Here is a 57,671-nt window from a genome sequence, read left to right on the forward strand (position 1 = left end):
GCCGCCATGCCGGCCCCCGGCGCGGCGGTGGACGGCGCGCCGGGATGGCCGTGCGCCGGGCCCCCGGTGCCGGCGGTGAGCCCGCACAGCAGCAGGTGCAGGGCGAGCTGGCCCGCGCCCATCAGCAGCACCGTGCGGGAGAGCGGACGGCTCCGCGCGGCGGCCCGCCCGCCCAGCGGTGCCAGCAGCAGTGCCAGAACGGACAGCCGGTCCGGTCCGGGAAGCCGCCCGCCCGCGGCCAGATGCGCGGCGAGCGCGAGCACCAGGGCCAGCTCCGCCCCGAGCGCGCCGCGCACCGTCCCCCAGGGGACGGTGCGCGGGCGAGGCGGCTGCGGGGACATGGATTCCTCGGACAACGAAGGGCAGCGTGTTGGGAGCGCTCCCACACACCATGGGCGCGCAACGCCCCGCCGTCAAGAGAGCGCACCCGGGTCACCGTTCCGGATCTCCCGGCGCGGTGGGTGGTGGGGGAGTGGTGCGGGAGCGGCGCGGCCGGCCGGTTCCGGCAGGTGCCGGTGAGGAAAGACGATCACCTTCCCGGAGGAGCGCGCCGCCGGGCGGGCGTTGCGTCCACGGGGAAGCCGACGGGCCGGCCCCGCCGCTGCCATCATGATGCATGTCTCTTGCTGTTGCAAGTAATGTGCAATAAGGGCTTAGGGTGGGTGACATCCGATCACCGTTACGGAGAGGAAGCCGCCATGGGCGTCTACTCGCTGCCCGACCTGCCCTACGACTACGGCGCGCTCGCCCCCGCCATCACCGGCGAGATCCTTGAGCTGCACCACGCCAGGCATCACGCCGCCTACGTCAAGGGCGCCAACGACACCCTGGAGCAGCTCGCCGAGGCCAGGGAGAAGGACGCCCTCACCCCCGCCGGCGTGGTGGGCCTGGAGAAGACCTTCGCCTTCCATCTCTCGGGGCACGTGCTGCACTCGATCTTCTGGCAGAACCTCTCCCCGGACGGCGGCGGCCGTCCCGGCGGGGCGCTGGCCGACGCCATCGACGAGCACTTCGGTTCCTTCGAGGCGTTCCGCAGGCAGCTCACCGCGGCCACCACCTCCGTCCAGGGCTCCGGCTGGGGTGTGCTGGCCTGGGAGCCCCTGGGCCGGCGTCTGATCGTGGAGCAGGTGTACGACCACCACGGCAATGCCGGGCAGGGCTCCACCCCGCTGCTGGTCTTCGACGCCTGGGAGCACGCCTACTACCTGCAGTACAAGAACGTCCGCCCCGACTACGTCACCAGGCTGTGGGAACTGGTCGACTGGGCCGATGTCGCCGCCCGCTTCGCCCGGGCCGCCGGCGGCTGAGCCGCGGTTCCCGGCCCGGACGGCGGCGCGGCGAGGTCTGCTGCATCCGGGGTGCACAGGCCCGGAGCCGGGCAGCAGCCGCGGCCGCCGCGGCCGGGCTTCCGCTCATCGGGACCGCGGCGGTCGCCGGCAGTACCGGCAGTACCGGCAGTGCGGGCAGCAGACCGAGCACCGGCCGGTACCGCCCCGGCACGGCATGCCGGTTCCCACGGAACCTCATCGCCTCACGGCTCACCGCCGGGCGACCGGCCCGTGCGCCGGTTCCGCAGCGGGTGCCCGCCGCGGCGGCGGACGCGGGGCCGGTGCCGGTTCATGGCCGGTCTCCTCGGCCGCGGGGGCGACGGCGGTGCAGGCCGGGAGACTCGGCGATCTCCCGCTCGGCCGCCTCGATGATCGACAGCACGGCCGCCGACGCCGCCGCGGCGTCGCCGGCCGCCACGGCCTCCGCCACGGCGCGGTGGAGCGGCAGAGACGCCTCGACCGCGCCGGGGGTCTGGGAGCTGATGTGGAAGCTGTGTTCCAGCGCGATGCCGACCGCGCGGCCCAGGGAGCCGAGGAGCCGGTTGCCGCCCGCGTTGAGCAGGGCGCGGTGGAAGGCGATGTCGGCCTCGACGTAGCCGCTGCGCCCGGGCCTCGCCGCCGCGGCCTCCATGGCGGCCAGGGCGTCGTACAGGGCACGTGTCCCGGCCGGGCCGGCCCGGCGCGCGGCGAGCCCGGCGGCCCCGGGCTCGATGATCCGGCGCAGCTCACCCGTGTCGCGCAGCAGGGCCGCGGGATCTCCGGCCTGTTTCCAGCGCAGCACGTCACGGTCCAGATGGTTCCAGTGCTCCGGAGGCAGCACGCGGGTGCCCGTGCGCGGACGCACGTCCAGCATCCCCTTGGCCACCAGGGCCTTCACCGCTTCCCGCAGCGCGCCGCGGCTGACGCCGATGCCGGTGGCGAGCGCGTCCTCGACCGGCAGCGGCTGCCCCGGCTCCCACACGCCGTCCACGATGCGCCGGCCGAGCTCGTCGACCACTTGCTGGTGCCTGGTCCGGAAATGCGCCACGGCCCGCGCTCACCCCCTGGACGGGATACATCGAATCATTTAATGATGCTCCATGGTACGGGTCCACGGGCCCGTACCAACGCACGACGGGCGGCGTCCCCCGATGACCGGTGCCGGCAGCAACGCCGGCACGCGCCCCGCCCCACCGCTCGCCTCGGCAGGCGCCGCGCGGGCATCCACCGGCGCATCGGCGGACACCACAACCACAGGAGCAGGTACATGACGGACGCGAAACGGACGAGCCGCCGCAGCCAGGCATGGTTCGGCGCACAGGGCCGCAGCGGGATGCTGTACCGCTCCTGGATGCGCAACCAGGGCTTCGGCCACGAGGTGTTCGACGGGCGCCCGGTCATCGGCATCGCGACCAGCGCCTCGGAGCTCGCCCCGTGCAACGCCCACCTGACCCGGGTCGCCGAAGCCGTCAAGCGCGGCGTGTGGCAGGCAGGCGGCTTCCCGCTCCAGTTCCCCACCATGGCCACCGGCGAGACGCTGATGCGCCCCACCGCCATGCTCTACCGCAACCTCATGGCCATGGAGGTCGAGGAGCTGATCCGGGCCAACCCGCTCGACGGGGTCGTGCTGCTGTCCGGCTGCGACAAGACGACGCCCGCCATGCTCATGGGCGCCGCCAGTGTCGACCTGCCGGCCGTCATGGTCACCGGCGGGCCGATGCTCAACGGAAAGTACCGGGGCCAGGACGTGGGCTCCGGCACGCACGTGTGGAAGTTCGAGGAGGACCTCAAGACCGGCCGGATGACGCAGGAGGAGTGCTTCTTCGCCGAAGGCTGCATGGCCCGTTCCGACGGCCACTGCATGACGATGGGGACCGCCTCCACGATGGCCTGCATGGCCGAGGCACTCGGCATGCAGCTGCCGGGCTCCGCGGCCTGGCCGGCCGCCGACTCCCGGCGGATGGAGACCGCGCAGGCGGCGGGCCGGCGCATCGTGCGGATGGTGGAGGAGGAGCTGCGCCCCTCGCGCATCCTGACCCGTGCGGCGTTCGAGAACGCCATCCGGGTCAACGCGGCGATCGGCGGCTCCACCAACGCCATCATCCATCTCACCGCCCTCGCCGGACGCGTCGGCGTCGACCTGGGCCCGGAGGACTTCGACGCCCTGGCCCGCGCGGTGCCGACCCTGGTCAACCTGATGCCCAGCGGCCGGTACCTGATGGAGGACTTCTGCTACGCGGGCGGGCTGCCCGCGGTGATGGCCGAACTGCTCCGCGGCAAGCTGCTGCACGGCGAGCAGCTCACCGTCACCGGACGCGGTGTCGCCGAGAACGTCCGGGACGCCGAGCGGCTCGACCCGGACGTCATCACCGGCCTCGACGCCCCGTTCCAGCCGGCCGGGACCGGTACCGCCGTCCTGCGCGGCAACCTGTGCCCGGACGGCGCGGTGATCAAGCAGTCCGCCGCTTCCGCGCACCTGCTCACCCACCGCGGCCCCGCGCGCGTCTTCGACTCCCCCGAGGCGTACCACCGGGTCGCCGACGACCCGGACCTCGATGTCGACGAGAACACCGTGATCGTCATCCGCAACGCCGGCCCCAGGGGTTACCCCGGCATGCCCGAGGTCTCCAACGTGCCGCTGCCCGCCAGACTGCTGAAGGCCGGCGTCACCGACATGGTGCGCATCTGCGACGGCCGGATGAGCGGCACCGGATACGGAACCGTGGTTCTGCACGTCGCGCCCGAGGCAGCCGTCGGAGGACCCCTCGCCCTGGTGCGGGACGGAGACCGGATCGCCCTCGACGTGCCGAACCGCACGCTGCACCTGGACGTGGACGACGCCGAACTCCTGCGGCGCCGGCAGGCATGGCAGCCGCCCGCGGAGCAGTACACCGGCGGCTACGCCTGGCTCTACACCCAGCACGTCGAACAGGCCGACAAGGGCGCCGACTTCGGATTCCTGCGCGGATGCCGCGGGCACGAGGTCCCGCGCGACTCCCACTGAGCCCGGCACCCCAGCGGCACCACCCCTCGAATCCCGGGAGAGCACCACCGTGGAACCGGCAGCAACCCGCCCCCGCCCCGCCCTCACGCCCGGCACCGTCCTGCCGGAGGACGCGGCAGCGGCCGCCCTCGTCGCACGGGTCCATGAGCCGCGGTGGGGCGGGCCGTGCGTGGCCGCGGTCCGCGGCGGTCACGCCGTCGACCTGACCGCCGTCGCGCCCACCGTCTCGGACCTGCTGGAACGCGAGGACGCGGCCACGGTCGTCCGCGAGGCCCCCGGCGGCCACGCCTGGCCCCTCGACGAGCTGCTGGAGGCGACCGCCACCGGCCGCCGGGACGCCCCGCACCTGCTCGCCCCCGTCGACCTGCAGGTGATCAAGGCCGCGGGCGTCACCTTCGCCCGGAGCCTGCTGGAGCGGGTCGTCGAAGAACGCACGGGCGGCGATCCGGCGCAGGCCGCCCGGATACGGACCCGCATCGGGCAGGTGGTGGGCGGCGCACTCGACGGCATCCGCCCCGGGTCGCCGGAGGCCGGCCGGGCCAGGGAACTCCTGGTGTCCGAGGGGCTGTGGTCGCAGTACCTGGAGGTCGGCATCGGGCCGGACCCGGAGGTGTTCACCAAGGCCCCGGTGCTGTCCGCGGTCGGCACCGGGGCCGACATCGGGGTGCTCGCCGCCTCCGTGTGGAACAACCCCGAGCCCGAGGCCGTCCTCGTCGTGGACTCGCGCGGCCGGGTGCGCGGAGCGACCCTGGGCAACGACGTCAACCTCCGGGACATCGAAGGACGCAGCGCACTGCTGCTGTCCCGCGCCAAGGACAACAACGCCTCCTGCGCCATCGGCCCGTTCGTCCGCCTGCTCGACGACGGCTTCGGCATCGACGCCGTGCGCGGGCTCGACATCGACCTGCGGATCGACGGCACGGACGGCTACGTCCTGCACGGCAGCAGCTCCATGCGCGAGATCAGCCGCGATGTGCTCGATCTGGTGGCCGCCACCCACGGTGCGCACCACCAGTACCCGGACGGCTTCGTGCTGTTCACCGGCACCCTGTTCGCCCCCACCGAGGACCGGCACGCACCGGGTGAGGGGTTCACCCACGAACACGGCGACATCGTGCGGATCTCCAGCCCCCGGCTCGGAGCTCTGGTCAACACCGTCGTCCCCAGCGAGCAGGCCGCCCCGTGGACCTTCGGCGTGCGGGCACTGATGCGCAACCTGGCCCGGCGCGGCCTGCTGTGAGCCCGCCGGGTACGAGGCCACGCGGCGTGCGGCGCCGGCCCCCGCCGGCGGAGACCGGAAACCCGGCCGCGGGGGAGGGCCGGTGCCCGCCGGAGCAGCCCTTCCTTCCGCCGTGCGGAGGACATGCGGTTTTCCTCCCGGCGGGACGGGCACCGGGAAGCCATGCCTCATCACCGCCGACCGCTCCTCGACCGCACGGCCCTCCTGCTCGCGGAGGGCTACGCCTGGCTCCCGGACCGGATGCGGCGCGCCCCGGACCACGCCCTGCACACCCGTGTGCTCGGACGGCAGGCCCTGGCCCTGCGCGGCCCGGAAGCCGTCCGGTTCTTCTACGACGAACGGTACGTGCACCGGCACGGGGCCGTTCCGGAGCCGGTGCTCAGCACCCTCTTCGGCCACGGGGCCGTGCACACCCTGGACGGGGAGGAGCACCGCGTCCGCAAGCGGATGTTCCTGTCGCTCCTCACCCCGCCGGACCGGGTGGCGGATCTCGTCGCACACGTCACCGCGGCCTGGGACGAGGCGGTGGAGTCGTGGGCCCGGCGCCGGGGGGCCGTGGTGCTGTTCGACGAGGCGGCGCAGGTCCTCACCGCCGGGGTCTGCCGGTGGGCCGGGGTGCCGCCGGAGGCCGGCCGGGTCGCAGCGGTGGCCCGGGACCTGGTGGCCATGGTCGACGGTTTCGCCACACTCGGGCCGCGCCACTGGCGCGCCCGCACGGCCCGCCGCCGGTGCGAGAAGTGGCTGGCTCCCCTGGTCGAGGACGTACGGTCGGGCGCGCTCACCGTTCCGGAGGACTCGGTGCTCGCCGCGGTGGCGCGGCACCGGGACGCCGGTGACCGGATGCCCGGCCCCCGCACGGCCGCGGTCGAACTGCTGAACGTGCTGCGCCCCACGGTGGCGATCGCCTGGTACGTCGCCTTCGCCGGACATGCCCTGCACCGCTGGCCCGCCAACCGGGACCGGCTGCGCGAGGGTGACGCGGAGTACACCACCGCCTTCGTCCACGAACTGCGCCGCTTCTACCCCTTCGCACCCTTCAGCGGAGGCCGGGCGGCCACCGGACTGTCCTGGCGGGGCGCGGCCGTCCCCGCCGGAGGGGTCGTCCTGCTGGACATCTACGGGCAGAACCACGACCCCGGGCTGTGGGGCGACCCGTACGGGTTCCGGCCCGGGCGCTTCCTGGAGCGGCCCCCGGAACGGGACGAACTCATCCCCCAGGGCGGCGGCGATGCCTCGGCGGGCCACCGGTGCCCCGGGGAAGCGATCACGGTCGCCGTGCTGGAGGCACTTGCCGTCCGGCTGGCCCGCCTGGACTACCGGGTACCGCCGCAGGATCTCGGCATCCCCCTGCGACGGGTGCCGAGCCGGCCGCGCAGCGGGGTCCTGATCGAACCCGCTCCCTCCGCCGGCTCTCCCTGAACGTCCCGGCCGCCGGGCCCTTCCCGGCCCGGCGCGCCGCCGAGGAGCGACACGGGCGCGGATGTCCACCCTCTTCCGGAATTGCGCTGCTACAACAGACAGCCGGCGAACAACCGGCGGCAGGCGCGAACGGTACCGCGCGCGTCAATGAGAGGAATTGCGCCGTGGTGCTTTCCGAGGAGCGCACGATCGTGGAGGAGCCCCGCAGCCGTTCTGCGGGGGCGGTGGTGGTCACCTGGCTGACCACCACGGATCATAAGAAGATCGGCACGCTGTACATGGTCAGCGCGTTCGGATTCTTCGTCATCGGGGGAATCCTGGCCCTCGCCATGCGTGCCGAACTCGCCCGTCCCGGGACCCAGCTGCTCACCAATGAGCAGTACAACCAGGCGTTCACCATGCACGGCACGATCATGATGCTGCTGTTCGCCACCCCGCTGTTCGCGGGGTTCGCCAACGCCATCATGCCGCTGCAGATCGGTTCCCCCGATGTGGCGTTCCCCCGGCTCAACATGCTGTCGTACTGGTTCTTCCTGTTCGGCGGCCTCATCGTGGTGCTCGGTTTCCTCATCCCGCAGGGAGCGGCAAGTTTCGGCTGGTTCGCCTACACGCCGCTGAGCCGTCAGGAGTTCTCCCCCAGTACCGGCTCCGACCTGTGGGTGATGGGGCTGGCGCTGGGCGGCTTCGGCACCATCCTGGGCGCCGTCAACTTCATCACCACGATCATCTGCATGCGGGCCCCCGGCATGACGATGTTCCGCATGCCGATCTTCACCTGGAACATCCTGCTCACCAGCGTGCTGGTGCTGCTGGCCTTCCCGGTGCTGGCCGCCGCGCTGTTCGGGCTGGCCGCGGACAGGCTCTTCGGCGCCCACGTCTTCGACCCGGGCAACGGGGGCGCGCTGCTGTGGCAGCACCTGTTCTGGTTCTTCGGCCACCCCGAGGTCTACATCATCGCGCTGCCGTTCTTCGGCATCATCACGGAGGTCATCCCGGTCTTCAGCCGCAAGCCGATCTTCGGTTACATCGGGCTGGTGGGCGCGACCTTCGCCATCGCCGGTCTGTCGATCACCGTATGGGCGCACCACATGTATCCGACGGGCGCGGTGCTGCTGCCGTTCTTCGCCTTCATGACGTTCCTCATCGCGGTCCCGACCGGGGTGAAGTTCTTCAACTGGATCGGCACCATGTGGCGCGGCTCGCTCAGCTTCGAGACCCCGATGCTGTGGGCGGCAGGATTCCTGGTCACCTTTCTGCTCGGCGGCCTGACCGGAGTGATTCTCGCCTCGCCGCCGCTGGACTGGCACGTCACCGACACCTACTTCGTGGTCGCCCACTTCCACTACGTCGTCTTCGGCACGGTGGTGTTCGCGATGTTCGCCGGCTTTCACTTCTGGTGGCCCAAGTTCACCGGGAAGATGCTCGACGAGACCCTCGGGAAGGTCCATTTCTGGACCCTCTTCATCGGATTCCACCTGACGTTCCTCGTCCAGCACTGGCTCGGCTCCGAAGGCATGCCGCGCCGCTACGTCGACTATCTGGCCGCCGACGGATTCACCTTCCTGCACACCCTGTCCACCATCGGCGCCTTTCTGCTGGGCCTGTCCACACTGCCGTTCGTCTACAACGTGTGGAAGACCGCCCGCTACGCCCCTCGTGTGGCGGTGGACGACCCGTGGGGCTTCGGCCGGTCCCTCGAGTGGGCCACCTCCTGTCCGCCGCCCCGGCACAACTTCCTCACCATTCCGCGTATCCGCTCCGAGTCCCCCGCCTTCGACCTGCACCACCCGGAGATCTCCACCGGGGCGCAGCTGGGGGACGAACGGCGCGACGTGATCGACACCGACGATGCGGCCGTCAGCCGCTGACCGCCCGGGAGCCGTGATGGATCTCCAGAGCCAGGCCCGCCTCACCGTGGAGCAGCTGGAGGGCTATCTGCGGGCCCGCGCGGAGGCAGCCGTGGCCCGCCGCGACGGCGAGGCGCTGGCCGACCGCATGCCCTGGCTGACCACCGCCCAGCGCGAGGAGTTCGTGCGGCTCTACGCCGAGGACCGCATCGGCCTCACCCGCTGCACCCTGCGCGCCCTGACCCGCCGCTGCCGCGAGCTGCGCGCCGAGTACGAGGCCCGCTACGCCGAACTGCGCCGGCGCCTGCTGACCGTGATCGTGGCCGTTCTGCTCGGCGCCCTCGCCGCGGCCCTAGCCGTGACGGCACTGCTGCTGCCCCGCATCGGCTGACGCGGTCAGGACGGGCCGGCGGGCAGCCGCAGGGCGATCATGGCGACGTCGTCGTCACCGCCGGTGGGCAGCATTCCGGCCAGCAGGTCGTCGCAGAACACCCCCAGGGGGCGGCGGGCCGCCGACACCGCCCGGCCGTGCAGCCGGTCCAGGCCGTCCGTGAGGTCTTCGCCGCGGCGCTCCACCAGGCCGTCGGTGTAGAGCAGCACGGTGGAGCCGGCGGCAGCAGCTCATGGGCGGTGCTGTGGCGGGGGTCCGGGACGAGCCCGATGAGCGGATGGCGCGCCGCGGTCAGGAACCGGGCCGTCCCGTCGGCCTGGACGAGCAGCGGGGGCGGGTGACCCGCAACGGCGTACTGGAGACGGGCACCGCCGGGTGCGGGGTTCTCGACGCGAGCCACGATGCAGGTGGCCGTGCACTCCGAGTAAAGGCTCTGCACGCAGGTGTCGAGGCGGCGCAGGATCTCCCCGGCGGGCTCCCCGCGGTCCAGGGCCAGGCCGCGGAGCATGTTGCGCAGCTGGCTCATGGTGACGGCCGCGGGCAGGTCGTGACCGGCGACGTCGCCGATGGTCAGGATGGTGGCACCGTCACGCAGGATGAAGGAGTCGTACCAGTCGCCGCCGACCTCGGTACCGAGGGTACTGGGCCGGTAGCGGACGGCGATGTCCATGCCGGGCACGTCGGGCGGTGCGGTGAGAAGGCTGCGCTGGAGGGCGAGCGCGACCTGCCGGGTGCGCTGGAATTCGAGGGCGTTGCGCAGCGGGGCATGGGCCCGTTCGAGAAGTTCGCTCAGCAGGTCGATCTCGGGGCGGCCCAGCGGCGGGTGGTCGCCGCTGACGGAGGCGGTGAGCAGGGCGGCGGTGACGCCGTCGACGACAACGGGGAGCACGGCGACACTGTTGGTGCCGTCCGCCAGCCACGGCTCCTCTCCCGGCGGGGCCAGGCCGGGCGGGGGCTCGCCGGGCGGGAAGACGGCATGGACGGTGCGGCGCTGCTCCGCGGCGCGGGCAAGCGCGCTTCCGGGCCGCAGGTGCTTCTCATGGTGCGGGGGCAGTCCGGGCAGGCCGGGGCGGGTGACGGCGACGACGCGTTCGGCGGACAGCGCGGTGCCCTCGGGGCGGTCAAGGGACTGCGGGAGGAAATAGATGGCGCAGGCGTCGGCGAGTTCGGGCACGATCACCTCGGACAGGGCGGCGAGCATGTCCTCCAGCCGGACCTTCTCGGCGGTGGCGGCAGCGGTGCGGGCCAGCAATTCCTCGCGGCAACTCTCCTGCCACTGCTGTTCGACGTCCGCACAGGTGCCCACCCACTCGATCACCGCGTCGCCGTCGCGGACGGGCGCGGCGTGGATGGCGAAGTGCCGGTATCCGCCGTCGGCCAGGCGCAGCCGGTAGGTGTGGGTGAACAGCGGGGGGACCTCGGCCAGCGCCCGGCTCCACGCCGTGAGAATCGCGTCGCGGTCCTCGGGGTGGACGGCGTTGATCCATCCATCGCCGCGGAACTCCTCCCAGGTCTGGCCCGTCACGCGTTCCCAGCCGGGGCTCGGCTCCGTCACTCCGCCCTGGGGCGCCGTGACCCACACCATCTGCGTGCCGGCATTGGCCAGACTGCGGTAGCGCAGCAGCGCACGGCGGCGCTGCTCGGACAGGACCCGGATTCTCTCCGCGGCCTCCACCTGCTCCGTGTCCTCCGCCACGATGGCCGGCACGCCGTGCTCACCGGCACCGAGTGTCGCCCGGGAGATGCTGAAGCTGAAGTAGCGCCTCGGGCTCTGCGCCGATTCCGGGAAGGCCAGGTCGACGGGGGCCGTGGCCAGGCGTTCGGCCCGTCCGGTGGTGAACACCCGGTCGAAGATCCCGAAGTAGCCGGACTGCGCGAGGTCGGGAAAGGCGTCCCGGAGCGGCACGCCCTGCGGCCGGTCGCCGAAGGTCTCCCGGAAGACGGCGTTGGTGTAGGCGATGCGGTGGTCGGGGCCGTGGGTGACGATCACCCCCACGGGAGCCGGGTCGAAGACGTGGAGCCGGATACCGCTGGACAGGCGCTGTGTCTCCTCGCTCATCCGTGTCTCCCCAGACTGATCGGGCGACGGTTCCGCTCGGTTCCCCGGCCCTGGTAGTGGGTATGCCGATATGGACGACGATAAGCGATATCTCCAGCTCAGGCTGGCGGGAAGGGTCACCCGGCCGCCCGCCGGCCAGGGCCGGCCCACGGCCGCCACGGTGTCCCGCGCCGCCCCCGCCGCCCGCGGTTCCCGCGGTCCCCGCCCCTGCCCCGGCCCGTGCCGGGCGCGGCGGCTGTCCGGCCAGGGGCGGTGACCCGCCGGCGCGGCCCGGCACCGCCCGGCGCGGGCACCGGGGGGAGCCGGAGGAGGCCCGGGGAGGGACCTGAGGCCCCCGGCCCCCTCCGCCGCGCTTCACGGCGGTGGCAGGCCCCTGCCGCGCCAGTTACTCCTCGATGACCGCCTCGACCCGGACCACCGACCCGTCCGGGGCCAACGGCAGCTGGTTTCCCTCCACCCGCCGGCCGTCCACCGTCAGCTGCCGCACCCGGCCCCGGACGCCCGCGGCCTTGCGCACGGTGATCTCGTACGTGGCTCCCTGGTACTTCCGGCTGACGCTGAACCCCTCCCAGGCGGCCGGCAGGACCGGGTCGATCCGCAGTCCGCCGAAGTCCGGCCGGATGCCGAGTATCCACTGTGTGATGGCCACGTAGTTCCACGCCGCGGTGCCGGTCAGCCAGGAGTTCTTGGCCTCGCCGTGGGTGGGGGCGTCCTTGCCCGCGATCATCTGGGCGTAGACGTAGGGCTCGCAGCGGTGCAGTTCCCCGATGTCCTCGCGGGCCGAGGGGTTGATCCGCTTGTAGTAGTCGAAGGCGCCGTCCCCGTTGCCCACCATCGCCTCGGCGATCATCAGCCAGGGGTTGGTGTGGCAGAAGACGCCGGCGTTCTCCTTGTATCCGGGCGGGTAGGAGGAGATCTCGCCCAGCTCGACCCGGTACCGGGAGTACGCGGGCTGCTGCAGCACGATCCCGTGCTCGGTGGCCAGCCGCTCCCGGACGCTCGCCAGGGCCCGGACCGCCATGCCGTTCCCGACTCCGATGCCGCCGATGATGCACATGCCCTGCGGCTCGATGAAGATCTGGCCCTCCTCGTTCTCAACGGAGCCGACCACGTTGCCGTGGTGGTCGAAGGCCCGCCGGAACCAGGCGCCGTCCCAGCCGTGCCCGGTGACGGTTCCCGCCATCTTCTCCGCCGCGCTGCGGTACTCGGCCGCTTCCCGGGGCCGGCCACAGGCGTCGGCGATGCCCGCCAGCTCCCGGGCGGCGAGCGTGAACAGGCCGGCGATGAACACCGACTCGGCGACCCCGCCCTCCTTGTTCTCGGTGGTCTGGAAGGGCTCTCCCGGGGTTTCCGAGAAGCAGTTGAGGTTCAGGCAGTCGTTCCAGTCGGCCCGGCCGATCAGCGGCAGGCCGTGCGGGCCGAGCCGGTCCAGGGTGTACCGGAGCGCGCGCTGGAGGTGTTCGTACAGGGGAGTGGCGGCCGACTCGTCGTTGTCGTAGGGCACCTGTTCGTCCAGGACCGACAGGTCGCCGGTCTCCTTGAGGTACGCCGCCACGCCGGTGATGAGCCACAGCGGGTCGTCGTTGAAGCCGGACCCGATGCCGTCGTTGCCGCGCTTGGTGAGCGGCTGGTACTGGTGGTAGGCGCCGCCGGTGGGCAGCTGGGTCGCGGCGATGTCGAGAATCCGCTGCCGGGCCCGCTCGGGCACGATGTGGACGAAGCCCAGCAGGTCCTGGTTGGAGTCGCGGAAGCCCATGCCCCGGCCGATGCCCGATTCGAACGAGGACGCCGAGCGGCTCATGTTGAACGTCACCATGGACTGGTAGGCGTTCCAGATGTTGACCATGCGGTCGGTGTCGGTGTCCGGTGAGGTCACCTGCATGGTCGACAGCATCGCGTCCCAGGACGCGCGCAGGCCGGCGAATCCCTCGGCCACCGTCCCGGGGCTGAGCCACCGCTCGATCACCGGGCGCACCAGGGTCTTGTTCACGGTCTGCGAGCCCGGCGGGTCGAACTTGGCGTCCCGCGGGTTCTCCCAGTAGCCGAGCAGGAAGACCACCTCGCGGGTCTCGCCGGGGGCGAGCGGCAGCCGGACGTGGTGGCTGCCCATGGGCGCCCAGCCGTGCGCGACCGAGTCGAAGGACCGGCCCCGCTCCACGGCGGCCGGGCGGTCCCACCCCCGGTAGGCGCCGAGGAAGGTGTCGCGCTGGGTGTCGTATCCCGCCGGCGGCTCGGAGCAGGCGAAGTACGCGAAGTGGTCGCGCCGCTCCCGGTACTCGGTCTTGTGGTAGATGACCCCGTCCTCCAGCTCGACCTGGCCGGTGGAGTAGTTGCGCTGGAAGTTGGTGGCGTCGTCCTGGGCGTCCCACAGGCAGAACTCGACGGCCGAGAACAGCGACAGGTCGGCGGCGGCATCGCGGTCGTTGGTCACCCGCACCCGCCAGACCTCGAGGCTCTCGCCGAGCGGGACGAAGTACAGCGTCTCGGACCGGATGCCGCCGCGTGCGGAGGCGATCGTGGTGTACGACAGGCCGTGCCGGCACTCGTACGCGTCCAGTGCGCTGCGGGTCGGCTGCCAGGACGGCGACCAGAAGTCGCCCGAGCCGTTGTCCCGCAGGTAGACATAGCGGCCACCGGTGTCGAGGGGCACGTTGTTGTAGCGGTACCGGGTCAGGCGCCGCAGCCGGGCGTCGCGGTAGAAGGAGTAGCCGCCTGCGGTGTTCGAGACAATGCCGAAGTAGTCCTCGGTGCCCAGGTAGTTGATCCAGGGCAGGGGAGTGTCGGGCCGGTTGATCACATACTCGCGTCGCTCGTCGTCGAAGAAGCCGTACCTCACGTGTTCCTCCAGCACGGTGGGCGGAATGCGGTGGCAGGAGGGAGGTGACGAGGTCGTGGGAGCGCTCCCATCCCGGGTCTCATCCTGCCACGTCGCCCCGCCCGGCGAAAGGTGCCCGGGAGACAGTCGGTTCCCCGCGGTGCGTACACGGCCGGCCACCGGCTCTCCGGAGCGGGGGCGTCACGGGCCGGCCGGTGGACCGTCACCGCAGGCTGGACGCCTGCCGCCGGGAGCTGAGGCGCCTCACCGGAACCGGACGACGGTGGCGGGCGCCGCACACCGCTCCGGACTCACCGGCGCCGCCTCGCCGGTTCCTCCTCGGCGCCGCTCGCCGTGCCGCCGGGCCGTGCGGTGCAGCGCATGATCACTCCGCGTCCGCAGGCGGGCCGGAGGCATTGTCGGGAGCTGTGATCAGCTGGATGGTCAGCAGACCGAACACGCCGCTCAGGACAATGCCGGCGATGGTGCCGACCGCGTTGCCACCGCGGATGCCCGACCAGCCCACCGCCAAGCCGGCCAGCGTGCCCAGCAGGCACAGGCTTGTCAGACATCCTGTCGCACGTCCCATCCCGGCCTCCCGCCTCTGTTCCACAAGCGTGACGGTAACGGCTGCGGGAACGGCCGGACAGACAGGACCCCGTCCGGCCCGGGCGCCGTCGGACAGCCGCACGGCCCTCGCCTGAACAGGTTCAGCCGGCGCGGGCAGGCGTCCCACGGAACTCCTCCCGGTGACACCCGCCACGCAGCAGACCGGTGGCGGCGGCAGCCATGCCGCCTCCGCCGCCGGCAGCGGCGGATGAACCGTCAACGCCGTGGGCCGGACCGGACACCCGCCGCGAGACGGGATCGCGTCGCGCCGAGGCCCGGGCGGGAGGCACTCGGCAGGCCGTCACGGCGGGATCGAGTCGATCACCTCCCTCAGGCGCCGCAGCACGGTCCCGAGTTCGTCCCGGGGCGGCGTGGCGAGTGCCAGCCGGAGCGCTCGGGGGCGGCAGGGGCCGGTGGCGAAGGCGTCTGCGGTGGACACGAGGATGCCTGCCTCGGCGAGCAGAGCCGCGACGTGGTCGGGACGCTGGTGCGGCTCCAGGCCGAGCCAGACCATGTACGACACCGGATGCGCCGTGCAGGGCATCCCGGCCAGCGCAGCCCGGGCGATGTCCTGCCGGGCGGCCGCGTCGACCCGGCGTTCCTGCTCCCAGCGGGCGACCGTGCCGTCGGCCAGCCAGCCGGTGGCGAGCGCCGTGACGAGTCCCGGGGCGCCCCAGGCCGCCAGGCGGAGGCTCCTGGTGACGCCCTCCACATGGTGGCCGGGCAGCACGGCGAAGCCGAACCGCAGGCCGGGAGCCACGTTCTTGGACAGTCCGGCGATGTAGCAGGTGCGTTCGGGGGCGAGAGTCCGCAGGGGAGGAGGCGGTGACGATGCGAGGAACGCGTAGGTGCCGTCCTCCACGATGAGACAGTCGTGGGAACGGGCGAGCGCGACGAGACGGTCGCGTCGTTCCCGGTCGAGGACCCAGCCCAGCGGGTTGTGCAGGGTGGGGATCGCATAGATCGCGCGGACCGGGCGCGTGCGGCACAGGCGGTCGAGTGCGGCGAGGTCGGGCCCCGTCGCCGTGAGCGGGACCGGGGCCATGTCGAGACCGTGGGCGGAGGCGAGCAGCCTGATGCCGGGGTAGCTGAGCGCGTCGACCGCGAGGACGTCACCGGGCCTGGTGAGGGAGCGCAGCACGGAGTCGAGCGCCTGCTGGGCGCCGCTCGTCAGCAGGACGTCGGCCGGCGCCGTGTCGATGCCCCGGTCCAGCAGGTAGGTGGCCACGGCCGCCCGCTCGTGCAGGCGCCCGCCCGGCGGGTCCTGGCGGAGCAGCGCCTCGGCCTCGCCCGAGACGGAGAGCGCACGCAGCGCCTGCCGCAGCCGGTCGGCCTGGCCCTCGGCCAGCGGCTGATTGAACGACAGGTCCGCGACCCGCGGCACCGGCAGGGCGCGCGACGGCTCGAGGCCGTCGTAGCCGGACTGCACCCGCACGAACGTGCCGCGCCCCCGTTCACCCACCACCAGGCCCATGGCGGCGAGTTCGGCGTAGACCCGGGTGGCGGTGGCCAGGGCGATCCGCCGTCTGCGGGAGAGATCGCGGTGCGTCGGGAGCCGGGTTCCCGCCGCGAGCGTGCCGGACCTGATCGCCGCGGCGAACTCGTCGACGATGGCCTTGTAGGACGGTGGCCGCATGTGGCACCTGTATCCGTCTGTATCCAGGACAATAAGGAGAACGTCATAGATTACTGCCCCTAGTCTCGGTGCGTCCAAGCCCAGGCGAAACGGAGCAGGCCGCATGACCGTGCACATCGACCGTGACGAGCACGTCGTCACGGTCACCATCGACAGGGAACGCAAGCTCAACGCCCTCGACTACCCGACGATCGATGCGCTGCTCGCGAGCCTCGACCGCATCGACTCCGACGGCTCCGTCCGGGCGATCGTGCTGACCGGCGCGGGGCGCAGGGCGTTCAGCGCGGGCGCCGACATTCCCTCTCTGGCGGGGAGCATCGCCGGTGGGCCCGAGCGCGCCCTCCGCGAGATCGTCCGACGGGGACACGCGCTGACCCGGCGGATCGAGGAATTTCCCAAGCCGGTGATCGTCGCCGTCAACGGGCTCGCGTACGGGGGTGGCTGCGAGATCACGGAGGCCGCTCCGCTGGCGGTCGCCGCCGAGCACGCCACGTTCGCCAAGCCCGAGATCTCCCTGGGTTTCCCGCCGCCCTTCGGCGGCTCCCAGCGGCTGCCGCGGCACGTCGGCCGCAAGCGCGGTCTGGAGATCATCCTGACCGGCGACCCGGTCCCGGCCGCGCGGGCCGCGGAGATCGGCCTCGTCAACGCCGTCGTACCGGCCGGCGAACTGCTCGACACCGCACGTCACCTGGCCGACCGCATCATCCGGCACGCGCCGACGGCCGTAGCGGCCTGCCTGCGCGCGGTCACCCGCGGCATCAACCTGCCCGTCGACGAAGGACTCGCGGTGGAGGCGGCCTGCTTCGCCGCCACCGTGCCCACCGACGGCGTGCGGACCGGGCTGCGGCGGTTCCTCGACCGCTCGGTCGCGTCCCCCTGAAGAACGGCTGCGGCTGCGCATCGGGCCGGCGGCCTCCGCGAGGGGGAGTCCCCCGGCCGGCACCGGGAGATGGAGCTGCCCCGGGTTCCGGCTCCCCCCGCACCCTTGGGTGACTCAGTGGTAGGCCCGGAGACAGGTCAGGACCAGGTGTTCGAGCCGCGCGTCGCCCAGCCGACGTGCGGCACGGGAGGACACGCGCAGCAGGCGCAGTTCCTCGTCGTGATGGCCGCGAACGCGGAGATAGGGGAGCAACGTCAGCGGCAGCACGGCACGGTAGCGCTGGTGATCGATGGCCTCGGCCAGCTCCAGGGAAGCCAGCAGGTTCGGATGCTCGGTGTCGAACCATGCGAGGGCATCCGCCGTGTGGCGCAGTGCCGGCCGAGCCATCGGGCTGCTGCCCCGGATGGCCGGCGGGCACGTCCTGCCGAAATGGCGCGCGGCGCGCTGCGCCGTGGTGAGGTAGTACTCCAGGAGGCGCAGGGGTTCCGGGGCGGCGGCCGGGCATTCCGGGGCGGCGGCTCGTACGAGCGCCCGGTGGAGTCCGCGGAAGGCGTACCGGTAGGGCCGGGGCTGGACGAGTAAGTGCAGGTCCAGCATGGCCTCCAGATGGCGTCCCGCCGTCTCCGGCGGAAGAGCGGCCAGCGCGGCAGCCGTGTACACATCGAAGTCCGGCCCCGTGCAGATGCCCAGGTTCCAGTACAGGCTCTGCTGACCGGGGCTCAGGGCATGCACGGAAGCGGTCAGCGCGGCGCGCACGCTGCGGCCCCCGGAGACCAGTTCGTCCAGCGGCGAGTCGCTCTCCCGCAGCCGCAGTGCCACGTCCTCGAGTGTCTGGTGGGGCCGCCGTCGCAAGGGTGCGGCGGCCACCCGGATCGCCAGCGGCAGACCGTCGCACAGGGCCACCACCTGCCGTGCCGACTGCTCCTCCGCCGCGGTCCGCGCGGTGCCGAGAAGGGCGGCGAGCAGCGCCAGTCCCTCGTCGGGAGCCAGCGGATGCAGGGACACCGGGACCGAGCCGTCGAGGTCGGCCGGCTGGGCACGGCTGGTCACGAGGACGCAGCACCGGCCGCCGCCCGGCAGCAGCGGCTCCACCTGGCCGGCATTCGCGGCGTTGTCCAGGACCAGCAGGAGCCTGCGGGAGGCGGTGTGGGTGCGCCACAGCGCGATGCGGTCGGCAAGCGCATGCGGGACCTGTTCGGCCGGCAGACCGAGGGCGCGCAGCAGCCGGCCCAGGGCGTCGAACGGCTGCACCGGGTCCCGGCCGTCGGTGCTGAAGCCGCCGAGGTCGATGAAGAGCCGGCCGTCGGGGTACCGGTCCGCGAGCCGGTGCGCGGCGTGCACGGCGAGGGCGGTCTTGCCGACGCCGGCCATGCCGTCGAGGGTGATGATGGTCAGGGCGGTGTCGCCGGTGCGGGAGACCGTGTTCATCAGCGCGTCCAGTTCCCGCTTCCGTCCGATGAAGTCGGGGATGTCGTAGGGCAAGGTGGCAGGGGCGGCCGGCGCCACGGAAGGCACCGGGGGTGCGGCGGTCACGTGTCCTGCTCCCGATTCCACGATCTGGCGGTAGCGGCGGCGCACCTCGGGACCGGGCTCGATGCCGAGCTTCTGGGTGAGCAGCCGGCGCAGCCGGTGAAAGACCTCGATGGCCTCGGCCTGCCGGCCGCAGGCGGCGAGGGCCTGCATCAGGAGGGCGTGGAGGTGTTCCCGTAAGGGGTGCTCTCCGCTCATGGTGGTGAGCTGCTCGACGGCTTCGTGCGCTTCGCCGAATTCGATCCAGAGCTCCATCAGGCGTTCCCGTGCGGCCAGGCGCCGTTCCAGCAGCGCGGCGACAAGTGAGCGCAAGGCGGGCAGGTCCAGGCCCTCCAGCGGGGTACCGCGCCAGGGCCGCAGTGCGGTGGTGAGCCGTTCCGCTTCCCGTCGCACGTCGCCGGAGGCCCGTGCGGCGCGCGCCTCATCGAGGCATTGCTCGAAGAGCCGGAGATCCAGTTGGCCGTCGGCGACGGCCGCGCGGTACCCGGCGACGCTGGTCCGGAGAAAGGCGGCTCCCCCGGGAATGCGCAGCCTGAGGTCGGAGACGATCTTCCGCACCTGATGCTCGGCGGTCCGTGGCGGATCGTCCTCCCAGACGCTGCTGACCAGGTCCTGGAGCGGTACCGTCTGGTTCGCCCTGAGGAGAAGCACCGCCAGTACCCGTTGCGATCTGATCCCGCCCAGGTTCACAGGTACGCCTCCGGCGGTGACGTCGAGCGGACCGAGAACACTGAACGTCACTGAAGAAGCCATGCATGCTCCCCTGGGTTCGGACGGCTGAAGGACGGTGCCTGTGCGGCGGCGTGCATCGGAGCGCCGGTGAGGCGTCGGCACCGGCACGGTGGTGAAGGCGCGGCAGGGACGGGATGCGGCCCTGGGCAGCCGTCCGCCGGCGATCGGTCCACGGCGAACGGCCGCGGGGACGCCCGGTTCGGCGGCGGCGGGTTACGGCGGAACTCGGAGGTGCCGGCGGCCGGCGTACATGGGCAGGGCCGCCTGCGCGGCGGTCACCCCGCGGTGAGTCCGGCGGCGCTGCCCGGGCCGGGAGCCGGTGCGTGCGTACGGGCGGCCGGCCGGCAGGTGCGGCAGGGCCGGCCGGCCGGCGGCGGTGTGGTGCTCCGGGCCCGTTGCCGCCGCGCCCGCGGACGCGCGCAGCGGGGCAACTCCGGGATGGCCTCGCAGGACGGTCCGGCAGCGTCTCCCGGGAGTCCTGCCGCGATGCGCCCCCGGAACCGGCTCGGTGGCCGAGAGGCGAGAAGGCATGGACAACTCCCGTGCGAGGATGCGGTGCCGTGATCGGCGGGGACGGCGAGCAGCCTCGGCGTGCCCCGGTCCGATGCTTGTCACCACGGTCTAAAGGATCAAGACCGTGCCGCTGCGATGTCCCGAAAGAGGCACGTGGGCGGGGTTCGGTGACGGTGACCACCCCGGTGTGGAGCGCGACCCGGCCGGGTCCGCGGGACCGGGCGGTGCCCGGCCGGGTCGCGACCGCGGAGGGTTATCCTTCGGACAGTGAAGCGAACCCGAAGAGCGTGTGGTGTGGAGCAGAGCCGGCCGCGACACGTTGCAGCCGCCGGGGTGGCGACATGCCTCTGGGGCGAGGCCGCGGCGGATGGTGCGGCGGCCTGCCCCGGCGTCGGAGGGCTCCCGCGACGGGACGGTCGGGTCCGCCCCGGTTCCCGGCACCGGAGCTGCGGCACTCCGCCGGCCGTGGGTTTTCTCCCGCAGCCGCTGACGCGCGGTGGGCGGGGCAGGTCGGTCCCGGCCGGGGGCCGGTCATGAATCGGCCGGGGAACGGACACGGTTCCCTGCGCATTCTGGTGGCGGACGGCCCCGGGGCCGTCCGCGGGGGAATCACGGACATCCTCAGCGGGAACGGGGTACTGGTCGTCGGGCGGGCCACCGACGGAGGCGACGCCTGCCGCCTGGCCGCCGCCGTCGACCCGGACGTGCTCGTCCTGGACGTCGGGCTTCCCGGGCAGGATGTGCGCCGGACGCTGGCGGAGTTCCGCCGCGTCGCACCGCGCTGTGGAATCGTGGCGCTGACCGCGCAGGACGGCGCCGCCGTGTCGGCATGGGAACTGCTCTCGCTCGGGGCCAGCGCCTGCCTCGTGAACGGGCCGACCCGGGCGGAGGTGCTCGCCGCGGTGCACGGCGCGGCCAGCGGGCGGGTGATGCTCTCGTTCTCCAGGAGGCGCCACGGCTCACCGGCCGTGCCGCGGGGGCGTGGCCTGTCGGCACGTGAACGGGAGATCCTCACCCTCACCTCACTGGCCCTGAGCAACGCCCAGATCGCCAGGAAGCTGTCCATCGCCGAGGGAACGGTCAAGCGACATCTTGGCAACATCTTTCGGAAGCTGGGGGCGGTGTCCAGGATGGACGCCGTCAACAAGGCCGTCGCCGCATTCCTGATCCCCCTGCCGCCGGCACTCCCCGGAACGGGGCACGTTCCGTCCCGGCTGTACGTCGCCGACCCGTTGCCGCAGACCGTGGCACCCTGCCGGGTGCCCCACCTGCGCTGACGAACGCCGGCCCGGGCCTGCCGTACCGCACCGGCCCCGACCGGGCGATTCATTCTCCCGGATTATTCCCTTTCTGGTACCACCAGCCTCCCGCTGAAAATTATTGACGAGGCCTGAGCCGCCGTCATATTTTGCTTCGGGTTGGTGCACGCCGCCGAGTTGAAGACCGGTCCGTCGAAGTTCGCTGAAGACCGAGCCGAAATCCGGACCGGTCTTTTACATGAGCACTCACCGTTGTCTCATGCTCTTGGAGGGCTTATCGTGCAGCTCGACAGTGTCCACATGCGAAATCCCGCCGAATCACGGCGCCACGGCTGGAACATTCTGGTCGCCGAGGCCGGCGGGGAGGACGATCCCGTCTCCTTACGGCGAGGGCTTCAGCGGCACGGGCACCGGGTCCGGGCCGTCACCACGGGGGCCGCGGTGCTGCGCGAGCACCAGGGCGCGGACATCCTGCTGCTCGACCTCGAACTCCCGGACATCGACGGGCTGGAACTGTGCCGGGACATCCGTTCCGTCAACGATGTCCCCCTGCTGGTGGTCACCGCCCGCGACAGCGAGCTCGACCGGGTGCTCGCCCTCCAGGCGGGGGCGGACGACTATCTCACCAAGCCCTGCGTCTTCTCCGAGCTCATCGCTCGCATGGAGGCCGTGATGCGCCGCGCCCGGCCCCGCCTGTACACGACCGCGCTGCTCACTCACGGGCCGCTGACCATTGACGCCACCACCCGTACCGTCCTGCTGGGCGAGCGGGAAGTGCCGGTCACCCGGAAGGAATTCGACTTGCTGCGTCTGCTGGCGGCGCACCCGGGCACCGTGGTTCCCCGCCGGAGGATTCTCCGCCAGGTGTGGGACGAACACGGCGCGGTGCGCAGCCGCACCCTGGACACGCACGTCAACAGCCTGCGCAACAAACTCGGCTCGCGGAACTGGATCAGCACGGTGCGCGGGGTCGGCTTCTGCTTCCAGCTTCCCCAGGACGGCACCGCTGCCGCACAGGAGCAGCCCCCCGGGGTGTTCGGGGCCCCCCGGACCGCCCCGACGGGATTCTGACGCATGCCCGGCGGGACCGCTTCCGGCCCGGCACCGGCGCTGTGTTCCGGCTCTCTCTGCCGGCAGCGGGCGGCCACCGCCCGGGCGGCGCATCCCGCCGCCCCCGGGCAGCGGCTGTGCGTGCGGTGCCGGAACCGGCTGCGGGACACCCTCCTGGGACTGCCTTCCCTGCACGGCGAATGCGGCCAGCTGCTGAGTACGGCGCGCACCTCCGGCGCGGCGCGGCAGAAGATCAGTGGCGGAAGACCGTCCGGTCTGCCGTTCAACGCCGATGCGGCGGATGTGCGCAGTGACATCAAGGGACTGCTGGCCTCATGGAGCGCGCTGGTCGCGGACGAGAACGCCCTGGCACCGCCGCCCTGCACGGTCGGCGGCCTGGCGCGGTTCCTGGTCCGTCACCTCCGGTGGCTGGCGGCGCATCCGGCCGCCGGGGATGCCAGCGCGGAGTTTGCCGAGGTCGGCGAACGGGCGCGGCGCATTGCCGGACGAGGCGGTGTGCAGCGCCGCATCCCGGTGGGGGTCTGCGTGCGGGAGGGCTGCCCGGGCGAGCTGGTGGCGCTGCTGGACGCCGGGGGCGGCGGAGGGAGTCCCGGCGAGATCCTGTGCACGGCGGATCCCGGCCATGTGTGGCCCAGCGGGCAATGGAGTGTGCTCCAGGGTTTGAGCCGGCGGACCGGCACGGCGGAGGAGCGGTCCGCGGAGCGCTGGCTGACCGCGGCCGAGGTCTCCCGCCTCTTCGGCGCCCCCGCCGGCACGGTTTACCGCCTCGCCTCCGAGCACGCATGGCGCCGCAGACGGTCGGCCGGCCGTACCCGGTACGCGATGAGCGATGCCGTGGCCAGTCTCGGTTCCCGGGTACGGCATCCCGCCGGGGAGCTCCCGGACTGAAGGCGTGCTCCGGGCCGCGGTCCCGGTGGGCGCGGCCCGGGCGCGGTTCAGGGGCCACCCGTGCCGAGGACGGCGGCACCGGTGTTGAGGAGGGCCAGCAGAGTCCGGGCCTGGACGTTGAGGTAGTGGCTGTGCGCCGCCATCGCGTTGAGCTGCCCGGGGGTGAGCCACTGGTAGCCGGGCGGCGGGTCCGCCGGGACCTCGTCGCCGGCTCCGTCGGCGTCCACCAGCAGATAGCGGCTCTCCGCGTTGAGGAACCGCCCGCCCTCCTCGGAGTGGACCGCCTGGTACCGGATGCGTTCGGGATCCGCCCCGAGCACCGTGTCCAGGAAGAGCGGCCGCTCCTGCCGGGGCAGATGGGCCCAGTTGGCCGGCGCGCACTGCACCGTGGGCCCCAGTTCCACCGTGCCCAGGAATCCCCCCTCCACCCGGGCGTGCACCAGCAGGTGCGGAACACCGGCGATCCGCCGGCAGAGAAAAGCGGCCACTCCGGCCCCGGTGGGTTCGAGGAGCGGCTGCGACCAGCCGGACACCTCCCGGCTGTCCGCCTCGACGGCCACGGCGACCACCCGGAAGTACCGCCCGTCCGGGCGGGCCAGCCGGTACCGGTCCCGCTGCCACCCACGCACCCGGGACAGGGGGATGCGCCTGACCTGCACGTCGTGGCGGGATCGTTCGACGGTGAACCAGGACTGCGCCTCGGCGTCGGTGAGCAGTGCCTGCCCGCCGGCCGTGGGCATGGGCAGACAGGCGAGGACAGTCCTGGCGTCCATGTTGACCACGTTGTCCCACCGGAGCGCCTCGCCGATCTGCCCCAGCGTGAGCCAGCGGAAATCGTCGTGGGGCTCCACGTCGTCCGCCGTCTCGACCAGCATGTTGCGGTTGGTCTTGCGGTAGAACCACGAGCCGTGCTCGGACTGGAGAACGTCGGCGAGTACCCGCCCCCGGCCCGGGCCGGAGAAATGGCCGAGGTATGCGACGGGGCTGCCCCGGTGCACCCCGGTGTAGTTGCTCCGGGTCGCCTGCACCGTCGGGGAGAGCTGGACCAGATTGCGGTTCCCGGGTTCCATCTTGGCCTGCATCAGGAAATGCAGGATGCCGTCGAACTCCTTGGCCAGAATGCCGAGTATGCCTGTCTCGGGCTGCCGGATGATGGGCTGCTCCCAGTGCCGGAACGGCCCCTCGCCGACATCCGCGGAGAGTCCCTCGACACTGAAGAAGCGTCCGCTGCGGTGGACCAGGTTCCCGGTGTGCTCCGCGAAGAACCAGCCGTCGAGCTCGTCCAGCGGTATCCGGAGCACCGAGAACCGGTGGGCCCGGGTCCGCTCCGCGAGCCAGCCGGTCAGCTCCGCGGTCCGCATCTGGCTGCCGGCGTCCCGGGCGGCGGCCGATGCCGCCAGCCGCTCCCGGAGGGACGGGTCCCGGCGCGGCCGGAGCCGCACCCCCGTGGTCACCGCAGCTCTCCCTCCGCGCCGCCCGCGCAGAAGCCGACGGTGCGCAGCAGTGCCTCGTCCAGCGGCACACGGGGGCGCCACCCGGTGGCCGAGCGGAAGGCCGACGAATCGATCACCAGACTGTGGAAGTCACCCGCTTCGGCCCGTCCGGGCGGCGGCACGGAGATTACCGGGACCGGGGGCTTGCCGGTGTGCCGGGCCACCAGGCGGGCGATGGCGGTGAAGACCTCGCCCAGCGGCGAGCCGACGCCGGTGCCCAGCAGCCAGTGACGGCCGGCCAGCCCGGGCAGCCGCATCGCCGCGGTCACCACGGCCCGGGCGGTGTCCTCGATGTAGAGCAGATCGCGGCGTACCGTGCCGTCGTGCCACATGGTGAGCGGGTCGCCGGCCAGGGCGCGGCGGACCATGGCGGCGACCACGCCCTTGTCGCGCACGGTGGCGCCGGTGCCGTAGCCGAAGACGGTGGGGAGCCGGACCGAGGCGCCGCGCAGCACCCCGGCGGCATCGGCGGCCAGCAGGGCGCGCTCGGCGGCCAGCTTCTGCCGGTCGTACTCCCCGAGCGGCCGGTCGGGCTCGGTGCCGTCGAGCACCTCCTTGTCCGACCACCCGACCTGGGAGGCGGCACCGGTGAACAGGACGCCGACGGGCCGGCGGGCCCCGTCCCGTTCCGAGAGCACGGCGACGAGATCACGCACCAGACCGACATTGACGCGTTCGGCCGCGGTGTCCCCTTCGGCGATCCGCCAGGTGGTGTCCTCCGCGATGTAGGCCACGGCGTGAATGACGGTGTCGGCGCCCTCGACGGCGGCGGCCATGGCACCGGGCTCGGTGAGGTCGGCGGTGTGCACGGTGATGTCGGCCCGGGCGTCCGCGGGGACGACGGCCGGGCGCCGGGCCACTGCCCGTACCCGCAGCGGATGACGGGCCAGTTCCCGCAGCACGGCGGAGCCGATGAAGCCGGTGGCGCCGAGGAGCACGACGAGCGGTGATGTCACTGCCACAGCCGCGCCTCCGCTTCCCTGCAGGCGGCGTACTCGGGAAGGAGTCCCCGCTCTCCCGCCTCGGCCAGGGTGGGGGCGACCAGATCACGGTCCGAGCGGATGTGGTCGTACCCCTGTGGGACGGGCAGGCCGAGGGCCGGGTCCAGGGCGTCCACCGCGAGTTCGTTCCCGGCGACGTAGTCCCCGGAGAGCACGTACAGCACCATGGAATCGTCGCTGGTGGAGAGGAAGGCATGGCCGATGCCGACGGGCAGGAACAGGGCGCGGTTGCTGTCCTCGTCGAGCGTCACGGATTCGGACGTGCCGAAGGTGGGCGAACCGACGCGCAGGTCGACGACGAAGTCCTGCACCCGCCCGCGGGGACAGTACACGTATTTGGCCATCCCCGGAGGAGTGGCGGTGTAGTGGATGCCGCGGAGTGTCCCGCGGCGTGAGATGTTGTGGCTCACCTGACCGACCGGGAAGAGCGGCTTGCCCAGGGTCCTGGCGAAGGTCTGCCGCTGGAAGGCCGAGCAGAACAGCCCGCGCCGGTCGCGGTGGACCGGCGGGGTGAACTCGATCACTCCCTCGATGCCGAGTTTGCGTACCTCCATCGGGCTGATCACCTCTCCTTGCGGTGTCCGGTCCCGGGCAGTTCCCCGGGCTGTCTTACGCCGACGAACAGCCCGTTTCCGGGATACTCGCCCTCGATGTACTCCACCGAGCAGCCGGCCCGGGTGAGGGCTGAGGCGTACTGCTCGCGGCTGTAGAGGCTCATCACGTGTGTGTCGGAGAAGTGGCGCACCCCGGTGTGCGGGCGGGCGACGAGGTAGTGGGCGGTCATGCGGCTGGTGAATCCCTCCCGGACGGTGTGGGTGACGCGGGCGACCGTCATGTCCCCGGCCGTGGTGAGTACCCGCCCGACATGCCCCGGGGTGAAGTTGTCCGGGAACCACCAGGGTTCGAGGACGAGGACCCCGCCCGGCACCAGGTGGCGGGCCATGGCGCCCACCGCGGTGTCCAGCTCGTCGGTGCCGCTCAGATAGCCCGGGGCGCAGAAGAGCGACACCACCGCGTCGAAGCTGCGTCCCAGCCTGAGGTTCCGCATGTCGGCCAGGTGGACCGGCACGCGGGGCAGCCGGGCGCGGACCACGTCGAGCATGCCCCGGGCGATGTCCACGCCGGCCGCGTCCGGGAACTCCGCGACGAGATGTTCCAGGTGGGCGCCGGTGCCGCAGCCCACGTCCAGCAGGGACACGGCCGCCGGTCTCCGGGCGCGGATGTGCTTGGCGACCACGGACGCCTCGTGGGCGTAGTCCTTGCCCCGCCCCTGGTACAGGGCGTCGTAGAGGGCTCCGTCGGCGTAGAGGCTCAGGTGCTCCGCCACGTCACACACTGCCTTCCGCTCGGGTTCACAGGGCTGCCAGGACGGTGCGCAGCGCGTCGACGATCTTGTTCTGTCGCTCCTCGGAGAGCGAGGGGTACATCGGCAGGGAGAAGATCTCCTCGGCCAGCCGTTCGGTGACCGGAAGATCTCCGCGGGTGTATCCGAGGTGCGCGAAGCCCGACATGGTGTGCACGGGCCAGGGGTAGCTGATGTTGAGCGAGATGCCGTGCGGCTTCAGCGCCTCGATGATCGCGTCCCGCCGGGGATGGCGGACCACGTAGACGTAGTAGACATGGGTGTTGCCGGGATTGACCTCGGGCAGTTGCAGCTGCCCGGGGCCGGTGAGGTCGGCGAGCTGTTCCCGGTAGCGGCGGGCCACCTCGCGACGCCCCTCGGTGTAGGCGTCGAGCCGGCGCAGCTTGCGGCGGAGGATCTCGGCCTGGACCTCGTCCAGCCGGGAGTTGTGCCCGGGGGAGCGGACCACGTAGTAGGTCTTGTCCATGCCGTAGTAGCGGAGCTGCCGCAGCGCGCGATCGACCTCGTCGTCCGAGGTGAGCACGGCGCCGCCGTCGCCGTAGGCGCCGAGGACCTTGGTGGGGTAGAACGAGAAGGCCGCCGCGTCGCCCATGGAGCCGGCCACCCGGCCGTGGTGGCGGGCGCCGTGCGACTGGGCGCAGTCCTCCAGGACGGCCAGCCCGTGGCGGCGGGCCAGGCGCTCCAGCGGGGCCATGTCCGCGCACTGACCGTACAGGTGCACGGGCAGCAGGGCTTTGGTGCGGGGCGTGATGGCGGCGCCCACCTGGTCGGTGTCCATCAGGAAGTCGGCGGCGCGGACGTCCACGAAGACCGGGGTGGCTCCGGTGGCGGCGATGGCGACGACGGTGGGGGCGGCGGTGTTGGAGACGGTGATGACCTCGTCCCCCGGTCCGATGCCGAGCGCCTCGAGGCCGAGTGTGAGCGCGTTCGTGCCGTTGTCCACTCCGGTGCAGTGGGTGACTCCGTGGTAGCGGGCGAACTCGGATTCGAATTGCTCGACGCTCTGGCCGAGGATCAGCTGTCCGGAACCGAAGACCTGGTCGACGGCGCCGAGAATGTCGTCCTTCTCCTTCTCGTACTCGGGTAAGTAGTCCCAGACCCGGATCGTCACCGGCGTGCCTCCTGTCGCTGGTTGCCGTGGTCTCCGGCCGTGCCTGCCTTGGCCGGTTTCCACCACTGGGGGTTGTTGCGGTACCACGCCACCGTTTCGGACAGCCCGCTGCCGAACGGCACCCGCGGCGTGAACCCGAGCTGCTCCCGGATCTTGCTGCCGTCCAGCGCGTACCGCAGGTCGTGTCCCTTGCGGTCGGCCACGTACCGGATCGCGGACCGGTCCGCGCCGCAGAGGCTGAGAATCCGCTGGGTGAGTTCGAGATTGGCCAGCCGGGTGCCCCCGCCGATGTTGTAGACCTCTCCGGCACGGCCGCGGTGGAGTACCAGGTGGACGGCACGGCAGTGGTCGTCCACGTGCAGCCACTCGCGGGTGTTGCGGCCGTCGCCGTAGAGCGGCACCGGGACGCCTTCGAGCAGATTGGTGATGAAGCGCGGGATGAGCTTCTCGGGGTGCTGGCGGGGCCCGTAGTTGTTGGAGCACCGGGTGATGGAGAGGTCGAGGCCGTGGGTGTGCCAGTAGGAGCGGGCCACGAGATCGGCGGCGGCCTTGGAAGCCGCGTAGGGGGAACTGGGCAGCAGCGGCCAGCCCTCGTCGGACTGACCGGCTGCCACCGAGCCGTACACCTCGTCCGTGGAGACGTGGACCACCCGTCCGACCCCGGCGCGCAGAGCCGCGTCGAGCAGCACCTGGGTACCGAGGACATTGGTGCGGCAGAAGTCGGCGCCCGAGTCGATGGAGCGGTCCACATGGGACTCCGCGGCGAAGTGCACCACGGCGTCGTGACCGGGCAGCAGTTCGTGCAGCAGCCGGGCGTCGCAGATGTCGCCCCGGACGAAGTCCAGCCGGTCATGATGCGCGGGAAGGTTCCGCCGGTCCCCGGCGTAGGTGAGTTTGTCCAGGACGGTGACGTGTGTGCCGTCCGCGGAGCCGTACCGCCCGGCCAGCAGCGCGCGGACGAAGTGGGACCCGATGAAGCCGGCGCCGCCGGTCACCAGGATTCTCATGTCATGCCCTTTCCTCGGGAGCGGGCCGGCCGGCGGCGGAGATGTCCATCACGTACCGTCCGTAGGCCGTGCCGGCCATCGCCGTGCCCAGCCGGTGGCAGTCCTCACGGCCGATGAACCCCATGCGCCAGGCGATCTCCTCGATGCAGGCGATGCGCACGCCCTGCCGGTGCTCCAGGATCTGGACGTACTGGGCCGCCTCCACCAGGGCGTCGTGCGTTCCGGTGTCCAGCCAGGCGAATCCGCGGCCCAGGGAGACCAGCCGGGCCCGGCCCCTTTCCAGGTAGGCGCGGTTGAGATCGGTGATCTCCAGCTCGCCTCGCGAAGAGGGCCGGAGGTTCTTGGCGATGTCGACGACGTCGTTGTCGTAGAAGTACAGTCCGGTGATCGCCAGATTGGACCGTGGCCGGGCCGGTTTCTCCACGAGCGAGACCAGATTGCCGTCGTCGTCGACCTCGGCAACGCCGTACCGCTCGGGGTCGCGGACGGGATAGCCGAACAGTACGCAGCCGTTCACGTCGCGGGCGTTCTCCTGGAGAATTCCGCTGAATCCGGGCCCGTGGAAGATGTTGTCCCCGAGGACCAGAGCCACGTCGTCGTCCCCGATGTGGTCGGTGCCGATGACAAAGGCTTCGGCCAGGCCACGCGGGCGGTCCTGCTCGGCATAGCCGATGGAGAGCCCGAGCGCTGATCCGTCACCCAGCAGCCGGCGGAAACTCTCGCGGTCCCGGGGGGCCGAGATGACGAGGATGTCGGTGATTCCGGCCAGCATGAGCACCGAAAGCGGGTAATAGATCATCGGCTTGTCGTAGACGGGTATCAATTGCTTCGAGGTGCCGATCGTGATGGGGTGGAGACGAGTACCGTGGCCGCCCGCGAGGATGATGCCTTTCACCTGACCGCCTCCATGGCGAATCGCCGATGCGTGTCCTGGCATGTGAATCCTGATAAAGCATCCCCGCATCCGCGGGCCGATATCAAGCGACACCGGGTCAGACTACTGTCAATTACTGTCAGGATATTGAATCCTCATGCTCCGGCGGCTGACCCGTGCGGTCGGAGCGCGGATAGACTCGCGAAGCAGCCGACCGCGAGTGCACCCCCAGTGAAAGGCTTTGCCATGAGCGCAACCGATGGTGTGCAGATCAGCAAGGTCATCAAGTTCTACGACGAGACGACGGACATTCTGGTGGAGATGGGCGGCCCCAATCTCCACATGGGCTACTGGGAGAACGAGAAGGACGACACCCCTACCGCGCGGGCTGCGGAACGCTTCAACGGCAAACTCGTGGAACGGCTGGCACCCCGGCCGGGACAGCGGTTCCTCGACATCGGATGCGGTGTCGGCGGCCCGGCGCTGAGCCTGGCCGGTGCCGCGGATGTGAGCGTGGTGGGGGTCAACATCAACGACTACCAGCTCCGCCAGGCCGCCGAGCGCGCGGCGGCGGCGGGCCTGGAGAGCCGCGTCAGCTTCATCCGGGCCGATGCCGCGAGCCTGCCCTTCCCGGACGGCTCCTTCGACGGCGCCTGGTTCGTGGAGGCGATGATGCACATGCCGGACAAGGCGGGCGTGCTGCGGGAAGCGGCCCGTACGGTACGGCCCGGAGGGCGCCTGGTGCTGGCCGAGCGCTTCCGCGAGGAGGGCACCGAACCGTCCCGCGACGGGCTGCACAGCCTGCCCACGTTCGAGGGCTACCGCCGGGCGGCCGAGGAGGCCGGCCTGACCGTGCTGGACATCACCGATGTGACCGCGCACACCGCGTTCTCGGAGGCGGCACGGGCGGAGCAGATCGAGGCGAGTCTGCGCCACCGGGACCGCCTGATCCCGTTGATGGGCGGTGAGGAGGCCTTCGAAGGCATGCTGGAAAGGCTGCGCGACGGCTATACGCCGCCCTATCTCTTCCTCACCGCTCTCCGCACCTGAATACGGGGCGGCGCCGCCGCCCGCGCCGGTCTCCGGCGGAAAGTGCGCCGCCCATACTTGACGGCTCAGGAGAGCGGCCACCAGACTCGAAGGACTTTTCCGCGCTTCGGCGGATCACCGACCGGGAGGACAAGAGTGAGCTCCACCACCCCGCCGTTACACCTTTCCTCACTGACCGGGCTGCGTTTTCTTGCAGCCTTCGCGGTTTTCTTCTCCCATGTGTACTACGTCTTCTGGTACGTCGAGGAACCGGGGCCCACTTTCACCCGGGCCGTCCTTGTGGCGGCATCTGCCGGGGTGAGTTTCTTCTTCGTGCTCAGCGGTTTCGTGCTGACCTGGTCCGCCCGGCCGGAGGACACCGCAGGGGCGTTCTGGCGCAGAAGATTCGTCAAGATTTATCCGAATCATGTGGTCGCCTGGGCGGCCGCACTCGGACTGATGGTCTCCGCCGGCACTCTCGTCAGCGCCGGCCAGGCGCTGCCGAACCTCTTTCTCATCCAGTCCTGGCTGCCCGACCACAACCACGACGCCGCCGCGAACGGCGTCTCCTGGTCGCTCTCCTGCGAGATCTTCTTCTACGCCTGCTTTCCGCTGCTGATGGTGCTGGCACAGCGGCTGAGCACGCGGCAGATCACGGCGGCGGTGGTGGTCACCGCCGTGGGCATCTGGATGATCCCCACGCTCGCATTCGCACTGCTGCCGGACTCTCCGAGTTTCCCGGAGATTTCGGCAACCCTCCACCAGCACTGGTTCGTCTATGCGTTCCCGGTCGCCCGGCTGCTGGAGTTCGTTCTGGGGATGCTGCTGGCCACCCTGGTGCGGCGGGGCCGGCTGGGGTCCGTGCGCCCCTGGCACGCCGGGGTCCTCCTCTGCCTGGGCGCCCCGGTGGCGGTCGAGGTGACGTTCCTGCGGGGCCTGGTGTCGGTACTGGCGGTTCCGCTGGCCGTGCTGGTGGTGGCATTCGCCAACCGGGACATCCGGGGCGGCGGCTCGGTCCTGGGGCGGCGGGGCACGGTGTGGCTGGGGACGGTCTCCTACGCCTTCTTCCTCATCCACTATCCGGTCATCACCGCTGCCGTGCAGTTCTTCGACATCGACCCGGTGCCGCTGCCGGCAGCCGCACGCATCCTGTGGTCACTGGCCGTGCTTGCCGTCTCCCTCGGCTGTGCGTGGGCGATGTACGCCGGAGTGGAACGGCCTCTGATGCGCCGCTTCGCGAATCCACGTGGCCCCGCCGGGCCACGTCCGGGCCCCGTGGACGAGGCCGCGCCCGCGCCGGTCGCGGGCGGCTGACCGGCGGCTCCGGCGGTACCGGCGGCACCGCGGCGGAGGCCCGGGCGGTTCCCGTCAGTCGGCGACGGGCACCGCCCGGGCGAACTGCGCCGCGTACAGGCGGGCGTAGGCACCGCCGGCGGCCAGCAGCTCGTCGTGACCGCCCTGTTCGACGATGCGGCCGGACTCCATCAGCAGAATGGTGTCGGCATCGCGGATCGTGGACAGACGGTGGGCGATCACAAAGCTGGTGCGGCCCTCGCGCAGCGCGGACATGGCGTGCTGTACCAGCATCTCGGTCCGGGTGTCGACGGAACTGGTCGCCTCGTCCAGCACCAGGATCACCGGTTCGGTGAGGAACGCGCGGGCGATGGTGACGAGCTGCTTCTCACCGGCGCTGAGATTGGTGCCCTCCTCGTCGATCACCGTGTCGTACCCGTCCGGAAGAGTCCGGATGAACCGGTCGGCGTGGGCGGCCCGGGCAGCCGCCACGATCTTGTCCCGCGAGACGCCGTCCGCGCCGTAGGCGATGTTCTCGGCTATGGTGCCGTGGAAGAGCCAGGTGTCCTGGAGCACCATGCCGGTGCAGCCGCGCAGCTCCCGGCGGGACATGGCCGTGATGTCGACGCCGTCCAGGGTGATGCTGCCGCCGTCCAGATCGTAGAACCGCATCAGCAGGTTGACCAGGGTGGTCTTGCCCGCCCCGGTGGGGCCGACGATGGCGACGGTGTGACCGGGCTCCACTGTCAGGGACAGGTCCTCGATCAGGGGTTCCCCCGGCCGGTAGCCGAAGCGGACGTGGCGGAACTCCACCCGGCCGGCCAGCCGCCGGGGCCGGCTGGGCTGCTCCGCGCCGGGCGGTTCCTCGTCCGCGTCGAGCAGCTCGAAAACCCGTTCCGCGGAAGCGATCCCGGACTGCACGATGCCGATCAGCGCACCGACCTGGGTCACCGGCCGGTTGAACTGCACGGTGTAGGTGATGAACGCCTGGATGTCCCCGATGGTCATCGCCCCCGCGGAGACGCGCAGCGCGCCGGCGACCGCGACCAGCACATAGTTGAGGTTGCCGATCAGCGTCATCACCGGCTCGATGATCCCGGAGAGGAACTGGGACCTGCGGCCGGCGTGGTAGACGGCCTCGTTCCGCTCGGTGAAGATCTCGGTGGTCTCCCGCTCGCGGCCGTGCACCTTGACCACCGCGTGCCCGGTGTACATCTCCTCCAGGTGCGCGTTGAGTTCACCCGTGGCCGCCCAGGAACGACGGAAGTGCGGCTGGGCGCGCCGGGCCAGGATTCTGGTCACCACCAGGGCCACCGGAATCGTCGCCAGTGCCACCAGGGTGAGCAGCGGCGAGATCCACACCATCAGCGTCAGGGCCCCGAGCAGCGTGAGGAGATTGGCGAGGACACCGGTCAGCGACTGCTGAAGGGTCAGGGCGACATTGTCGATGTCGTTCGTGACCCTGGACAGCACCTCGCCGCGGGGCTGGGTGTCGAAGTGGCCGAGCGGAAGCCGGTGGAGCTTCGCCTCCGCCTGCTCCCGCAGCCGGAACGCCATCCGCTGCGCCACCCTGACCGCCAGCCGCCCGCGGAAGAGCGCGGCCAGGGAGGCCAGGCACACGATGCCGGCCACGCCGAGAAGAATGCGGGCGATCCGGGCGAAGTCGACTCCCTGCGGCGTGCCGGTGCCCGTGACGATCAGGTCGGTGACGTGGCCGAGGATGAGCGGGATGACCGCGGCCAGGCCGACGCTGGCGGTGTTCACCAGCACGGTCGCGATCAGCAGCCACCGGTCGGTGCCCATCTGCCGCAGCAGGCGCGCCGCGGAACGGCGGAACGCAGCCGGCCTGGCGTCCTTGCTCATACCGCCTCCTCCTCGGTGAGCTGAGACAGCACGATCTCCCGGTAGGTGGGGCTGGAATCGAACAGCTCCTGATGGGTGCCGACGTCGGCGACCCGGCCGCGGTCCAGGACGACGATCCGGTCGGCGTCCCGCACACTGCTGATCCGCTGGGCCACGAACAGCACGGTGGCGGCGCCGAGCGCGCGGCGCAGGGCGGCGCGCAGGGACTGTTCGGTGGCATAGTCCAGAGCGGAGAAGGAGTCGTCGAACAGGTAGACGGAGGGGCGCGTCACCAGGACCCGGGCGATGGCCAGCCGCTGCCGCTGCCCACCGGAGAGATTGCTGCCGCCCTGGCCCACCGCGGAATCCAGTCCGTCCGGCAGGGCCTCGACGAACTCCCGTGCCTGCGCGGTCTCCAGCGCCGCCCACAGTTCGTCCTCCGTGGCTTCCGGTCTGCCGTAGCGCAGATTGGAGGCGATGGTGCCGGAGAACAGGTACGGCCGCTGCGGGACCAGGCCCACCGTGCGGGTGAGCAGTTCCGGGTCGCAGTCGCGGACATCGACGCCGCCCACCAGCACCGTGCCGCGGGAGGCGTCGATGAGCCGGGGGATCAGGGAGAGCAGGGTGGTCTTCCCGCTGCCGGTGGACCCGACCACCGCGGTGGTGGTGCCCGGCTCGGCCACCAGGTCCATCCCGCGCAGGACCGGTTCCTCGGCACCCGGGAAACGGAATTCGGCGTTCCTGATCCGGACCCGGCCCGGCTCGGGCAGTACGGTGACCGGAGCGGCCGGAGCCACCACGCTGGACCTGGTGTCCAGCACCTCGCGGATGCGCTGCGCGCACGACCTGGCCCGGGGCGCGGTCTGGAAGGCCCAGGCCGCCAGCATGACGCCGTGCAGAATCTGGGTCAGGTACTGCAGGTAGGCGACCACCGAGCCCACCTCCATGGAGCCGTTCTCCACCCGGTGTCCGCCGAACCACAGCACGGCGACGGCGGCGCACTCGATGATCAGGATGACGGCCGGGTTCATCAGCGCCTGCAGGCGGCCGACCCGCAGCGCCGTCTCGGTGACGTCATGATTGGCGCGGTCGAACCGGTCCCGCTCGTGATCCTCCCGCACGAAGGCGCGCACCACCCGCATCCCGGTGATCTGCTCCCGCAGGACACGGTTGATGGTGTCGATGCGTCGCTGCAGGGTCATGGTGAGCGGGAGCACGCGGCGCAGGATCAGCACGATCACGATGACCAGGGCCGGCAGTACCACGATCAGCAGCAGGGACAGCGGGACGTCCTGGCCCAGGGCCATGACGACTCCGCCGATGCCGAGGATCGGAGCCGTGACCATCATGGTGAAGGCCATCAGCACCAGCGTCTGCACCTGCTGCACGTCGTTGGTGCTGCGGGTGATCAGCGACGGGGCCCCGAACCGTGCCATCTCCTGCGCCGAGAAGCCCTGCACATGGGAGAAGAGCGCGGCCCGCAGATCCCGGCCGACGCCCATGGCGACCCCTGCGCTGAGGTACACGGCGGTGGCCGCGCACAGGGCCTGCACCAGGGTGACCACGAGCATGAGGGCGCCGGTCCGGAGGATGTGTCCGATGTCCTCCCGGAGCACCCCGTTGTTGATGATGTCGGCGTTGAGGGTGGGGAGATACAGGATGGCGAAGGTCTGCACCAGTTGCAGCGCCATGACCGCCGCCGTCCGGCGGGCGTAGGGCCGCAGATGCGTACGCAGTAACCCGGCCAGCAACTCGGCAACGCCTCTCGGTGCTAGGGGGCTTGGGCAACTTTTGGCACTCGGTGGCAGAATATCACGCGGTCCTTCACCGCAGGCCGGGACCGGCCAGTGCCGAGCGGAGCGCCACGCGGTCGATCTTGCCGTTCTCGTTGCGGGGCAGGGTTTCGAAGGCGGCCAGCCGGCGAGGGATCATGTACCCGGGCAGCCGGGCGGCCAGCGCGCAGAGCAGGTCCTCCTCGGCCGCGCCGTCTCCCGCGTACGCGGCGACCAGTTCCGTCTCGCCGCTCTCGCCGGCCCCGGCGAGGACCACGGCATCGGTCACCCCGGGCTGTTCCCGCAGGACCGCCTCGATCTCGCCGAGTTCCACGCGGTAGCCGCGGACCTTCACCTGGTGATCGGTACGCCCCAGGTGGACCAGATCGTTCCCGTGGCGGGTGACCCGGTCGCCGGTGCGGTACCAGTGCTCCTCCGTCAGCGGGCCGCGCCCGTCATGGCCGGTCGCCGTGGAGCCGTCGAAGTGCAGGAAGCGGCCCGCGTTGTCGGCCGGGTCGAGATAGCCGGGGAACCGCTGCGGCCCGCGCAGGCAGAGCTCCCCGGCCCGCGCCGGGCGGCCCCCTTCGTCCAGCACGACATGGTCCAGCCCGGGGTGGACCCGGCCGATGGGAACCGTGCCGTTGGCCGGGCGCGGCCAGTCGCCCGGGTCGGCGGGCAGGCGGTACTCGGCGCAGGTGACGGTCATCTCGGTGGGACCGTAGAGGTTCTCCACCACGCTGCCGGGGGCGGCCCTGCTCCAGGCCCCGGCCTGGAGCAGGGTGAGCGGCTCCCCGCAGAACAGGCTCCGGCGCAGGGTCGGCATGCCGCCCGGTTCCAGCGCGCGCATCCGCAGGGCGAGGGAGATGACCGAGGGCACCGAGTTCCAGTGCGTGATGCGGTTCCGGTTGATGAACCGCACCGGGGCCAGCAGGTCGGCCCGGGTGGGGACGACCAGGGTGGCCCCGGAACCCCAGGCCGTGAACATGTCGTAGACCGACGGGTCGAAGGTGAGATCGAACGCCTGGGAAACACGGTCTCCCGGCCCTGTTCCGTGCCGGGAGACCACGTGCTCCAGATAGGCGTGCACATTGCGGTGCCGGATCGGCACTCCCTTGGGGACGCCCGTGGAACCCGAGGTGAAGAGGATGTACGCCAGGCCGTCGGGGCCGGCCGGCCGTGCGGGGAGCACGGCACCGGTGTCCTCGGCCGGCGCGAGCAGCTCCTGCTCCGTGGGGGAGAACACGGGCACCCCCGGGGGCGTCTCCGGGTGCTCACCGCCGTCGGCCAGCAGCAGGCCGACTCCGGCCGCGCGTGCGATGGCGGCATTGCGGCCCGGCGGGAAGGCGGGATTGAGGGGGACCACGGTGGCGCCGAGCCGCAGCACCGCCAGATAACCGGCGTAGGCGAGAAGACTGCGGGAGGCCAGGAGGCCGATGCGGCGGGGCGCCCGGCCCGCCCGGCGCAGCAGGAGGCGGGCCGTCCGGTCGGAGTGGGCGGCGAGTTCCCGGTAGGTCCACCGCCGGCCGCCGATCTGCAGTGCGGTCCGATCGCCGTGGACGGCCGCCGAGGCGGCGAACCAGCCGTACAGGGTCCTGTCCGTCATGGGCGTTCCTCCGGCGGCAAGGTGGTGGCGAGCGCGGCGGGGGCCCGGGCGAGGAGCTCCCCGGTGGTGTCCGCGAGCCGCCGGAAGGCCGCGTTCACCAGGCCGGGCCGCGGCCGGCCACGGCGGGCCGAGTCGATGGCGAAGCGCACCGAACGCGGCAGCGCCAGCCAGGCGTCGCTGACCGGCCGCGTCTCTTCCCGGCCGAGCAGGCCGCGTGACACGAGCGTTTCCAGCCGGTACCGGTGATGCCGGCCGGCCGCCCAGAGATCCTCGGCGTGGGCCGCGAGCGCGGCCTCGTCCCCGGCGAGGCGTTCGGCGATCCGCAGCAGGGTCTTGACCGGATCCACGGGCACGCCGGGCGCCGGGGCGGCCGGTACCGGGCGCGGCCCGGTCCAGCCGAGCCAGCGGTAGTGGGCGGGCGGAGGGAGTTCGGTCTTCTCGCCCAGGGCGTGGGCATCGCGGTTGCGGATCACCGCCGGCGGTTCCGGAATGGGCGTCAGCGCGGCCCGCAGCTGGCCCGAGGTGAGCCGTCCGCACCATGGCCGCTGCCTGCCCAGCGGGGTCAGGGCGGCGAAGCGGTCGGCCACCAGCCAGCCGTCCGCGTCACGGCCCAGCAGCTGCATCCAGTGCGGGGTGTACGCCCTGCCCAGCCCGGGAGACCACGGAAGATGACCGGTGTTGGCGACGACCAGCACCCGCCCGGCACGAGCCAGCTCCCCGGCCAGCGCGTCCCGTGTCTCCGGCCAGGACCCGGCGCTCCGGTAACGCAGCATCCGTCCGTGCCGGTCCTGGTCGATCCGTCCGTGCTGGGAGAGGACGAGCTCGCCGCCCTCGGTGCCGGCGTCGAGGCGGACGGCGGCGGCCAGGCGCCCGCGCACATCCGGGATGCCCGGGGCGAGATAGTCCACCAGATTGGTGGTGTAACAGCTCAGCTCGGCCGGCTCCGGACCCGTGGCACGATGTCCGGTGAGGGATGCGGTCACGTCCTGCCCTCCTCCCTGTTCATGGCGAATGCACAGCTCAGTGGGGTCTGGGACAGCCCTCGGAGGCTGATCCAGCGATATCCGCGCCAGTCGCCCGAACACCGCCACGGCGGGATGTCGATGGCCCACGGGCGTCCGGAGAAGCCGGCCCCGGTGGCCTTGACACACGCCTCCTGCGCGGTCCAGATCCAGGCCAGTTCCCTGGCGGCGTCCTCGCCCGGCAGAGCGGCGAGGCCGGCCGTCCGGGCGGACGGGACCCGCCGCAGCAGGGGCCCGACGGCCGACTCCCGGGGATGCTGGAGATCGACCCCGACAGCCCGGTCCACGGCCGCGCAGGCCGCCACCCGTCCGCCGTCGTGCGAGATGCTGATGCCCAGCCGGGGCCAGCCCCGCAGATACGGTTTGCCGCCCCGGCGGGCGGCCACCGCGGCTCCGGCTGCGGGCCGGTGGACGTCGTTCAGCAGGGCGCGGAGCAGACCACGGCCGGCCAGGAACTCCCGTGCCCGCCACGGGGGCATCCCCGACGCCGCGGCCAGATCGGCGGGCCGGGCCCATGACCGGGAGTCCTCGGTGCCCGCGGTGGCCACCCAGACTCCGGGTGCGATCTCGGCCCGCAGGGCCGCCGTGCCGCCGCTCATGACCCGGCACGGAGTTCGTCGAGCAGGGCGGGAGCGGCATCGGCGACGGCGGAGAGCATGACCTCGGTGGTGCCGCCGCCGACGCCGAAGACTCCGGCCTGGGCGCGGAGCCGGTGGGCGCCGTCCGCGGCGAAGCCGTCGGCACCCTGGAGCCGGGCACACTCGGCGAGCACACCGTCCACCGTGGTCCCCACGGCGGCCTTGAGCAGGGCGGCGGCGCCGCTGTCGTGCCGGCGGGCGATCCGGTCGCCCAGCTCGCGGGTGAGTGCGTCGAGCAGCCGCAGTTGCACCAGGCAGCGGGCATGGCGCAGGCGTACGGCGTCCAGGTCCCACAGCGTGCCCCCGCCGTGGGCGCGTGTCCGGAGCATGCGCAGGGTGGCGTCCAGGGCGCGGCGGCAGAGTGCAACCGCCCACAGCGCCCCGGCCAGGCGTTCGTTGACGATGCACCGGGCGAAGCCGGGCAGCCCGCGCCCCGGGCGGCCGAGGAGGTGGGAGCGGGCCAGCCGCACCCCGTCGAAGGTGACATGGCCGACGCCGGAGCCGGTGAAGAACGGCGTGTCGGCCGGACGCACCCGGACTCCCGGCACGGTGGCCGGGACCGTCAGCCAGGTGAAGTCGGTGAAGTGCTGCCCGGGCCGGTGCCGGGCGAGCACCAGATAGTGGTCCGCGACAGTGGCGTTGGTGATCCAGCGCTTCTCCCCGTCCAGCCGCAGCCCGTGCGCGCCGATGTGCACCTCGGTGGACATGCCGGTCAGGTCGGAGCCGGAACCGGTGTCGGTGGCGGCCAGGGCCACCACGCCGGAGCCGGTCAGCGCGCCGGCCAGCGGGCCGGCCGCGGCGGGGTCACCGGCCAGCAGGGGCAGCGCGGTGGCCGTCTGGACGCAGACGGCGAGCGTGGTGCCGACCGGGAAGCGGGCGTCCACCGCGGCGAGCAGCCGGCCGAGCCGGTCGGGACGGACGCCGGCGGCGGCCGTGCCGTCGCGGTACACCGGCCGGATCAGGTCCGCGGCGCCGAGGGCCTGCCAGACCTCCCGGCCGGGCGCGTCGGCGGGGAGTGCGCCGAGCGTGCGGTCCAGGGTGGCCGGCCAGCCGCCGGAGGGGGCCGGTGCGGTGCCGCTGTCAGGCAAGGCGTACCTCCGGGTCGAGCAGGGCGAGCCGGCCGTCGGCGAGATGCAGCCGGTCATTGCTGTAGTTCAGGGCGGCCGAGCGCAGGTCGCGCAGCGCCAGCTCCAGCCGGGTCGGAGAGTCCTTGAGGTAGCCGTGGCGGAGCCCGACGGCGTCCACCAGGTCCTCGACGGCCCGGTGGCACTGCTCGGCCGCGGTGATCTTGAGCGCGTTGAGCAGCAGCTGGTGGCGTGGCACGGAGATGTCCGGGGCCGTGCACACCAGGTCCTCGGCACGGCGCAGCAGGGCGTGCACCGTGTCCAGCCGTTGCCGGGCCCGGGACAGCCGGGTGAGCAGCAGCTCCGAGCCGAGGTCGAAGCGTGTGCGGCCGTCCGGGCCGCGCAGCAGCCGGAGGACCCGGGACAGGGCCCCGGCGGCCGTGCCCAGCCAGGCGGCCGACCAGCCCAGATGGGCCATGGGGGCGAAAATCCTGGTGGAGATCTCCGCGAACGAGCCCGGCGCGCCGATCACCTGATGGGCCGGTACCCGGCCGGCCAGCCGCAGCGGAATGCTGTGGCTGGCCCGCATGCCCATGGGCTGCCAGTCACCGGAGACGGTGACGCTGAGCTGGTCCCGGTGCGCGTACACGAGGGAGACCGCTTGGGGGGAACCGTCCTCGGAGCCGCGCATGGTGATGAGGAAGCCGTCCGCATGCGCGCCTCCGGTGACGATGGGGGCGTGGCGGTCGATCTCCACGTGGCTGCCGTCACGGCGCAGGGCGGCGTGCGCGGTGAGCAGGTGGCCGCCCTTGCCGGCCTCCGTGGTGACGGACGCCAGGTAGTGCCGGCCGCTGCCGAGCCGGCGGAGCAGCTCGCTGCGCAGCGGCTCGCCGCTGTACCGCACCGTCGCCTCGACCTGCTGGCAGTGCATGACGAAGATCATGGCGATGGACATGTCGGCCCGGCCGAGCCGGATGCCGATGTCCACCATGTCCCGGAGGGTTCCGCCGAGGCCGCCGTGCTCGGGCGGAACCAGCAGTCCCAGCAGCCCGGTGCGGCGGAGCTCGTCGAGCACCGGCACCGGGAAGGCCGCGTCGCGGTCGGTGCGCGGCGCGTGTTCCTCGGCAACGCCGGCGACGTGGTCCGCGAGGCCGGCGAGTCCGCCGGGGACGGCCGTCGCCGGACGGCTCGGCGCGCTGGTCATGCCGGCTCCCCGGTGTCCTGCGGCAGCTGCGCCGCGATGGCCCGCCACAGGTTTCCTGCCGTGCCGAAGGTCGTGTCGTTGAGCTCGTCGTCGGGCAGCGAGATGCCGTAGGTGTCCTCGATGGCGAACAGCAGCTCGATGGCCTGCATGGAGTCGAGGCCGAGCGCGCGCAGGTCCGACTCGGGGGTCAGCCCGGGATCGCTGGCGAACTTCAGGAACGGGCGGAGCAGGTCGGTGAATCGCTGATCCACGGGCTCAGTCCTTTTCGTTCGGAAGGGAGGCACGGGTGATGCCGAGCCGGGACCGTTCCGGCGGCAGTCCCGGGCGGTCGCTGTCGAGCACGATCTCCACCGGCAGGGGGTGTCCGAGAAAGGCGACCAGACTGGCGTAGAGGCCGTAGGCGCCGACGTTGGGCACGGCGACGAGGTCGCCGGGCCGCAGCCTGGGCAGCCGGGCCGTGCGGGCCCACAGGTCCAGGGGAGTGCACAGCGGGCCGGCGATCATGGCCGGGCCGCTCTCCGCCGCGGCCGGCTCTCCGCCGTCGGCCCCGCGGCCGGTGAGCAGATGCGGTACCAGCGGCGGCAGCCGGCGCAGCCCCGACATGCCGCCGAGGTGGTTGATTCCCGATTCCAGGACCACCACGTCCCGGCCGTGGGAACGCTTGACGTCCAGCACGGCCGTCACCAGGGTTCCGGCGGAACCCACCAGATACCGGCCGGATTCGAAGACGATCCGCGGCCGGCCGGTCCGCCACCGGGGCAGTTCGCGGTCGAGCAGGGTCTCCAGCTCGGCCCGCAGGCCGGACAGGCCGGCCGGCCGGCCCGCCCGGGCGAAGGGTGCCCCGAATCCGCCGCCGAGGTCGAGCACCCGGATGTCGGCACCGTGTCCGTTCAGTATTCCGGCCAGCCGGGCGGCGGTGCGCACCGAGCGGCGGAACTGGCCGACCAGATCCGGCACGCTCTCCAGGTTGGTGCCGAGGTAGAAGTGCAGGCCGTGCACGGTCACGCCGTCCCGGCCCGCGAAGCGCCGGGGCTCCCGGACGATCCACTCGGTGTCCGCGCCGAACTGTGAGGGGCCACCGGTCATGGCCAGTCCTCTGCTCCCGGCCGCCTGGTCGTCGTTGACCCGCAACAGGCAGCGCACGGCGGTGTCGCGGGCCGCCGCCGCGGCCCGGAGCTGGTCCAGGGCTGCCGGTGAGTCGGCGGAGAATTCCCGGACGCCCTCGGCCAGGGCCAGGTCGAGATCCCGGTCACGCTTTCCCGGCCCGGTGTAGAGCACCCGGCCGGCCGGCCAGCCCGCGTCCAGCGCGGCGGCGAGTTCTCCGGGGGAGCACACCTCGGGCCGTACGCCCCGCGCCCGGAGCTCGGCCAGCAGAGCCGGGTGCGGATTGGCCTTGAGGGAGTAGTAGAGATCCGCCTCGACCGGCAGAGCGCCGCGCAGCGCGGCGTGGTTGGCGCGGACCCGGGCGAGGTCGTAGACGTAGGCCGGGGTCTCGCCGATGTCCTGGCCCGCCCAGGAGGGCAGCCCGGTTTCCCGCTCCCCGCTGCCGGGCTCCCGGCTCTCGGGCTCCCGGCTCTCGGGCTCCCGGCTCTCGGGCTCCCGGCTCTCGACGTTCCGGCTGTCGGGGTTCCGGCTGTCGGGCTCCTGGCTCTCAGGCACGGTCGGCCTCCGTGACCAGGGCGGCGAGGCGTTTGCGGTCCACCTTGCCGTTGCCGTTGACCGGGAGACGGTCCACGACCAGGCAGCGGGCCGGGATCTTGAACACCTCGATCTGGCCGCGCATGCCGTCCAGCACCCGTGCCGGCGCCTGGTCGGTGACCGCGACCAGAACGGCCGGGTGCTCCGCCGAGGGCGGCAGCACGGCGGCCGACCGGACACCCGGTACCCGGCGGGCCGCGGCCTCCACCTCGGTGGCGCTCACCCGGTAGCCGCGTTCCTTGTACAGATCGTCCCGGCGGCCGACCACATAGAGATGGCCCTCCTCGTCCAGGCGGCCGTAGTCGCCGGTGTGCAGTTCGGGAAAGAGACCCTCGCGGCGGACGAAGCGGCTCTCGGTCAGCGCCGGCCGCCGCCAGTAGCCGGCCATCACGTTGGGGCCCCGCACCACGATCTGGCCGACCGGGCCGGGCGGCAGCCGGTCCCCGGCGTCGTCCACCACGAACACCTCCGTTCCCGGCAGGGCCCGCCCCGAGGTGCCCGGCCGCTCCAGGTCGGCGTCGGGCGGCGCGATGGTGGCCCGCTTGCACTCGGTGAGGCCGAACATCAGCTGCACGCGCAGCCCGGGGAGGGCGGCGCGCAGCGCGGACAGCACGGGGGCGGGCATGGCCGCTCCGGTGCTGGTCAGCAGCCGGAGGCAAGGGGCCGGTCCGGGATGCCGGCCCAGCAGCCGCACCAGGGCCTCGGCCACCGTCGGAAGGGCCGGGAGCACGGTCGCCCGGGTGGTCAGCAGCTGGGACAGCAGGGCGGGACCGGCCTCGGCGGGGCGCCCCAGCCACACCCGGGCCCCGGAGACCGCCCCGAGGAAAAGCTGGTACATGCCGTAGTCGAAGGACATCGGCAGCGGGCAGTAGACCACGTCGGACTCCCGGTAGGAGAGCGCCGACTGGATCGCCTCCACCGCGAACAGCACCTGCTGATGCGTGCTGACCACCCCCTTGGGGAAGGAGGTGGTGCCCGAGGTGTAGATCAGCAGTACGGGATCGACGGGCAGCGTCGGTTCCCGCTCCGCCCGGACCGCTTCGTCCGGCAGACCGGGGGCGAAGGCGGCGGCGGCCAGCTCTGCGGTGCTCGCCACCCGGATGTTCCGGCTGTGCGCCGCGGCCGCGGCGGTGTCGGTGACCAGCAGATCGGGTTCGCAGTCGTCGAGGACGTGGGCCAGGGTCGGCTCCCCGGTCTGCTCGTGGAGCAGCGACACCATGGCGCCGACCCGGGAGGCGGCGTACACCAGGACGGGCTGCAGCACACTCGACGGCGTGCGCATCACCACCCGCCGGCCGCGTCGCACTCCGGCGCGGCGCAGCCAGTGGGCGGTCCGTACGCTCGCCTCCGCCAGTTCCCGGTGGCTGACCGTCGTGGTGGCGTCCGTGACCGCGGGCCGGCCGGGCCGGAGCCGTGCCGCCTCGTCGATCACGTCGTGCAGCACGCGGGTGTGCGGGCGCATCATGCCTCGTCCCGCACGGCGAGCCGGCCGGTCGACCTGCCGACGACCCGGCACAGGTCGTCCACCCGGCGCAGGTTTTCGGGAGCGAGTTCTGCGGCGTCGAGCTCGATGCCGAGCGCGCTCTCCAGCCGCTCCACGATTTCCGCCAGCCGGAAGGAGTCGAAAGCGGGGAAGGACCGGAAGTCCGTGCCGCCGAGCAGCGCGGCCTCGCGCACGCCCAGCACCGGGCCCACCACGGCGGCCACGGTGCGGCGCAGCGACTCGTCCGGTGCTGCGGCCCCTGCTGCGGCTCCCGCTGCGGCTCCCGGGGCAGGCGCCGCGGGAAAGCTCCGCCGGTCCGCGGCCAGTACCTCCGCGAACCGCTCCAGCACGCCCTCCGGTTCGGGTCTGCCGCGGCTGACCCGGCGGTGGGCGAGGTAGGCCCGTTCCGCCAGACCGTCCCAGGCGTCGAGCTGCTCCCGCTGCACGGAGGTCGGCGGCATGCCGCGGTGCTCCAGGAAGGCGGCGTGCAGCCGGCGGGAGCGGGCCAGCAGCCACGTCTCCAGGGTCAGCCGTTCCATGGCGGTCTCCCTGTCCCGGTGCGACCGGTACGCCTCCAGGTAGCCGTCGGCCGGACCGTGCTCAACCGACGGGCCGGGGCTGGGCGGCCCGGAGGGGGAGGGAGCGAACACGATCACCTCGGCGCCGGTCACCAGGAGCCCCTCGGACGGCAGCCGCCGCGGCCCGGGCACGGCCACGCCCCACGGGGTGCGGTTGTCGTACGCGTCGATGACGGTGCTGTCGCCGCCGAGCAGGAAACTGTGCTCCATGTGCTTCCGCCGGAAGTAGGGCACCCACGGCAACTCGTAGGCGTCGGCGACCACATAGGCGAATTCCCCCGGGGGCGCGAGGCCGGTCAGCTCGGCACCGACCACGGACGCCCGGTCCCGTACCCGCAGCCCGAGCAACTCCTCGGCCGCGGCGAGCTGTTCGGCCAGCGTCGGTTCCACGGTGGGCAGACCCGCGGGCCCCGGGCGCCAGCGGAAGCGCAGCGGTGCCCCGAGATTGAGATGGGCACCCGTCGTGTAATGGTGATCGGCGAGTACCGCGATATTCGCCTGCAGGCAGTCCAGCAGGCCGGTGTGCACGGATTCGCTCGACGGCATGGTCATGAAAGTCCCCAAACCCGGTGATCGGAGGACCGGATACCGGCCCGCTCGGGCATCGAAATCCGCTCCGGAAGGAATCCGGCAGGCTGCCCCGAATTTCCTGGGGGCAGCCTGCCACACTGCGGCGGAGGCTATGGAACAGCTTCTTCGGGACGGCGGAGCATCTCAAGGGCCTGCTTGTCAGAGATCTGCAGGATTTCGTCAAGTCGCGGTCAATCCCGTCGGGCGGCGGATCGGCGCGGAAAATATGCACACCATGACAATGGAAGAACTCGGCCCGAATTCGTACGGGAGGCGGGGCGGCATGAACGAGCAATCGGGTGCGCCGGACGGCCGGCCCGTGGTGGTGCTGCTGCCCGGACAGGGGGCTCAGCACCCCGGTATGGCGGTGGAGCTGTACGGGACGGAGCCGGGGTTCACGGAATCCATGGACCGGTTCTTCGCCTTCATGGGCGACGAGGGGCGGCGGCTCCGGGAGGACTGGCTCGCCGGTGAACCGTCCGTCCCGCTGGACGACGCCTCCCGCGCCCAGCCGCTGCTGTTCGCCGTCGGATACGCCCTGGCCACCGCCCTGCGGAAACGCGGCCTTCGCCCCGCGGCATTTCTCGGGCACAGTGTCGGGGAACTTGCCGCCGCCGCCCTGGCCGGTGTCTTCACCCTGCAGGAGGCGGCGGCTCTCATGCGGGCACGGTCGGCGGCCATGGCGACCGCTCCGCCGGGCGGCATGCTCGCGGTGGCCGCCACCCGGGAACAGGCGGAGAGCTGCCTGGATGCCCGGGCCCGGGCCGACGGCATGGCGGTGGCCGCGGTGAACGCGCCGCGCCAGGTGGTGCTGGCCGGCCCGGAGCCACGGCTGAGCCTGGTGGCGGCAGAGCTCCGGGACCGCGGCGTCATGTGCCGCAGGGTCAGGTCACGGCAGCCGTTCCACTGTCCTGCCGTGGCCGGGGCGGGGGAACTGTTCGAGGCCGGCTTCGCCGGAATCCGCCTGCGCCGGCCGCACACACCGGTCTGGTCGACCCGGACTGCCCGGCCGGTGCAGGACGGGGAGGCGCTCTCCGCCGGATTCTGGGCCCGCCAGCTCGACGCCCCGGTGCTTTTCTGGCCCGCCCTGGACGCCCTGCTGTCGGAGGGGGAGTTCCTGCTCGTCGAGGCGGGGCCGGGCAAGGCGCTGTCCATGCCCGTCCGCCGTCACCCGGCGGTGCGCGGCGGGCGCAGCGCGGTCGTCCCGGTGCTGCCGGCCGGCGCCGGGGGCACGCTGCGCGCCTGGCACGACGCCTTGCTGACGCTCGGCATCGTACCGGCAGCCCGGTGACGGCAGGAGCACGGTGGCCGGTGCGCCGGGTCGGCGCACCGGCCGGGGGCCGATGGCGGGCGGGGGAGCGCGGAACCGGGCGGACTACGGTGCCGCCTGCCCGCCCGCCATGGGCACCGGATCCTCCGGGCGCGGCCCGGGCGGCGCGGGGTCCGGGCGGGAGCCGGCCAGACCGCGCAGCCTGCGCAGGGGGTTCTCGATCAGCACGTAGGACAGCCAGCCGAACAGCACCGAGGCCAGCAGGGTGACCGGCAGCAGGACAAGCAGGCCGTCCACCCCGAGGGTGCCCAGCTCCCGGTCCGTGATGCGCAGCGCCGCCATGATCAGGAACACGTGCCAGAGGAAGATGCCGTAGCTGATGCGGCCCAGCCACGCCATCAGCGGGTGGCGCATCAGCCGCTCCGGTCCCCGGCCCGGAGCCAGGACCAGCGGGGTGATCAGGCCCACCGTCACCACCAGGTCGCAGTACTGGCCGGGCAGGTTCAGCGGATCCCGCGGTGCCAGGTAGGCGGCGACCGCCAGGGCGGCTGCCGCGGCCGCCCACCACAGCCAGGGCACCCGGGCGGCCCTGGAGAGGGCGGGGGTGCTGCCGGACAGCGACGCCCGGACCGACACGGCGGCCAGCACCATGCCGACGGCGAAGTAGTGGAAGTAGCCGACCAGCCACCACCACATGGTCTGTTCGTAGAACGACAGGCTCAGTACGTGGTTCCACCACAGGATGTGGCCCGCCTCCAGGGCGGCGAGGAGCAGGACGGTGAGCACCACCCGGTGCCGGGAGAGCAGGACCCGGTGCAGGACATAGGCGAGCAGCGGCAGCAGCAGGTAGAAGTGGATCTCGGTGGCCAGGCTCCAGGTCTGGGTCATGGTGCCGATCAGCGGAATGCCCTCGTCCGGCATGTCACCGACGACGAAGATGTGCTGAAGTGTGACGAGCCGAAGCAACTGCCCGCCGTCTTCGTGCAGATTCCGGTAGAAGACAGCCATCGAGACCGCCAGCAGTACCCAGTAGGCGGGCACGATCCGCAGGAAGCGGTGCCAGTAGTAGGCACGGACCCGCGGCGCGGGCCGGCTCCCGAGGGCTGCGGCGGCCCATGGCCGGTAGAGCAGATAGCCGGAGATGGCGAAGAAGACGGGTATGGCAACCGTGAAGCGCTCGACCAGCCTGGACTCCACGCCGGCCAGACCGAAGAGGTGCACCAGAAAGATCATGAGAGCGGCGGCGGCGCGCAGGCCGTCCATCGCCGGGAAGTACTCCCGCCCGGTCGCGGTGGTGACCGCCGGCTTGTCGTGCGCAGGTGGCATGAAGTGTCCCTTCGGCAGGCTTGTGGGGTCGTGCCGGTCCTCGTGTGGCCGGCCGGGGGCCGGCCGGGGTCCGTCGGGGGAGCGGGGTCAGAGCATGTCGGTCACCGTGCGGCCGTGCCGGTCGCGCAGGTCCTGCCAGCGGTCGCCGTAGGCTCCCGCGGTCGCCTCCGGAATCCGCATGAGCTCGTGCGGGAAGCCGAGCGGCACCCGGCTGATCTCATCGAGCCGGTCCAGCTGCGCCCGGTCGAGCGTGACCCGGAGGGCCCCGAGGTTGTCCCGCAACTGCGCCTCCCGGGTGGCGCCGAGAATGGGCAGGACGGGGACGGCCCGCTGCCGCAGCCAGGCCAGGGCGACCTGCGCCGGACTCCAGCCGCCCTCACCGGCGATCCTGACCACCTCGCGCACGATGTCGTCGTGGTGGGCGTGCTGCCCCGCCCAGTCGTCCACGGTGAGCCTGCCCCGTTCGCCCCGCAGATACTTGCCGGTGAGCCGGCCCTCGGCGAGCGGACCCCAGGCGAAGGCGGTCACCGCGCAGCTCCGGGACATCGGCAGCAGTTCCCGCTCGGGTGTGCGTTCCAGCAGGTTGTAGCGGAACTGGGTGCCCGCGAACGCGGACCACCCGCGCAGTTCGGCGAGCACGTTGGCCCGCGAGATCTCCCAGGCGGGCCAGTTGGAGGCGCCGACATAGAGCACCTTGCCGGCCCGTACCTGGTCGTCGAGCGCCCGCATGACCTCCTCGACGGGGGTGAACACGTCCCTGGCGTGCAGCCAGAGCAGGTCGATCCGGTCGGTGCGCAGCCGCCGCAGGCTCGCCTCCAGCGAGCCGACGAGGTTCTTGCGGTGATTGCCCGCGGAGTTCACGTCCCCGCTGCGGGTCATGCCGTTGTATTTCGTGGCGACGACGAACTCGTCCCGCCGGCCCGCCAGGATCTCGCCGAGGTACTCCTCGGTCCTGCCGCCGGAGTAGACATTGGCGGTGTCCAGGAAGTTCCCGCCGGCCTCGGCGTAGAGGCCGACCAGCCGGGCGCTCTCCTCCTTGGAACAGCCGATCTTCCCGGCGCCGAACGTTCCCGTGCCGAAACAGAGTTCCGATACGCGCAGCCCGGTGTTGCCCAGCAGGTGGAATTTCATGGACAGAGGTCTCCTGTCGGTTTCGGGACGCCCGGCGGAACACACGCCGGACGGGCGGGTCGGTGCGGAGGGCGGCGGGCCGGGTGCCGGGACCGGTCACCCCCGGGCGGCCGTGCCCTGCGGTGCGCCGGTGTCCGGGCGGGGTGGTTCCGGCACCGTGGCCAGCAGCAGGACCAGCAGGATGAGACCCGCCAGGCCGGCCGTCACCAGGGAGCCGGTGGTGATGGACGTGGCGGCGATGAGCGGTCCGAACAGCAGGGGAGAGGTGAACTGACCGACGAAATTGAACGTGCCCTGGAGGGAGGTGGCACGGCCGCGGAGCTCCCGGGGGGCGGTCTCGTCGATCAGCACGGTCAGGGCGGGGAAGACGATGCCGGTGCCCAGGCCGGTCAGCACGGGTACCACGAGCAGCAGCAGGGGGTGGTCCGCCACCCCGAACACCAGGAAGCCCAGCGTCCAGGCGGCAGCGGCGGTGCGCAGCAGCGCGGCGTAGCTGCACCGGGCGCGCACCCGCGCGTAGACCATGCCGACCAGGCTCGCCATGGCGGCGCCCGTGACGACCGAGTAGATCGACACGACGAACGGGTCCTCGACCCCGACCTCGGCCAGCCGCTGCGGCATGAAGACGGCGAGCACGAACATCATCAGGGCGGTCGCCATCAGCAGTGTGTAGAGGCCGATGAGCCGCGGCCGCCGCCGGAAAAGCCGGATCACACCGCCGGAGTCCGCGCCCTGGGGTGCCGGCCGGGTGTCCGGGACGAACAGCAGCGCCGCCAGACCGAGCGGAACGCCGATCAGGTAGATCGCGAACGGCGTGTGCCAGGAGAGTCCGCCGAGCAGCCCCGCGGCCATCGGCCACAGCACCCCGCCCGCGGTGGTGGCCACCGAGCGCCATCCCATGACCCGGTCGCGCAGCGTCCCCCGGTAGAGCGAGAGCAGCGCGACCGTGGTCGCGGTGAACACCATCGCGGCCCCGGCGCCGAACACGAACCGCCCCGCCAGCAGCGCCGGATAGGTGGTGGTGACCAGTCCGGACCCGCCGCCCAGCCCGTACAGCAGAAGCCCGCCGGCCATGGGCCGGCGTATCCCCCACCGGTCCACGATCCGCCCGGTCAGCGGGGAGCACAGGGCCATGGCCAGCCCATGGGTGGTCAGGATGAGACCGGCCTGGGTACCGGTGATGCCGAGGCCGCCGCGGATGACCTCCAGCACCGGAACGATGATCGCCCCGCCCAGCACCCCGAGAGTGGAACTGAACAGCAGCAGGGCCAGGGGAGCCGATCGCCAGGGCGTGACGGCCCCGGTGCCGGGTTCGGCCGGCCGGGCCGGCTGGACACGTTCGAGCACGGTGGTGCCCTCCTGTTCGGCGGCGGTCCGGTTCAGCCGCGGTGCCGGGCGGTGAGCCTCTCCAGCACCGGGACGATGTCCACCGGACTGGGGACGGCGAGCATGTCGTCGTGCAGCCGCCGGGCCCCGGCCTGGAAGGACGGTTCGGCCAGCAGCCGGGCGAGCTGGTGTTTCATCGTCCCGGCGGAGAACTGGTCGCCGTCCACGGCGAGACCGGCGCCGCGCTCGGACACGTAACGGGCCGCCGGTGCCGAGGCGCCGCTGTCCCAGGCGGTCAGCATGCCGGTCACCAGCTGCGGCACGCCGGCGGCGATGGCGGCCCCCATCGTGCCGGGGCCGCCGTGGTGGATGACCGCCGAACACGTCGGCAGCAGCAGATGGAGCGGCAGGTACTCCACGACCCGGACGTTGTCCGGGAGCTTCTCCTCCGGGTGGAGCTGGCCGGCGTTGAGGGTGGCCACCACCTCGATGTCCATGTCGGCGACCATGCCCAGCAGCTCACCGATGGAGATGCCGCTCGCGATGTGCCGCTCCCGGCCGCTGAGGCCCGCGGTCAGGCAGACCCTGGGCTTCACGGGCGGCTCCTGGAGCCATGCCGGAACAGCGGCGTTGCCGTTGTAGGGCACGGGCCGGACGGACACGGTGCGCACGCCGACCGGGAGCCGCATCGGTTCCGGGATGGGGTCGACGGTCCACTGGCCGAGCAGCATCTCCTCGTCGGCGTCGAAGCCGAACCGCCGCGCCATGGGGCGCATCAGTTCGGTCAGCGGGTCGTCACCCGCGCCGGGGAGACGCGAGGCCGCCCGCTCGCGGAAGAGCTGCCGCAGCCAGGCCCAGTAGTCCACCGCGATCTGCAGGCGGGCGTGGGCCGCGCCGCAGGACCGGGCGGCGATCGGCGCACCGAAGAAGGACCCGTCCCACAGCACCAGCTCGGGCTGCCAGCGCCGGGCGAAGGACACCAGGTCGTCCACCATGGGACGGTTGCCGGGGGCGCGTTCCGTCTCCAGGAAGTACTTGCGCATCACGGGAAGGATGCGGTGACGCAGGAAGCGCCAGATGCGGCTCTCGTAGGCATCCAGGGCCAGCGCCTCGGCGAGCCGGTCGAGCTTCGCCTCGTCCGCGGGCGGGGGCTTCGCGGGGAGCTGTTCCCCCTCGCCGAGGACCACGGCGGTCAGGCCGGCGCCGGCTACGGCCTCGGCCATGCTCGGGTAGCAGGCGACCCGGAGATCGTGCCCGGCTGCGCGCAGCGCCCAGGCGAGGGGGACGACCGGGAAGACGTGGGTTGTCGACGGCCATGCCGCGATCAGGATGCGCATCTGGGGCCTCCGTGTCGTATTGCCGGCCGCGGTGCCGCGGCGGGACTCATCGGGGCTTCCGGGCGACACCGGCGTAGAGGTTGGACCGCCGGTCCGCACGTTCCGGGTGCTCGGGCCGCCACTGCGGGGTGAAGACCAGTCCCGGCTCGGCCAGTTCGAAGTCGCCGATAAGGCGGAGCACTTCGGCACGGGTGCGCGGGACGATCGGCGGGCGGCCGTTCGCCGTGAACATCGTGATCGCCGCGCGCATGGCTTCCGGGTCGTTGTCCCAGGTGAACGAGGACAGCGCGAGATAGCTGCCCGGGGCGAGCGCGGCGCGGTAGCGGGCGGTCAGTGCCCATGGGTCGTCCTCGTCGGGCAGGAACTGGGTCACTCCGAGCATCAGCAGGGCGACCGGGCGGGAGAGGTCCAGCAGCGCGCGCACCGGCCCGGCGTCCAGCACGGATTCCGGCTCCCGGATGTCGGCGCACACCATGGCGGCGCCCTCGTTGCCGCTCAGCATGAGCCGGCCGTGCGCCGCCGCGGCCGGTTCGCAGTCGACGTAGACCACCCGGGCCCGCGGATCGAGCCGCTGCGCCACCTCGTGCACGTTGCCCATGGACGGCAGCCCGGAGCCGAGATCCAGGAACTGCGTGATACCGGCCTCGGTCAGGAAGCGCACCACCCGGTGCAGATACTCGCGGTTGTCCCGCGACATCTCCCGGACGGGCAGCACGGTCAGCACCTGCTCGGCGACCTGCCGGTCGCAGGGGAAGTTGTGCACGCCGCCGAGGAGGTAGTCGTAGGTGCGGGCGGGGCTGGGGACGGAGGTGTCGATGTCGTCGGGTATCCAGTCGGTGATGCCGGTCATCTGTCTGTCTCCTTGGCAGCGGGGTGCCGGCGGGCGGGGGAGGGAGCGCCGAACCAGCGTTCCAGGGCCGTGTCCGGGGCCTGCTCGCTGCCCGGCGCCACCCAGGCGACATGGCCGTCCGGGCGGACGAGGACGGCCGAGGCACCGGCCGGCGCACCGGGCTTCTCCGGAGCGGCGAGGCGGCAGGTGACCACACGCACCCGGTCCGCCCACGGAGCCGCGGTGCGCCGCAGGCCGGCGTCGTCGGCGAGGTCGAGCAGCACACCCCGCGCGGGATGCAGCAGCTCGGCGGTGGTGGTCCTGCCTCCGGCGGTCACCACCGGAGTCGTCGGCATCCGCATGCCGAGCAGCGGATGGTCGCCCGGGCCGGCGTCGTAGCGGATGTCCAGGCCGGAGACCATGCCCGCCAGGTGGCGGGAGACCACGTCGTGGCGCACCAGCTCGGTGAGGAGTTCGCGGACCGGACGCATCTCGTCGCCGCCCAGGAAGATCCGTCCCTGGGCCTGGACATTCATCAGGAGCCGGGCGCCGACGGGATGACGCTCGCCGTGGTAGCTGTCGAGCAGTTGCCGGGTGCCGGTGCCGCGCACCACCGCCCCCAGTTTCCATCCGAGGTTGACCGCGTCCTGGATGCTGACGTTCATGCCCTGCCCGCCCGCGGGCAGGTGGACGTGGGCCGCGTCCCCGGCCAGCAGGACCCGGCCGCGGCGGTACTGGGCGACCAGGCGGCAGGGGTCGCCGAAGGCGCTGACCCAGACCGGCTCGGCGTGCGAGATGTCCTGGCCGGTGAGTCTCAGCCAGGCCGCGGCGACCTCCGCGTACGCGGGCGGGGAGGTGCGGCGGCGCGCCGGGGCGTCCCGTTCGGCGATGACGATGCGGTCGGTGTCGCCCGTCAGCCGGGAGGACATCACCATCCCGCCGGGCACGGTCTCCCCGATGGGACGGGGCCGGATGTCGCAGCCCCGGATGTCGGCCAGGAACAGTTCCCTGGTGGGCGCGGTGCCGGGGAAGTCGAATCCGGCCGACCTGCGGACCGTGCTGCGGCCCCCGTCGCAGCCGACGAGATAGGCGGCCCGGAGCCGCTCCACGGTGCCGTTCCGGCGGACCTCGGCGGTGACCGTGCCGCCGGTGTCGGTCACGGACAGGACCTCATGGCCGCGGCGGATGTCGGCGCCGAGCCCGGTGGCCCACTCCTCCAGGACGGCCTCGACCGTGGACTGGGCGATGCCCTTGACGCCGTAGTGCGCGCCGTCCAGCAGCGAGAAGTCCACCGGGACGCCGCCGAAGTGCCCCTGAGGGCTGGTCACGATCTCGCCGAAGCGGGGCAGCAGCCCGCGCTGGTCGAAGACCTCCATCGTGCGTGCGGAGAAGCCGAGCCCGCGGGACTGGCCGGTCCGCCCGGGCAGCCGCTCCAGGACGATCACGTCGGCTCCGGCGAGCCGCAGCTCGCCGGCGAGCATCAGGCCCGACGGGCCGGCTCCGACCACGATCACTGAAGAGTCCATGGCATTCCTCAGGCGTGGTAGGGGCGCTTGGCCCGCGCCTCACGAAGGGCCGTCGCCCACCAGACCAGCTGGTCGAGCATGGTCTTGGCCGCGGCGCTGCATCCCTGGGGTTCCTTCGGCCGCCCCTGGGGGTCGAAGCTCTGCACGCCGCCGTGGAAACTGACGGTGTCGCGGATGGTGACGGCGTGCAGCTCGGCGAAGACCTGCCGAAGCTGCTCGACGGCCCGCAGACCCCCGGCGATGCCGCCGTAGGAGACGAAGCCCACCGGCTTGGCGCGCCACTGCGACAGGTGCCAGTCGATCGCGTTCTTCAGGACGGCGGGAAAGCTGTGGTTGTACTCGGGGGTCACCACCACATAGGCGTCGGCCCGGTCGATGCGGGGCGATACCGTGTCCAGCACCTGGGCCATCTCCGGTGCGGGCGGACGCGTGGGCCCGGCCATGCTCAGCGGGACATCGGCCAGATCGATGACATCCAGCGCGAGGTCGTCCCGCTGCCGCGCCTCGCCCACGAACCACTGCGCCACCGTGGGCCCGAAGCGGCCGTTGCGGGAGCTACCGATGATCACCGCGACGGGGATGGGCGTGTCCGGCATGGTCATCCTTTCGACAGGCAGGTGAGCGACAGGCAGGTGAGCGGCGGGCGGGTGAGCGGCGGGCGGGTGAGCGGCGGGGGCCGGCGGGAGGCGGCGGGCTCGCCGGTGGGCTCAGCGCTTCCGGTAGAGGGCATGCCAGTACCAGGTGTACGGAGCCGCCCATGCGTCCGCGACGCAGTCCCAGTTCCCGCCGGGCCGGTAGGCCGTGGTGAACTTGCCCGCCTGGGCCCGGACCGCCCGGTTGTCGTTGATGTCGATGACGTCGGTCAGCGGCCCGGGGCTCATCGCCCGGGCGATGGCGTCCTCCCCCCGTGCGTGGCCGTCCAGGCTCTTGTCCATGTACTTGCCGACCGGGTTGTTCACGTAGAAGTGCCCGCAGTGCCGGTCGATGAAGGACAGGTAGAACCGGACGGTGTCCATGTCCATTTCGGCCAGCGAGTCGATATTGATGCACAGGTCGAAGGGAATCTCGGCCCGGAACCGGTCGAGCTCGTCGATCGGGATGAAGGAGATCTTCGTGAACTGTGCCTTCGGCAGGACGGTCTCCAGATACTTCCTGGAGATTTGCAGAGTGTTCGGCAGGTCGATGATGCGGTATTCCGCGATGTCGTGATTGGACATCATGGTGTGGCAGGTGCGTCCGTAGCCGGCGCCGATCTCCAGCACCCGGCTCCCGTCCGGGGAGAAGTTCCGGGTGAGGAAGTCGAGATCGAGCACGGCCCGGAGATAGTCGAGGCAGACCTGTTCGCCGTCGTAGGTGACGGTGTACGGGTTGCCGACCTCGCGGTTGCGGATCCGCCGCAGCCGTGCCCAGTTCTCCTCGCCGAGTGCGGCGGCGAGATTGAAGACCAGGGTTTTGAGATACCTGACACCGTTCGTCCGTACGTCGAAGTAGGTCAGCCGGTAGTTGACCTCCTCCCTCTTGAAGTTGGTCAGGTCGGATGTCGAGTCGGGATTGATGTGCGTCTCGGTGATGTGCTGCCACAGCGGATTCACGCGGGGCATCAGGGTCATGTGCGTCACCTGTCGTAGGCGGTGCGGGTTCAGGGGTGCCGAATCTCCGGGCGCCATTCCGGATCCAAGTATTTTCCCTGCGGTATTCGGCGGTCAAGCGTGCTTTTCCTGGGAACTTGCAATTCTCTGTGAAATTCCGTCAAATCAGGTCGTCGCGCGGCCGGGACCGGAGCCCCGGGAGCCCTTCCGCAGCCCGGTCAGCGCCACCAGCAGGCCGGCGGCGCCGACGGCGGTGATCAGGACCAGGGCCGGGCGGTACGCATCGCCGTCGTCGCCGAGCAGCAGCGCCACCTGGGAGAGCGTCAGCACCGCCCCGAGCTGTACGCCCGTCTGGTAGAGCGGCACGGCCTGTGCCCGGCTTCCGGCCGGCAGTCCGGAGGTCGCCTGCATGTTCAGCGGCGCAAAGGCGAATACGAAGCCGGCTCCCACCAGGAGCAGCGTGGGCAGCACCCCGGTGAGGTACGTCCCGGGTTCCGGGTCGCGAAGCAGCAGCAGGTACCCGGCGGCGGGCGCCAGGGCGCCCAGGGCGATGGGCCGGGCCGTGCCGAAGCGTGCCACCATGCGGCCCGCGAACGGGGCCGTGACGGCGACCGGAAGACATGCGGGCAGGAAGGCGAGAGCCGTCTGCAGCGGGCCCCAGCCCGGCCGCTGCTGGAGCTGGAAGCTCAGCAGCAGGAGCAGCCCCAGGTAGCTGCCGTTGAGCGTGGCCGCCCCGAGCGCCGAGCGCAGCAGCGTCCTCTCGGCCAGCAGGGCGGGCCGGAGCCGGTGCGCCTCCGGCCGTCCGGGATCCGGCGGGACCAGCCGGGCGCCCATGGCGAACAGCAGCAGCGCCACCGGCGCCGGGAAGAGGAACACCAGATGCCAGTCGGCGCCGGTGAGGATTCCGGAGAGCAGCAGCCCGGTGGTGAAGCCGATGCCGCCGAAGAGCGCGTACACCGAGACCGCCCGGCGCTGCGGCGGCCCGTCGGGGAACGCGGTGCTGATGATGGCCAGGCCGGCCGGGGCGGTCAGGGCCGCGCAGACGCCCTTGACGAAACGGGTGGCGATCAGCAGCGCCGCGCTGTCGGTCAGCCCTCCGGCCACCGAGGCGGCGGCGAAGACGAGCAGGGCGGCGAGGTAGACCCGGCGGCGTCCCCACCGGGCGGTGATCCGCGGGCCGAGCAGCAGGGTGGCGGCGAAGCCCAGGGCGAAGCCGCCCATCACCCACTGTACGGTCCACATCGAGAGCCCGAGGTCGGCGGCGATGGCGGGGAGCGCCACCAGCACCACCGACACCTCGAGCGCGTCGATGAGCATGTTTCCCGCGAGCACCAGCAGCAGTGCCCACATCCTGGGCTGCCAGGCGGCGGACGCGGAAGCGGAAGCGGATGAGGAGTGTGTCGTCATGGTGAGTGCACCGCCGGCGGTGGGAAGCGGGAACGGTGGGCGCGGCCGCGGGAGGGGTCTCAGCCCAGCAGGGAGCCGCCGCTGG

46 protein-coding genes and 2 pseudogenes (1 of these 48 running past the window's edge) are annotated in these 57,671 nt (G+C 72.2%); 13 read left to right on the plus strand and 35 right to left on the minus strand.

What is annotated here, in order from left to right; all coding sequences use genetic code 11:
* Positions 1-356 (minus strand): annotated as a pseudogene (locus tag GQS09_RS01565) (hypothetical protein); the annotation flags it as partial.
* A gap of 342 nt (positions 357-698) precedes the next feature.
* On the opposite strand from GQS09_RS01565, the gene GQS09_RS01570 reads away from it, so the two are divergent.
* Complete coding sequence (locus tag GQS09_RS01570; RefSeq protein WP_165984126.1) at positions 699-1,307, plus strand: superoxide dismutase; 609 nt, start codon at positions 699-701, stop codon at positions 1,305-1,307.
* A 310-nt stretch (positions 1,308-1,617) separates the two neighbouring features.
* On the opposite strand, the gene GQS09_RS01575 is transcribed toward GQS09_RS01570, so the two are convergent.
* Positions 1,618-2,355, minus strand: coding sequence for a FadR/GntR family transcriptional regulator (locus tag GQS09_RS01575; protein WP_165984127.1), 738 nt, complete (start codon positions 2,353-2,355; stop codon positions 1,618-1,620).
* A 219-nt stretch (positions 2,356-2,574) separates the two neighbouring features.
* Between GQS09_RS01575 and GQS09_RS01580 the strand changes: the two genes are divergently transcribed.
* From GQS09_RS01580 to GQS09_RS01600, 5 genes are all read left to right on the plus strand, one after another.
* Positions 2,575-4,311 carry an IlvD/Edd family dehydratase gene (locus GQS09_RS01580; RefSeq protein ID WP_165984128.1) on the plus strand — a complete coding sequence of 579 codons (1,737 nt, stop codon included), beginning with the start codon at positions 2,575-2,577 and terminating at the stop codon, positions 4,309-4,311.
* Between the two features lie 49 nt (positions 4,312-4,360).
* Complete coding sequence (locus tag GQS09_RS01585) at positions 4,361-5,551, plus strand: fumarylacetoacetate hydrolase family protein (RefSeq protein ID WP_165984129.1); 1,191 nt, start codon at positions 4,361-4,363, stop codon at positions 5,549-5,551.
* 162 nt (positions 5,552-5,713) lie between these two features.
* Positions 5,714-6,970 carry a cytochrome P450 gene (locus GQS09_RS01590; RefSeq protein ID WP_165984130.1) on the plus strand — a complete coding sequence of 419 codons (1,257 nt, stop codon included), beginning with the start codon at positions 5,714-5,716 and terminating at the stop codon, positions 6,968-6,970.
* Between the two features lie 164 nt (positions 6,971-7,134).
* Positions 7,135-8,838 carry a cytochrome c oxidase subunit I gene (ctaD, locus tag GQS09_RS01595; protein WP_165984131.1) on the plus strand — a complete coding sequence of 568 codons (1,704 nt, stop codon included), beginning with the start codon at positions 7,135-7,137 and terminating at the stop codon, positions 8,836-8,838.
* Between the two features lie 16 nt (positions 8,839-8,854).
* Complete coding sequence (locus GQS09_RS01600) at positions 8,855-9,208, plus strand: hypothetical protein (RefSeq protein WP_165984132.1); 354 nt, start codon at positions 8,855-8,857, stop codon at positions 9,206-9,208.
* A gap of 5 nt (positions 9,209-9,213) precedes the next feature.
* Here GQS09_RS01600 and GQS09_RS28970 read toward each other — a convergent pair.
* The 4 genes and pseudogenes from GQS09_RS28970 to GQS09_RS01620 form a co-directional block, all read right to left on the minus strand.
* Positions 9,214-11,267: pseudogene (locus GQS09_RS28970) on the minus strand (SpoIIE family protein phosphatase).
* Positions 11,268-11,652: 385 nt separating this feature from the next.
* Positions 11,653-14,118 carry a GH36-type glycosyl hydrolase domain-containing protein gene (locus GQS09_RS01610; protein ID WP_207957348.1) on the minus strand — a complete coding sequence of 822 codons (2,466 nt, stop codon included), beginning with the start codon at positions 14,116-14,118 and terminating at the stop codon, positions 11,653-11,655.
* A gap of 349 nt (positions 14,119-14,467) precedes the next feature.
* Complete coding sequence (locus GQS09_RS01615; RefSeq protein ID WP_165984133.1) at positions 14,468-14,671, minus strand: hypothetical protein; 204 nt, start codon at positions 14,669-14,671, stop codon at positions 14,468-14,470.
* A 321-nt stretch (positions 14,672-14,992) separates the two neighbouring features.
* On the minus strand, positions 14,993-16,327 hold the full coding sequence (locus GQS09_RS01620) for a PLP-dependent aminotransferase family protein (protein WP_165984134.1): 1,335 nt from the start codon (positions 16,325-16,327) through the stop codon (positions 14,993-14,995).
* 103 nt (positions 16,328-16,430) lie between these two features.
* Here GQS09_RS01620 and GQS09_RS01625 point away from each other — a divergent pair, with 103 nt between their 5' ends.
* Entirely contained in the window at positions 16,431-17,207 is a 777-nt protein-coding gene (locus GQS09_RS01625; RefSeq protein WP_165984135.1) for an enoyl-CoA hydratase-related protein, read from the plus strand.
* Between the two features lie 114 nt (positions 17,208-17,321).
* Here the strand turns inward: GQS09_RS01625 and GQS09_RS01630 are convergent, their stop codons facing one another.
* Positions 17,322-19,490, minus strand: coding sequence for a BTAD domain-containing putative transcriptional regulator (locus tag GQS09_RS01630; RefSeq protein ID WP_207957349.1), 2,169 nt, complete (start codon positions 19,488-19,490; stop codon positions 17,322-17,324).
* 1,025 nt (positions 19,491-20,515) lie between these two features.
* On the opposite strand from GQS09_RS01630, the gene GQS09_RS01635 reads away from it, so the two are divergent.
* The 3 genes from GQS09_RS01635 (at position 20,516) to GQS09_RS01645 (ending at position 23,200) form a co-directional block, all read left to right on the plus strand.
* The gene (locus GQS09_RS01635) at positions 20,516-21,259 is read left to right on the plus strand and encodes a response regulator transcription factor (protein ID WP_165984137.1); all 744 of its coding nucleotides are present in this window, start codon (positions 20,516-20,518) and stop codon (positions 21,257-21,259) included.
* 282 nt (positions 21,260-21,541) lie between these two features.
* Positions 21,542-22,312, plus strand: a complete 771-nt coding sequence (locus GQS09_RS01640) for a response regulator transcription factor (protein WP_165984138.1) — start codon at positions 21,542-21,544, stop codon at positions 22,310-22,312.
* Between the two features lie 3 nt (positions 22,313-22,315).
* On the plus strand, positions 22,316-23,200 hold the full coding sequence (locus GQS09_RS01645) for a hypothetical protein (protein ID WP_165984125.1): 885 nt from the start codon (positions 22,316-22,318) through the stop codon (positions 23,198-23,200).
* A gap of 47 nt (positions 23,201-23,247) precedes the next feature.
* Here the strand turns inward: GQS09_RS01645 and GQS09_RS01650 are convergent, their stop codons facing one another.
* From GQS09_RS01650 to rfbA, 7 genes are read right to left on the minus strand one after another with little or no spacing between them, the layout of a single operon-like run.
* The gene (locus GQS09_RS01650; RefSeq protein WP_313895942.1) at positions 23,248-24,654 is read right to left on the minus strand and encodes an NDP-hexose 2,3-dehydratase family protein; all 1,407 of its coding nucleotides are present in this window, start codon (positions 24,652-24,654) and stop codon (positions 23,248-23,250) included.
* A complete protein-coding gene (locus GQS09_RS01655) occupies positions 24,651-25,655 on the minus strand; it encodes an NAD(P)-dependent oxidoreductase (protein ID WP_165984139.1) in 1,005 nt (334 codons plus the stop codon). Before GQS09_RS01655 ends, GQS09_RS01650 begins: the two co-directional genes overlap by 4 nt.
* The gene (locus tag GQS09_RS01660; protein ID WP_313895943.1) at positions 25,646-26,260 is read right to left on the minus strand and encodes a dTDP-4-dehydrorhamnose 3,5-epimerase; all 615 of its coding nucleotides are present in this window, start codon (positions 26,258-26,260) and stop codon (positions 25,646-25,648) included. The genes GQS09_RS01655 and GQS09_RS01660 overlap by 10 nt, the downstream gene beginning before the upstream one ends.
* On the minus strand, positions 26,257-27,021 hold the full coding sequence (locus GQS09_RS01665) for a class I SAM-dependent methyltransferase (protein WP_313895944.1): 765 nt from the start codon (positions 27,019-27,021) through the stop codon (positions 26,257-26,259). Before GQS09_RS01665 ends, GQS09_RS01660 begins: the two co-directional genes overlap by 4 nt.
* A 25-nt stretch (positions 27,022-27,046) precedes the next feature.
* On the minus strand, positions 27,047-28,168 hold the full coding sequence (locus tag GQS09_RS01670) for a DegT/DnrJ/EryC1/StrS aminotransferase family protein (protein ID WP_165984140.1): 1,122 nt from the start codon (positions 28,166-28,168) through the stop codon (positions 27,047-27,049).
* The gene (gene rfbB, locus GQS09_RS01675; protein WP_165984141.1) at positions 28,165-29,175 is read right to left on the minus strand and encodes a dTDP-glucose 4,6-dehydratase; all 1,011 of its coding nucleotides are present in this window, start codon (positions 29,173-29,175) and stop codon (positions 28,165-28,167) included. The genes GQS09_RS01670 and rfbB overlap by 4 nt, the downstream gene beginning before the upstream one ends.
* Before the next feature lies 1 nt (position 29,176).
* Positions 29,177-30,070, minus strand: coding sequence for a glucose-1-phosphate thymidylyltransferase RfbA (gene rfbA / locus GQS09_RS01680; RefSeq protein WP_165984142.1), 894 nt, complete (start codon positions 30,068-30,070; stop codon positions 29,177-29,179).
* 225 nt (positions 30,071-30,295) lie between these two features.
* Between rfbA and GQS09_RS01685 the strand changes: the two genes are divergently transcribed.
* Together GQS09_RS01685 and GQS09_RS01690 are read left to right on the plus strand one after the other, a co-directional pair.
* Entirely contained in the window at positions 30,296-31,099 is an 804-nt protein-coding gene (locus GQS09_RS01685; RefSeq protein ID WP_165984143.1) for a class I SAM-dependent methyltransferase, read from the plus strand.
* Between the two features lie 135 nt (positions 31,100-31,234).
* On the plus strand, positions 31,235-32,392 hold the full coding sequence (locus GQS09_RS01690; protein WP_165984144.1) for an acyltransferase: 1,158 nt from the start codon (positions 31,235-31,237) through the stop codon (positions 32,390-32,392).
* Between the two features lie 54 nt (positions 32,393-32,446).
* Here the strand turns inward: GQS09_RS01690 and GQS09_RS01695 are convergent, their stop codons facing one another.
* From GQS09_RS01695 to GQS09_RS01750, 11 genes are all read right to left on the minus strand, one after another.
* Entirely contained in the window at positions 32,447-34,234 is a 1,788-nt protein-coding gene (locus GQS09_RS01695; RefSeq protein WP_165984145.1) for an ABC transporter ATP-binding protein, read from the minus strand.
* On the minus strand, positions 34,231-35,964 hold the full coding sequence (locus GQS09_RS01700) for an ABC transporter ATP-binding protein (RefSeq protein WP_165984146.1): 1,734 nt from the start codon (positions 35,962-35,964) through the stop codon (positions 34,231-34,233). The genes GQS09_RS01695 and GQS09_RS01700 overlap by 4 nt, the downstream gene beginning before the upstream one ends.
* Positions 35,965-36,037: 73 nt before the next feature.
* Positions 36,038-37,588: an amino acid adenylation domain-containing protein gene (locus tag GQS09_RS01705; RefSeq protein WP_165984147.1), complete on the minus strand. Its 1,551-nt coding sequence runs from the start codon at positions 37,586-37,588 to the stop codon at positions 36,038-36,040.
* Positions 37,585-38,571 carry a hypothetical protein gene (locus GQS09_RS01710; RefSeq protein WP_165984148.1) on the minus strand — a complete coding sequence of 329 codons (987 nt, stop codon included), beginning with the start codon at positions 38,569-38,571 and terminating at the stop codon, positions 37,585-37,587. The genes GQS09_RS01705 and GQS09_RS01710 overlap by 4 nt, the downstream gene beginning before the upstream one ends.
* Positions 38,568-39,209: a 4'-phosphopantetheinyl transferase superfamily protein gene (locus tag GQS09_RS01715; RefSeq protein WP_207957352.1), complete on the minus strand. Its 642-nt coding sequence runs from the start codon at positions 39,207-39,209 to the stop codon at positions 38,568-38,570. The genes GQS09_RS01710 and GQS09_RS01715 overlap by 4 nt, the downstream gene beginning before the upstream one ends.
* Positions 39,206-40,336: an acyl-CoA dehydrogenase gene (locus tag GQS09_RS01720; protein WP_243761029.1), complete on the minus strand. Its 1,131-nt coding sequence runs from the start codon at positions 40,334-40,336 to the stop codon at positions 39,206-39,208. Before GQS09_RS01720 ends, GQS09_RS01715 begins: the two co-directional genes overlap by 4 nt.
* Positions 40,329-41,516: an acyl-CoA dehydrogenase family protein gene (locus GQS09_RS01725; RefSeq protein ID WP_165984150.1), complete on the minus strand. Its 1,188-nt coding sequence runs from the start codon at positions 41,514-41,516 to the stop codon at positions 40,329-40,331. Before GQS09_RS01725 ends, GQS09_RS01720 begins: the two co-directional genes overlap by 8 nt.
* Entirely contained in the window at positions 41,513-41,767 is a 255-nt protein-coding gene (locus GQS09_RS01730) for a phosphopantetheine-binding protein (protein ID WP_165984151.1), read from the minus strand. Before GQS09_RS01730 ends, GQS09_RS01725 begins: the two co-directional genes overlap by 4 nt.
* A gap of 4 nt (positions 41,768-41,771) precedes the next feature.
* The gene (locus GQS09_RS01735) at positions 41,772-43,175 is read right to left on the minus strand and encodes a type III PLP-dependent enzyme (protein ID WP_207957353.1); all 1,404 of its coding nucleotides are present in this window, start codon (positions 43,173-43,175) and stop codon (positions 41,772-41,774) included.
* Positions 43,168-44,679, minus strand: coding sequence for a class I adenylate-forming enzyme family protein (locus GQS09_RS01745; protein WP_243761030.1), 1,512 nt, complete (start codon positions 44,677-44,679; stop codon positions 43,168-43,170). The genes GQS09_RS01735 and GQS09_RS01745 overlap by 8 nt, the downstream gene beginning before the upstream one ends.
* Positions 44,676-45,821: an acyl carrier protein gene (locus tag GQS09_RS01750; protein ID WP_207957354.1), complete on the minus strand. Its 1,146-nt coding sequence runs from the start codon at positions 45,819-45,821 to the stop codon at positions 44,676-44,678. The genes GQS09_RS01745 and GQS09_RS01750 overlap by 4 nt, the downstream gene beginning before the upstream one ends.
* Positions 45,822-46,128: 307 nt before the next feature.
* On the opposite strand from GQS09_RS01750, the gene GQS09_RS01755 reads away from it, so the two are divergent.
* Positions 46,129-47,136, plus strand: a complete 1,008-nt coding sequence (locus tag GQS09_RS01755; RefSeq protein ID WP_165984153.1) for an acyltransferase domain-containing protein — start codon at positions 46,129-46,131, stop codon at positions 47,134-47,136.
* A gap of 84 nt (positions 47,137-47,220) precedes the next feature.
* On the opposite strand, the gene GQS09_RS01760 is transcribed toward GQS09_RS01755, so the two are convergent.
* From GQS09_RS01760 to GQS09_RS01805, 10 genes are all read right to left on the minus strand, one after another.
* Complete coding sequence (locus GQS09_RS01760; RefSeq protein ID WP_165984154.1) at positions 47,221-48,441, minus strand: acyltransferase; 1,221 nt, start codon at positions 48,439-48,441, stop codon at positions 47,221-47,223.
* 87 nt (positions 48,442-48,528) lie between these two features.
* The gene (locus GQS09_RS01765) at positions 48,529-49,572 is read right to left on the minus strand and encodes an aldo/keto reductase (protein ID WP_165984155.1); all 1,044 of its coding nucleotides are present in this window, start codon (positions 49,570-49,572) and stop codon (positions 48,529-48,531) included.
* Between the two features lie 96 nt (positions 49,573-49,668).
* A complete protein-coding gene (locus GQS09_RS01770; RefSeq protein ID WP_165984156.1) occupies positions 49,669-50,919 on the minus strand; it encodes an MFS transporter in 1,251 nt (416 codons plus the stop codon).
* Between the two features lie 32 nt (positions 50,920-50,951).
* On the minus strand, positions 50,952-52,235 hold the full coding sequence (locus GQS09_RS01775; RefSeq protein WP_165984157.1) for an activator-dependent family glycosyltransferase: 1,284 nt from the start codon (positions 52,233-52,235) through the stop codon (positions 50,952-50,954).
* A gap of 46 nt (positions 52,236-52,281) precedes the next feature.
* On the minus strand, positions 52,282-53,085 hold the full coding sequence (locus GQS09_RS01780; RefSeq protein WP_165984158.1) for an SAM-dependent methyltransferase: 804 nt from the start codon (positions 53,083-53,085) through the stop codon (positions 52,282-52,284).
* Positions 53,082-54,590, minus strand: coding sequence for an FAD-dependent monooxygenase (locus tag GQS09_RS01785; protein ID WP_165984159.1), 1,509 nt, complete (start codon positions 54,588-54,590; stop codon positions 53,082-53,084). Before GQS09_RS01785 ends, GQS09_RS01780 begins: the two co-directional genes overlap by 4 nt.
* Positions 54,591-54,598: 8 nt before the next feature.
* Positions 54,599-55,192, minus strand: coding sequence for an NAD(P)H-dependent oxidoreductase (locus GQS09_RS01790; RefSeq protein WP_207957355.1), 594 nt, complete (start codon positions 55,190-55,192; stop codon positions 54,599-54,601).
* Between the two features lie 105 nt (positions 55,193-55,297).
* Positions 55,298-56,200, minus strand: coding sequence for a putative sugar O-methyltransferase (locus tag GQS09_RS01795; protein WP_165984161.1), 903 nt, complete (start codon positions 56,198-56,200; stop codon positions 55,298-55,300).
* A gap of 144 nt (positions 56,201-56,344) precedes the next feature.
* Complete coding sequence (locus GQS09_RS01800; RefSeq protein ID WP_165984162.1) at positions 56,345-57,586, minus strand: MFS transporter; 1,242 nt, start codon at positions 57,584-57,586, stop codon at positions 56,345-56,347.
* A gap of 59 nt (positions 57,587-57,645) precedes the next feature.
* Positions 57,646-57,671, minus strand: partial view of an SDR family oxidoreductase gene (locus GQS09_RS01805; RefSeq protein WP_165984163.1) — the 3' portion only. 736 nt of this gene lie beyond the right edge of the window; the window shows 26 of its 762 coding nt (coding positions 737-762); its start codon lies off the right edge, out of view; it ends in the stop codon at positions 57,646-57,648.

The organism is Streptomyces sp. YIM 98790 (assembly GCF_011421595.1).
In the GTDB taxonomy this organism is placed as follows: Bacteria; Actinomycetota; Actinomycetes; order Streptomycetales; family Streptomycetaceae; genus Streptomyces.

What these genes read in the sequence shown, in the direction of transcription:
- GQS09_RS01570 (WP_165984126.1), top strand. Translation starts at nt 699, where the DNA reads ATGGGCGTCTACTCGCTGCCCGACCTGCCCTACGACTACGGCGCGCTC.
- GQS09_RS01580 (WP_165984128.1), top strand. Translation starts at nt 2,575, where the DNA reads ATGACGGACGCGAAACGGACGAGCCGCCGCAGCCAGGCATGGTTCGGC.
- GQS09_RS01590 (WP_165984130.1), top strand. Translation starts at nt 5,714, where the DNA reads ATGCCTCATCACCGCCGACCGCTCCTCGACCGCACGGCCCTCCTGCTC.
- GQS09_RS01600 (WP_165984132.1), top strand. Translation starts at nt 8,855, where the DNA reads ATGGATCTCCAGAGCCAGGCCCGCCTCACCGTGGAGCAGCTGGAGGGC.
- GQS09_RS01615 (WP_165984133.1), bottom strand. Translation starts at nt 14,671, where the DNA reads ATGGGACGTGCGACAGGATGTCTGACAAGCCTGTGCCTGCTGGGCACG.
- GQS09_RS01620 (WP_165984134.1), bottom strand. Translation starts at nt 16,327, where the DNA reads ATGCGGCCACCGTCCTACAAGGCCATCGTCGACGAGTTCGCCGCGGCG.
- GQS09_RS01625 (WP_165984135.1), top strand. Translation starts at nt 16,431, where the DNA reads ATGACCGTGCACATCGACCGTGACGAGCACGTCGTCACGGTCACCATC.
- GQS09_RS01630 (WP_207957349.1), bottom strand. Translation starts at nt 19,490, where the DNA reads ATGGCTTCTTCAGTGACGTTCAGTGTTCTCGGTCCGCTCGACGTCACC.
- GQS09_RS01635 (WP_165984137.1), top strand. Translation starts at nt 20,516, where the DNA reads ATGAATCGGCCGGGGAACGGACACGGTTCCCTGCGCATTCTGGTGGCG.
- GQS09_RS01640 (WP_165984138.1), top strand. Translation starts at nt 21,542, where the DNA reads ATGCGAAATCCCGCCGAATCACGGCGCCACGGCTGGAACATTCTGGTC.
- GQS09_RS01645 (WP_165984125.1), top strand. Translation starts at nt 22,316, where the DNA reads ATGCCCGGCGGGACCGCTTCCGGCCCGGCACCGGCGCTGTGTTCCGGC.
- rfbB (WP_165984141.1), bottom strand. Translation starts at nt 29,175, where the DNA reads ATGAGAATCCTGGTGACCGGCGGCGCCGGCTTCATCGGGTCCCACTTC.
- GQS09_RS01685 (WP_165984143.1), top strand. Translation starts at nt 30,296, where the DNA reads ATGAGCGCAACCGATGGTGTGCAGATCAGCAAGGTCATCAAGTTCTAC.
- GQS09_RS01695 (WP_165984145.1), bottom strand. Translation starts at nt 34,234, where the DNA reads ATGAGCAAGGACGCCAGGCCGGCTGCGTTCCGCCGTTCCGCGGCGCGC.
- GQS09_RS01705 (WP_165984147.1), bottom strand. Translation starts at nt 37,588, where the DNA reads ATGACGGACAGGACCCTGTACGGCTGGTTCGCCGCCTCGGCGGCCGTC.
- GQS09_RS01715 (WP_207957352.1), bottom strand. Translation starts at nt 39,209, where the DNA reads ATGAGCGGCGGCACGGCGGCCCTGCGGGCCGAGATCGCACCCGGAGTC.
- GQS09_RS01725 (WP_165984150.1), bottom strand. Translation starts at nt 41,516, where the DNA reads ATGACCAGCGCGCCGAGCCGTCCGGCGACGGCCGTCCCCGGCGGACTC.
- GQS09_RS01745 (WP_243761030.1), bottom strand. Translation starts at nt 44,679, where the DNA reads ATGATGCGCCCGCACACCCGCGTGCTGCACGACGTGATCGACGAGGCG.
- GQS09_RS01750 (WP_207957354.1), bottom strand. Translation starts at nt 45,821, where the DNA reads ATGCCGTCGAGCGAATCCGTGCACACCGGCCTGCTGGACTGCCTGCAG.
- GQS09_RS01755 (WP_165984153.1), top strand. Translation starts at nt 46,129, where the DNA reads ATGAACGAGCAATCGGGTGCGCCGGACGGCCGGCCCGTGGTGGTGCTG.
- GQS09_RS01760 (WP_165984154.1), bottom strand. Translation starts at nt 48,441, where the DNA reads ATGCCACCTGCGCACGACAAGCCGGCGGTCACCACCGCGACCGGGCGG.
- GQS09_RS01765 (WP_165984155.1), bottom strand. Translation starts at nt 49,572, where the DNA reads ATGAAATTCCACCTGCTGGGCAACACCGGGCTGCGCGTATCGGAACTC.
- GQS09_RS01775 (WP_165984157.1), bottom strand. Translation starts at nt 52,235, where the DNA reads ATGCGCATCCTGATCGCGGCATGGCCGTCGACAACCCACGTCTTCCCG.
- GQS09_RS01780 (WP_165984158.1), bottom strand. Translation starts at nt 53,085, where the DNA reads ATGACCGGCATCACCGACTGGATACCCGACGACATCGACACCTCCGTC.
- GQS09_RS01785 (WP_165984159.1), bottom strand. Translation starts at nt 54,590, where the DNA reads ATGGACTCTTCAGTGATCGTGGTCGGAGCCGGCCCGTCGGGCCTGATG.
- GQS09_RS01790 (WP_207957355.1), bottom strand. Translation starts at nt 55,192, where the DNA reads ATGACCATGCCGGACACGCCCATCCCCGTCGCGGTGATCATCGGTAGC.
- GQS09_RS01795 (WP_165984161.1), bottom strand. Translation starts at nt 56,200, where the DNA reads ATGACCCTGATGCCCCGCGTGAATCCGCTGTGGCAGCACATCACCGAG.
- GQS09_RS01800 (WP_165984162.1), bottom strand. Translation starts at nt 57,586, where the DNA reads ATGACGACACACTCCTCATCCGCTTCCGCTTCCGCGTCCGCCGCCTGG.